The following is a 56,725-nucleotide window of genomic DNA, read 5'->3' on the forward strand; positions in this document are numbered from 1 at the left end:
TGCGCGATGACGGTGCCGATCGCCGACCCCGCGATCCCCAGGCCGAACCCGTAGATGAAGAGCGCGTTGAGCGCGATGTTCGCGGTGAAGCCCACGCCGGCCACCCAGAGGGGCGTGCGCGTGTCCTGCAGTCCGCGGAGCAGGCCCGATGCGGCGAACACGAGGAGCATGGCGGGCAGGCCGGCCATCGAGATCGAGAGATAGGTGGATGCCGCCTCCGCGACCTGCGCGGATGCCCCGAAGATGCCGACGAGCCACGGCGTCGCGAACCACCCGGCAAGGGCGATCACGACGCCGAGCCCGAGTGCCAGCCACAACCCGTCGACGCCGGATGCCACGGCGCCGCGCTCGTCGCCGGCGCCGAGCCGGCGCGCCACCATGGGGGTCGTCGCGTAGGCGAGGAACACCATCAGCCCGATGATCGTCTGCAATACCGCGCTCGCGAGCCCCAGACCGGCGAGGGGCGTCGCGCCGAGGTGCCCGACCATCGCGGTGTCGGTGAGGAGGAAGAGCGGCTCGGCGATCAGCGCACCGAGCGCGGGCACCGCGAGGCGCAGGATGTCGCGGTCGACGGCGCGTCGCGCGGAGGACGTGGTTGGAATGGTCATCGGTGTTTTCGAGCCTAGGCCGCGCCCCTGACAGCGACGAGAAAAGTGGAAAGCGGATAGTGCGCTCCGTCTGCCTTTGCCGCTACGTTTGTCGCACAGGTCGGCCCTTGTGGCCGCGAGCCGCAACGATGACGTGCGGCTCGCCCGTCGGAGGGCGTCGATCGCATCGATGCACGAAACGCGATACGAGAAAGCGAGACCACCGATGAGAACCACCTCTCCACCCGTCCGATGGCGCAGGCGAGCGCTTGCGGCCGCCGGGGCGCTGATCCTCGGCACGTCACTGATGACGGCCACCGCCGCGACGGCCGCCGACGAAGACCCCCGTGAGGGACTCATGCCGGGGTACTTCGACGCCGGGATGGCGACGAGCAACATCGACCTGCTGGCGAGCCTTCCACGCGAGGCGCCGTTCGACGCCCCGCCGGGCAACTTCGGTTTCGTGAACTCCGACCTGGCGTTCACGGGCGATCACGCCATCGTCGGCAACTTCAACGGCTTCCAGGTGTACGACATCGAGGATGGCGCAGCTCCGACGCTGCGGTCGTCGTTCGTGTGCCCCGGCGGCCAGGGCGACGTGTCGGTCTACGGCGACCTGCTGTTCATGTCGGTCGAGGAGACCCGCGGCCGGATCGACTGCGGCACGCAGGGCGTGCCCGGCCAGGTCAACACGGACCGGTTCCGCGGCGTGCGCATCTTCGACATCAGCGACATCGACAACCCGGTGCAGCTGCCGGGCGTGCAGACGTGCCGTGGCTCGCACACGCACACGCTGGTGACCGACCCCAACGACTCCGAGAACATCTACATCTACAACTCGGGTACATCGGGAGTCCGGCCGGCCGCAGAGCTCGCGGGCTGCGAGAACGCCAACTCCAACACGCAAACCCCCGTCACGTCGGGCAACCCCACCCAGTGGCGCATCGACGTCATCAAGGTGCCGCTCGCGGCGCCGCAGACGGCGTCGATCGTCAGCCAGCCGCGGATCTTCATCGACCCGGCGACCGGCGCGTTCAACGGCCTGCAGAACACCCCGGCGGGTACCGCGCACCCGAGCGGCACGGCGTACAGCCCGCTGCCCAACACGAACACGTGCCACGACATCACGGCCTACCCCGAGATCGGGCTCGCCGCGGGCGCGTGCCAGGGCAACGGCATCCTGATGGACATCTCCGACCCGGCGAACCCGGTTCGGATCGACGCGGTCGCCGATCCGAACTTCTCGTACTGGCACTCGGCGACGTTCAACAACGACGGCACGAAGGTCATCTTCACCGACGAGTGGGGTGGCGGAACCTCCGCCCGCTGCCGTGTGACCGACCAGCCCGAGTGGGGCGCGAACGCACTGTTCGACATCGTCGACGGCAAGCTGGAGTTCCAGAGCTACTACAAGCTCCCGGCCGTGCAGACGAGCCAGGAGAACTGCGTGGCGCACAACGGTTCGATCGTGCCGGTGCCGGGTCGCGACATCATGGTGCAGGCCTGGTACCAGGGCGGCCTGTCGGTGATCGACTTCACCGACACGGCGAACCCGGTCGAGATCGCGTACCTCGACCGCGGTCCGATCGATGAACCGAACTCCACGGGGCTGAACCTCGGCGGGTACTGGTCGACTTACTGGTACAACGGCAACGTGCTCGGCAGCGAGATCGCGCGCGGTTTCGAGAGCCTGGCATTCACGCCGAGCGAGCACCTGTCGGCGAACGAGATCGCCGCCGCGGGCGAGATCGAGCTGGCCGAGTTCAACGCGCAGCTGCAGACCAAGCTGGTGCACGCGCCGAGCTTCGCGGTCGTGCGGTCGTTCGTCGACCAGGCCGAGCGTGACGGCACCCTGAGTGGCAACGCGCTGAAGCAGGTGCGCAAGTCGATCGACCAGGCCGAGAAGCTCTCGGGCGGGTCGGCGAGCGCCAATGCCGTGGCGACGCTCCTCGGCAACGCGGCTCGCACGTCGGGTGCCGCAGCCGACTCGAACCTCGTGCAGGCGCTCAATGCGCTCGCCGAGTCGATGGGTTGATCGACCCGATCACGACGATCGCATGAGGGAGGCCGGGCCGCGTGCCCGGCCTCTCTTCGTGCGATGACTCATGCGCAGGTCAGAGCGGCAGAACCGAGTCCCGTCGTGCCGCACCCGCCGACCCCGCGTCAGGACGTGCGCGCGGCCAGCATCTCCTGCATGCGGGCGATCTCGATGCCCTGGTCCGACTCGACGTGGCGTGCGAACTCGCCGATCGCGGGCTCCTGGCCGCCGCCGTCGCGGTAGAGCTCCTCCACCATCTGCAGCGCGCCCTGATGGTGCTGGATCATGTACTCGAGGAAGAGCCGGTCGAACTCAGCGCCCTCGGCCGCTTCCAGGCGATCGAGTTGCTCGTCGGTGAGCATCCCCGGCATCTCCGCCGCGCCGTGCCCGTCGTGGCCGTCGCCTCGGATCGGCTGGGAGCGTTGCTGCATCCACTTCGCCATGAGGTCGAGCTCGTCCTCCTGGCTGACCTTCATCCGCTCGGCGAGCAACCGGATGTCGCGGTCGTCGGTGCGTTCGTCGACGAACTCGGTCATCACGATCGCCTGGTAATGGTGGTCGATCATGTTCCGCATGAAGACCACGTCGGCTTCGACGTGCGCCGGAGCCTCGATCGCCTCAGCCTCCTCGGGCGACATCGTGCGGTTCGGCTGGCCGGGTGCTCCGAGCTGGACGACCGGCTGGGTGGGCTCGGGATCCGCATCAGCCGTGCACGCGGTCATGCCGAGCGCGAGCACCGCCACAACTCCCAACCGCCAGGACCGCCTCATCGCCGTCACCCGGTTCCTCGCCATCGAATCGAAGGGGGGTCGCACGCGCACCCCGAGGTGATCGCCCGCGACCGCTTTTTGGATGGTGTCCATATAAGCCGAAGTCGCCCATCGACGCGAACTCCGGCGCTGACGGGCGAGCGCACCCACGGTGTGCGGGCACAGTGCGAATAGGCTCAGGGGATGACGAAGCTCTCCTCAGGAATCGCGCTCGACGAACTCGATCCCGAGGTGCGTCCGCAGGACGACCTCTTCCGCCACGTGAACGGCCGGTGGATCGAACGCACCGAGATCCCGGCAGACAAGGCCCGCTACGGCTCGTTCCTCGTGCTGCACGAGGAGGCCGAGCAGGCCGTGCGCGAGATCATCGAGGAGGCCCAGCGGGCCGAGCCGGGCTCCGAAGCCCGCAAGGTCGGGGATCTCTACGCCAGCTTCATGGACGAGCAGCACGTCGAACTCCTGGGTGCGTCGCCGATCGCCGCGCAGCTCGTGGAGGTGTCGCTCATCAACTCGGTGGAGTCGTTCCTCGAGACGCTGGGCCGACTCGAGCGGCAGGGCGTGTCGGGCTTCGTGCAGCTCTACGTCGACAACGATCCGGGCAACCCCGAGCGCTACCTCGTCTTCGTCGAACAGGGCGGCATCGGACTGCCCGACGAGAGCTACTTCCGTGAAGAGCGCTTCGCGGCAGTGCGCACGGCCTACGGTACGCACCTCGAGCGCATGTTCGCCCTCGCGAAGCTCGACGACGCGGCCGACCGCGCCGTTCGGGTCTTCGACCTCGAGACCGACCTGGCCAAGGTGCACTGGAACAACGTCGACACGCGTGACAGCGAGAAGACGTACAACCTGTACCGATGGCCGGATGCCGCGGCCGCGGCATCCGTGGGTCTGCAGATCTGGCGCGACGCCATGGGCGTTCCCGAGGGCGCCTTCGACGAGCTGGTGCTGCGTGAGCCGAGCTTCGTCGAGGGTCTCGGCAAGCTGCTCACCGCCGAGCGGCTCCCGGCGTGGAAGGACTGGCTCGCCTGGCAGGTGATCCGCTCGAGCGCCGCGTACCTCTCGAGCGACTTCGTCGACGCGAACTTCGACTTCTACGGGCGCACGCTGACCGGCACGCCGCAGCTGCGCGAGCGCTGGAAGCGGGGCGTCTCGCTCGTCGAGGGCGCGATGGGCGAGGCGGTCGGTCGCATCTACGTCGAACGGCACTTCCCGCCCGCGGCGAAGGAGGCGATGGACGACCTCGTCGGGAACCTCGTCGAGGCGTACCGGCAATCGATCAGCGCCCTCGAGTGGATGGGCGACGAGACACGTGCCCGCGCGCTCGAGAAGCTCGAGAAGTTCACGCCGAAGATCGGATACCCCGTGAAATGGCGCGACTACTCGAGCCTCGCCATCAGGCCCGACGACCTCATCGGCAACGTCCGGGCGACCGCGGAGTTCGAGTTCAATCGCGAGCTCGGCAAGATCGGCAAGCCGATCGACCGCGACGAGTGGTTCATGACCCCGCAGACGATCAACGCGTACTACAACCCGGGCTTCAACGAGATCGTCTTCCCGGCCGCCATCCTGCAGTACCCGTTCTTCGATGCGAGTCGGGATGCCGCGGCCAACTACGGCGCGATCGGCGCGGTGATCGGGCACGAGATCGGGCACGGATTCGACGACCAGGGCTCGAAGTACGACGGCGACGGCCGGCTCGTGGACTGGTGGACCGACGACGACCGCGCCGCCTTCGAGGACCGCACCAAGGCGCTCATCGCCCAGTACGACGTGTTGCGGCCGGCGCAGCTCGACGGCACCGAGCACGGTGACGACCACCACGTGAACGGCGCTCTCACGATCGGCGAGAACATCGGCGATCTGGGCGGACTCGCGATCGCGTGGAAGGCCTACGTGCTGTCGCTCGATGGTGGGGAGCCGCCCGTCATCGACGGGCTCACGGGGGCGCAGCGGTTCTTCCTGTCATGGGCGCAGGCCTGGCAGATGAAGGGCCGCGACGAGGAGGTCATCCGGCTGCTCGCCATCGATCCGCACTCGCCCAACGAGTTCCGGTGCAACCAGATCGTGCGGAACATCGACGAGTTCTACGGAGCGTTCGACGTCGACGACGGTGACGCGCTCTGGCTCCATCCGAGCGAGCGCGTCACCATCTGGTAGGCAGCGAGCTGGGAGGGCCCGAGCCCTCAACTCGTGACCGAGATGTTGCCGATGTTCGTCTCGAAGCGGTACTGACGAGACGCCGACATGTCGCTGTCGGCCTGCACGTCGACCTCGCCGAGCGCCGAATCGACCGTGATGGCGTAGCGTCCCTGCGGCAGGTTCACGTCGACCTCGCCCAGGTCGGTCTCGACTCGGATGCCACTGGGCAACGACTCGAGCGCGAGCGTCACGTCGCCGACGGCCGACTGCACGGTCAGCTCACCCTCGGTGTCGAACCGGGCGAGATCGATGGTGCCCACGTCCGACGTCACGTCGAGCGACGCGGCGGACCCGACCAGCACGATGTCGCCGACGTGGCTGCGGGCCGAGACGTCGTCGAATGTTCCGACGGCGTCGACGTCGCCCACGTCCGTGCGGAGGTCGAGGGCCACCGGCTCGCGCTCGAGGGCGGCGGGCAGCACGAGCTGCAGTTCGGGCGCGCGGTCGCCCATCCACGGCCACCACAGGTCGGGGATCCCGAACTCGCGGACGTGCCGGAGCGAGACGTGCAGGGTGTCGCCGCGCACCTCATGGTCGAGGGCGAGACGCGCGCGCGAATCGTTCTGGCGCAGCGTCAGCTCGCCGCTCTCGACATCGCCGTAGGCAACGCTGACGTCCGCGAGGTCGCCGTCGAGCACGACCGCGTCGAATCGCTCGGAGATCTCGAACGTTCCGGATGCATCGGGACGGGTGAGGGTGCGCACGAACGCCACGGCGAGCCACGCGAGCATGGCCGTGATGAGCACGCCGACGACGATGAGGGCAGCCGTTCGGCCGGCGTGCGAGGGACTGGGGGTCGGTGTGGTGGACATCTTTCGCTTCCTGACTCGGACCGCTCGTGCGGTGGTGTTCGGCCGATCGCGGGGGATCTCGGCGGTATGTCTTCACGGTACGGAGGGGAGGTCACCGGGAGGAGCCGGGCAGCCGCCCGATCCCTCGGGGGGTAACCCCCCTCGCCGTGCCCGAGTCGGGTGAGCCGCATGCCCGAGGGGTCTTACACTGGCTTAGTCCGATCCGTCCTTCTCGAGCGCGCCGCGACCCGCGGTGGGGGAGCGCCGAGCCCCAGAGGAAGAGCGTGCAGCCACCGTGGTGACGTCGTCGCAGGGTTCCGAGCGGCGAGCGAAGCATGCGAGCATCCGACGAGGGCGTCACCGCACCGAGGAGGCGAGCGAGAACTTCGCACGCGGGTTCAACGCACTCGGCGAGCTCGCACTCGACGGCGTGCAGGTGTCCGCTCGCGCGACCGACCTTGCGACCGGAAAGGTGCTCTTCTCCGTCGACGACCACGTGGTGATGCCCACGGCATCGATCGGCAAGGTGCTCCTGCTCGTCGAGGTCGCGTCGCGCCTGGTGGGCGCGAACTCCGAGTCGTTCACGGTGCTCGACCGGGCCCCGCGCGACGCCGTGGGCGACTCCGGCATCTGGCAGCACCTGCAGTCACCCTCCCTGCCGATCGCCGACCTCGCGTCACTGATCGGGGCGACGAGTGACAACCTCGCCACGAACGTGCTCATCCGCTACGTCGGGCTCGAAGCGGTGCGCGCTCGCACCGAGGCGCTCGGCCTCACCCGCACGGCACTGCTCGACCTCGTTCGCGATCACCGTGGCCCCGACGACGCGCCGCAGCTGTCGATCGGCTCGGCCAAGGAGCTCACCTGGCTCTTCGCCTCGCTCGCGCGCGGCGAGATCGTGAGCCCCGAGGTGTCGCAGCGCGTCGTCGGCTGGCTGTCGCTCAACTCCGACCTCTCGATGGTGGCGAGCGCGTTCGGGCTCGACCCGCTCGCCCACCGCATGCCCGATCACGGCGTGCTGCTCATGAACAAGACCGGCACCGACGGCGGCGTGCGCAGCGAGGTGGGAGTGCTGCGCGGTCCCCGCGCGAGCGTGGCCTACGCCGTGTCGATGTACTTCGCCGACACCATGCTCACGTCACGCCTCGCCGTGCTCGACGGCATGCGCCAGGTCGGCCTCGATCTGCTCGAGTACGTTCACTAGTCGGTTCCGCGGGTTGAGGAGTCGCGCAGCGACGTCTCGAAACCCATGTGCCCGGTGTCGGTTTCGAGACGCGCCTGCGGCGCTCCTCAACCCGCAGAGGCGAGACGCGCCTGCGGCGCTCCTCAACCCGCAGAGGCGAGACGCGCGCGGCTGCTCGTCAACCCGCGGCGTCCGAGGTGAGCAACGCCAGGCCATCGCGCACCGCGAGGGCCGTCTCGCGGGCGCCCAGGATGCGGAAGTGCCCGGCGACCGGCACGCGCACGTTCGTCGCTCCGTCGAGTGCGCTGCCGTCGGGCACGTGCGGATCGAACGTGCCGAACACCGAGACGATCTGCGAGTTCACGGATGCCGCGCTGCCGAGCATCACGATGGTCTCGTCGGTCGGCAGCAGCGCGCGAATGCTCGGGTCGCGGAAGAGCCTCGCTCGCCGGGCTCCGGCGAACGGCGTGCAGATCGCGACGAGTCCGCGGATGCCGAGCGAAGCCGCCCGGTCGTCGAGCAGCAGGCGCTTGCCGATGAGCCCGCCCTTCGAGTGCCCGACGATGACCCGTCCGGCAGACGGCACGCGCACGCGAGCGAGCGCCTCCGCCACGTGGTCGGCCGTCTCGGCGATGGCCGCGCGGTTCGCTCGCAGGCCGTGCACGACGGTCACGCGGTATCCCTCGGCGTTCAACGCGTCCCCGAGCGGGCGCAGGAACGACCAGTGCTCGTAGACCCCGGGAAGCAGCACGACCTGGGGCTTGGCCGGGTCGCCGACCGTCCAGCGCGCCGGCGAGCGTCGGCCGTCGAGGAGCACGGCGAGTTGCCTGAGGCCGGCGTAGGCGTAGTCGCGTGCCATCCATCCCACGGCGTCGAGCCGGTTCATCCGCTCGGCCTTCAGCGGTTGCGACGGCTGCGTGACGGCCCGTCCGACCGGCTCGCCGCGTGCGTCCTGGGCGATCATCTCGCCGACCCGGCGCCCACTGACCACCATGGTGTCGTGACCACGGCCGGGCACCTCGGCGTACCGCCCCTTCGGAGCCAGCGCCGCCATCTCCTCGCCCCAGTAGCGCGGCACCACGGCGTCGGTCTCGCCACGGATGACCAGTGTGTCGGCGGTGATCTGCGGAAGCGCCTGCTCTATGCGGTGGTCGAGCATCGGCCGCAGGTTGGCGATGAACCACCTGGGCCCGGCCTTGAGGTACAGCGCGAGCCCCGTGACGACGACCCTCGGATCGACCACCAGGAGGTCCTGCAGGAATCGCGCCGCCTGCTTCACGAGGGTCCGCTCGCGCGGGTTCACGGTCGCGCCGATGAGCACGACGCGATCGACGAGCTCGGGATGGCGTGCGGCTGCCTCCGCGACGACCTGCGCGCCGGTGGAATGGCCCACGAGCACGGCCCGCGCGATGCCCTCGGTCGCGAGCAGGTCGGCGATCAGGTCGGCGGACTCGGCCATGGTCAACGGCCGGCGCGGCTCGGGCGCATCGCCGAATCCCGGCATGTCCAGCGCGTAGACCGTGCCGGTCGGCTCGAGGAGCTCGGCCACCGGGTCCCAGTATCCGTGCGCCATGCCGAGCCCGTGCACGAGCACGTAGTCGGGCCCGTCCGCGATGCCCGACCGGCGCACGACGACCGCGTGCTCGCCGCGGCGGAACTCGCGGGTCGTGGCCATGCCGGAATTCTAGGCGCCTCAGTCGATGACCCCGGATGCCGCGAGCCGTTGCAGCACCTCGGCACCCGCCGGCGGACACCGGCTCAGGTCGGCCGTGGTCACCCAGTGCAACTCGCCGACCTCCGCCGACGCGACGGGCGGGGCATCCGTCTCGGCCCGGAATACCCGCATGCGCACGAGCCGGCCATCGGGTTCGCCGTGCGCCTGGACCACGACCTCGAACAGCTCCTCGAGCGACTCCGGTCGAAGGTCGAGTGCGACCTCCTCGAGCGCCTCGCGGGCGGCGGCTTCCGCGGCTGTCTCGCCGTCGTCGATCTTGCCGCCCGGCATGTAGTAGACCTCGCGGTCGCGCGCGGTCACCATGAGCACACGGCGGTCCCGCACGAGGGCGATCGCGGCGACATGCAGGTCTGGCAGATGCGGCATCCGTCTCACCCTAGGCCGCGGCACGCCCCCAACCACTCGCTGCTGGGCCGGGCGCCGGTACGCTGGCTCGCAGTCCGATCGCGAAGGAGCGAGCCGATGGCCGACGAGAATCGCGGGTACGTGCGTGCCGTGCAGTCCGAGGTGTTCCGGGCCGGGGTGGGCGGCACGAAGCCCGCGGTGCCCGTGGACGTCGAACTGCTCGAGCGTGCCGCGCGCCGGGCGCTCTCGGCCGACGCGTTCGCGTACCTCGCCGGCGGTGCCGGCAGCGAGGCGACCATGGCCGCGAACCGGGCCGCGTTCGCCCGGTGGCGCATCATCCCGCGGGTGCTGCGCGACGTCGGCACCCGCGACCTCTCGATCGAGCTGTTCGGGCGGCGTCGGGCGACGCCGTTCCTGCTCTCGGCCATCGGCGTCGCCGAGCTCGCGCACGCCGAGGCGGATCTCGCCGTGGGCCGCGCGGCATCGGCGCTCGACGTGCCGTACGTGCTCTCGAACCAGGCGTCGCGGCCGATGGAGGAGGTCGCGGCGGCGATGGGCGACCGGGCCAGGTGGTTCCAGCTCTACTGGAGCGGATCCGACGAGCTGAACGCGTCGTTCGTCAGCCGTGCCGAGGCGGTGGGGTGCGAAGCCGTCGTCGTCACGCTCGACACCCACCTGCTCGGCTGGCGCGCACGCGACCTCGACGCCGCATTCCTCCCGTTCACCCGTGGGCAGGGCATCGCGCAGTACACGAGCGACCCGGTGTTCGCCGACCTCGTGCGCGAACGTGTCGCCCGGGGAGGCGCCGGCGGTGCTCGGCCGAAGGTGACCCCGACGCTGCTCCGCTCGGCGTTCCGGATCGCCCGCTCGGGCGCCGGCACCCGCCTGGTCGAAGGCGGCGTACGCGACGCGCTGCGATCACCCCTGCCGCGGGCCGCCATCGAGACATTCCTCGACGTGTTCTCGAATCCGGCGCTCACGTGGGACGACCTCGCGCGGCTTCGGGAGTGGACGGGGCTGCCGGTCGTGCTGAAGGGGATCCTGCATCCCGATGATGCGAGCCGAGCCATCGACGCCGGCGTCGACGGCATCGTGGTGTCGAATCACGGAGGCCGCCAGGTCGACAACGCGGTCGCCTCGCTCGACGTGCTGCCCGACATCGTCGAGCGGGTCGGCGGTCGGGTGCCGGTCGTGCTGGACAGCGGCGTGCGCGGCGGCGCCGACGCGTTCATCGCGCTCGCACTCGGCGCGACGGCCGTCGGCATCGGGCGCCCCTACGCCTACGGCCTCGCCGTCGCCGGGTCGGCCGGCGTGCGCGAGGTCGTGCGGAACCACATCGCCGAGTTCGACGTCACCATGGCGCTCGCCGGGCACACGGCGGTGTCGCAGATCGGGCGCGACTCGCTGCGGGCTGCCTGACCCGCGGCCACGCGGCATCCGCCACCTATTTCGTCAGCGTCCGCACGAGCGCGACGGCCTCCTTGGTGGACACTTCGGGCAGGTACGCCCGGCCCACCGCGACCCCGATCGTCGGCAACGCGAGCGGATCGGGATAGGCCATCGACAGCGTCTCGTACTCGGGGTTGAACTTCGCCTTGAACCGGAACAGCGACGAGAACCCGTACGCCGGCTCGAGCGTCTTCGCGAGGAAGTCGAGGAGGCGGGTCATCGCGGTCGGCTCGGGTGGCTCCTCGCCGGGGGCGAGCGGCTTGGTCGCGAGGGGAGCGCCTGACAGGCTGAGCACCTCGGCGCCCGTCTCCTTCATGTGCAAAGCGGCCGACGCGATGAGGAACTCCATGATCCCGTTCATGCTGCCGTCGGTTCGGCGCATGAAGTCGATGGTCCAACCGACCACGTCGCCGTCGCGGTGCACCGGGAGCCAGCTCGTGACCGCCTGGAGGCGCCCGTCGGGATCGACGGCGAGCATGAGGCGCACGTCGGGATCCTTCAGCTCGTCCATCCCACCCAGGGTGAAGCCCATCTCGGGCAGCTCCTTCTCGGCGACCCACTCCTCCGAGATGGCGTTGATCTCGGCCGCCGTCGCGAGCGGGAGTTCGTCCCAGCTCGCCCACACGGTGGTCATGCCCTCCTTGATGCCGCGGTTCAGCGCCTGGCGCACCTTCTGCCACGGTTTGCCCGTGAACTCGAGGCCCGTCGTGCGCACGATGGTCTCCTCGCCGACCGACATGTGCGGCCATCCCATCTCCTCGAACACCGGGAGGCAGTGCGCGTGCACGCTGTAGAAGACGGGCACCCAGCTGTTCGAATCGCAGAAGGATGCGAATCCCCGGATGACTCGACCCGTCTCCTCTCGTCGGCAGATCGGGTCCGACATCGTGATCGCGATGCCGTTGACGACCCGGTACGCGACCACGGACTCGCCGTCGGGGCCGAACCAGTAGACGTTTCCGGGCCAGGTCGTCATGAAGCCGAGCGTGCCGCCACCGTGGCGACGGAGGAGCTCGCGAGCGCGCAACCGGTCGGCGAAGCCCATCTCCGAGGTGGTGTGGCGCATGAGCATCACGGCCGCGACGACGAAGACCGTCCAGAACACCGGGCCGACCGCCTGGTACAGGACGCTCGCGACGTCGTGCCCGGGAAGGACGATGGGGTCGACGACCGCCAGGAAGTGCGGTGGCACGAACCGCTTGAGCGTGTCGATGAGCAGGTCGGAGGGTGCGGCGCCAGGCCAGTACTCGCCGATGGTCGCGAGGCCGACGGCGTAGTAGAGCACCGCCAGGGTGAGGAACGTCACGACGACCGTCACGAGGAAACGCGTGAACGCGCGTCGCGGTGCCCTGATCTGGAAGTGGCGTCGCGTCACCGTGAGCAGCACGATGATGCCGACCGGAAGCGCGATGATGGCGAGCACCCAGACGATGAGCTCGCCGATGTCGAACACGGTCCACGTGCCGTCCTCCACGTCGGCGGTGGTGATCGTCACCTCGACGTTCGTGCGAGCGAAGACCAGGATGGCCACGTTCACGGCGATCGCGAGCCAGCGGGCGAATCGACGACCGTTGCGAAGTCCCCATGCCGCGACGAAGAGCAGCACGACCGGCACGAACGACAGGAGGAACATGCCGAACCCCTGGGCGCTGAGGAGCGCGAGTTGCCGCGTGCACTCGGCTGCCACCACGCTCGCCGCGGCGTTGCACTGCGTGATCACCGTGTCGATGTCGACGGGATCGTCGTCGAAGAGGTACGAGCCGTAGCTGAACGGCGTCAGCTCGGTGCGATTCACGAGGGCGACGATGGGCCCGGTCGCGGTCACCGCCACGATGGCGGCGACGAGCGTGCGCGTCTCGCCATGGGAGCTGCGTCGTGCCGTGAGCGTCGACGCGTCGCGCGCGAGGAGCGCTCCGAGGAAGTAGCCGGCGATCGCAGCGATGAGGCGGTACACGTTCGATGAGTCGCCGTCGTACAGCACGAACACGAGGATGAACGCGAACGTCACGATGCGCACGCGGCGCCGCCAGAGCACCCCCATGAAGGCCGTCGAGGCGATCAGGGCCCCGACGACGCCGGCAAGCGGATCGAGCGTCAGGTCGACGGAGGTCCCCACGGCCCACCACTCCCCGGCGAGCGACCCCAGCCACTGCAGCCACGTGCCGAGCGCGACGCCGAGGAGCCCTGTGACGAGGAAGGCGACGATCGCCCGCCATGAGCCCATTCGACGCTCGGCCACGCCGAGCAGCACCAGCGCGCCGAGCGCGCCGAACACGAGCTGGAACGGGTCGAACGGGATGACGAGCGCCGAACCCACCGTCCACCACCGGCCGGACTCGATCGTGGTCGTCACGCCGGCCGACCAGGCCTGCAGCGTCGCCTCCGAGGCGGTGCCGAAGAACGTCCCGGTGACGAGCGACGTGCCGATCAGGACGACCGTGAGGGCGATGCTGACGGGTACGCGACGGATGAATGTCGCGAACGTCTCGCCGGTCGACCGCAGCCGCCCCTTCGGCTCGACATCGGCATCCTGCGGTGCGACGTTCGATTCGGTGCCGCTCATGCTGGTTCCTCCGAGGTCGGGAATGTGTTCATCGCTGGATCCTCCGGCTCGCTCACGTCGGCGGCGCGAGTCCGAGGCGCGGGTACAGCACTCCGAAGCCCGCCTCGAGGCCGCCGTTCAGGCCCGAGACGCCGTGGTCGGCGTCGGGCACGAGGATGAAGGTGGTGGTCATGCCGGCCTCCACGGCGGCATCCGCGAGTCGTTCCGCGCCCGGCGCGAATCCCGGATCGTCGGCACCCACGGTGAAGATCGCCGTCGTGTCGGGGTACGGCGCGTTCGCCGCCATGATGTTCACGGGTTTCACGGCGTCGTAGGCGGCCTGGTTGCCGTCGAAGACGCTCGCGAGCACGTCGTCGTTGTGCTCGGCGCCGGCGAACTCGACCGGTGAGACGGCGAGGATGTTGCCGAAGACCTGCGGGTGCTTCGCTCCGAAATAGGTGGCGCAGCCGCCTCCGTTCGAGTAGCCCGCGACCGTGGTGAAGGCCGGGCCCTGCAGTACCGCGAGGTTCGCCCTCGCCCACGGCACGACGTCCTGCATGACGTAGGTCTCGGCGTTGCCGCGCTCGGTGTCGAGGCAGAGCGGATCGATCGACGGGTCGCCCAGTTGGTCGATCACGAGCGCGATCGGAGCGAGACCGTCGTGCTCGGCGGCATATCCGTCGAGCACCTCCGCGATGAAGCGGACATCGGGGTCGCCGGGTTGGCCCATCATCATGATCACGAGCGGCAGCCGCGGCGGTTCCTCCACGAGCGCGGCGGGCGGCAGGTAGACCTGCGCGGGCCGCGCCGGAAACCCCGACGACGTGCTGGGCACGCCGCCCTCCACGATGCCGCTCGCACCCGCGGCGGGCATGTCGGGTGGCGGGGTCCAGGTGAGGTACAGGGGTTCGGCCGGATCGGCCGGCGGCGGGGCATCCGGTGGATCGATGTCGATCGTGGCCGCCCTGGAGATGTGCAGCATCGAGCCGAAGGTGGGGTTCAGGCCGTACGCGGCGTTGATGCCGAACACCGCGGTCATCGCGAAGAGCGGGATCGCGAGCGAGGCGATGAGCTTGCGCCACCAGCGGGAATGCCAGAGGTTCCAGATCGCGAGGGTGATGCCCGCGGATGCCGCGGCCACCCACGACCATGCCGCATCGATCACCGGTCCGCCGAACGAGTCGAGCGGGTTCACGGCGAACCAGAGCGCACCGGCTCCGACCATGGCGCCCACGATGAGCAGGACGACGACCGTGAGCACCCAGGACGTGCCGCTGCCCCGACCGAGCAGGTAGATGAACACCGCCGCCGACAGGACGTAGAGCGTGGTGAGGAAGGGCCCGTCGATCACCTCGACGTCGAGCAGGAAGTCCCACACCGTCGCCCCCCTCGGCCTCCGGTCTGCTGCGCACAGCGTATCGAGGCCCGGAGGCCACGGTCCGTACCCAGAACGGAGGGCCGCGGGGTGGGTGCAGGATTCCGCGGCCAAGGCCGCCGAGGGTCGTCCGGCGGCCGGTCGGCTCCGCCGATCGCCGGTTGCGCCGCCGCATAGGATGGTGGCGTCGTTTGTTTCGCGGGCGATCGCCCGATCCAGGACCATTGGAGCCACCGTGGCCGCACCCAGCCGTCTCGACGCCGTCATCGCTCTCGCCCAGCACCGGGGATTCGTCTTCCAGGCGGGTGAGATCTACGGCGGATCCCGATCGGCATGGGACTACGGACCCCTCGGCGTCGAGCTCAAGGAGAACATCAAGCGGCAGTGGTGGCGGTCGATGGTCACGAGCCGCGACGATGTCGTGGGCCTGGATTCGAGCGTCATCCTGCCGAAGCAGGTGTGGGTGGCATCCGGTCACGTGGGGGTCTTCACCGACCCGCTCGTCGAGTGCCTGCACTGCCACAAGCGGTTCCGCGAGGACCACCTCCTCGAGCACTACGAGGAGAAGAAGGGCCGCGCGCCCGAGAACGGCATGGGCGACATCGTCTGTCCGAACTGCGGCACTCGCGGCCAGTGGACGCCGCCCCGCGACTTCAACATGATGCTGCGCACGTACCTGGGCCCCGTGGAAGACGAAGCGGGGCTGCACTACCTGCGACCCGAGACCGCGCAGGGCATCTTCACGAACTTCGCCAACGTGCTGCAGGCGGCGCGCATGAAGCCGCCGTTCGGCATCGGCCAGATCGGCAAGTCGTTCCGCAACGAGATCACGCCCGGCAACTTCATCTTCCGTACGCGCGAGTTCGAGCAGATGGAGCTCGAGTACTTCGTCGAACCGGGCACCGACGACGAGTGGTTCGACTACTGGCTCGAGTACCGGTGGAACTGGTACGTCGACCTGGGCATCGACCCCGAGAACCTGCGTCGCTTCGAGCATCCGAAAGACAAGTTGTCGCACTACTCCAAGCGCACGATCGACATCGAGTACCGCTTCGGCTTCCAGGGCGGCGAGTGGGGCGAACTCGAGGGCGTCGCGAATCGTACCGACTTCGACCTCTCGACGCACTCGGAGCACTCCGGCAAGGACCTCTCGTACTTCGACCAGTCGAAGAACGAGCGGTGGACGCCGTATGTCATCGAGCCCGCGGCCGGCCTGACCCGGTCGCTGATGGCGTTCCTCGTCGACGCGTATGACGTCGAGGAGGTGCCGAACGCGAAGGGCGGAATGGATTCGCGCACGGTGCTTCGGCTGGATCATCGCCTCGCGCCGGTGAAGGCAGCCGTGCTCCCGCTCTCGCGCAATGAGAAGCTGTCGCCGCTGGCCCGAGACGTCGCGGCTTCGCTCCGGAAGCACTGGAACGTCGACTTCGACGACGCGGGCGCGATCGGGCGTCGCTACCGGCGCCAAGATGAGATCGGCACGCCGTACTGCATCACGGTCGACTTCGACTCACTCGACGACGACGCCGTGACCGTACGCGACCGCGACACCATGGCCCAGGATCGAGTGCCGCTCGACGAGCTCGAGGCGTACATGGCCGCGCGCCTCGTCGGCGCGTAGCGCGGCTCCACCCAGGCGCCCAACGGCTTGCTACGCGGCACGTTCGTCGCGTTCTGCCCGTATCACCGGGTCGCGCAGGCTTGGTGGCGTGGGCAGTCGTGCCGGGTCGATGGGGTTGATGAGGTCTGCCGGGGTCTTCGGTCGCATCAGTCGTGGGGTCTGTTCGGGGTCGACGCCCGGTGGCGGGATCAGCCAGTAGGCACCGCCGTCGCGGCGGATCTCCCAGCCTTCGTTGTGATACCGGAGATGATCTCGTCGGCAGAGCAGGATGCCCTCGGCGATATCAGTCCGTCCCTGGTCGCGTTTCCAGTGATCGATGTGGTGCGCCTCACACCACGAGGGTGGGCGATCGCAGTCAGGGTCGAGGCATCCACCGTCACGGACCGCGAGCACGGCCTTCTGCGCCGCGGTGAACAGCCGCTCCTCCCGGCCCAGGTCGAGCACGTTGCCCTCACGGTCGAACCGGATCGGCAGGTACCCCGCGCACAGCCCGGTGTGCACGTTCCCGACCGGGATCCGGTCGGGATGACCCTCGAGCATGCCCGACCCACGGCCCGTCGCGAGGGTTCGCTCGTTGACGACGACCCGTACCGCGGGCTTGGTGGAGTTCAGCAGCCGGCCCGGGTCGACGGTGACGCCGGCGTGCAACACCTGCACGAGCCCGTCCGCCGCGTTGCGTTCGCGCATCACCTTCGCGTCGGCGTAGGCGGTGTCGCCCGTGACCGGGTCACCGAACCCGCGCCGCACCTTCGGTTCCACAAGTCGTGGATGGGTGAGCTGGTCGAACACTGCTTTCACGTACATCCCGGTCTCGGGATCGAGCTCGAATTCACCCCGTACCATACCGTCGGGTTTCACCCAGACTCGCCAGAACCGTCGCTGGTGCTGTGCTTGGGCCCGGGCCTCCACGCCGGCAGCGTCGACTCGGTCCCGAGCCTGCCGGGCCAGTCTGCGCGCAGCGTCGGCGTCGACCTCTCGACACACGGGCATCAGTTCGTCGAGGGCGGCGGCGAGCAGCTGCTCATCGGCGTCACCACCCGGGTCGCCGAGGCCAGACCGGATGGCGTCGGCGACCGCCACTGTCACCTCACCAGCGACCACCGCCGCGGACAACGCCCCGTACCAGGGCGGGGCGATCTCGGGCAGGATCGTGGCGGCTGCGGGGTCACCGGCGCGGAGCCGGTCGAACTAGGCGGCCGCCTCGGCTTCGACGACCATCTCACCGACCGCGACCAGCGCGGCGGTGTCACGTCGGGTGGCGCGGGTGATCTTCTGCAGCATCTGCGTCGCCGAGGCGTGCCCGTCACGACGCGCCAAGCCTTGCTGCCCGAACGGCACCCGGGACCGGCGGGCGACCTCGGCGGCGGCCAACGCCTGGAGCCGTTCCAGCTCGTGCCGCAACGTCGAGATTCCCTCAAGCGCCGCCACCAGTGCAGCATCATCGGCGGCACGAAACGCGGCGGGCGTCAGCCCGGATGCCGGTATCGCGCGGGTGATTCCCGCGAAATCGGGCAATGGTTCGGGCATGACTCCATTCTCCCGCAACGCGTCGACATTCGAACAAAGATTCGAGAGTCTGTGGATAAGTCGCACACCTGGTGGGCGGTCCTTCGACCGGCCCAGCGACCGGGGCGCGCACAGCCCACGCGTCGGTCGCGGCGCCGCTCGACCGACCTCAGCAGCGCGCCGCCGCCCACTCCCGCCGCAGCACCCCGTAGACGGCCGTGTCGGTCCACTCGCCGTCGTGGTACTCCTCCTCGAGGATCGTCGCCTCGCGACGCATCCCGAGGCGTTCGCACAGCGCAGCGGATGCCGCGTTCCGCGCGTCGAGGAACGCCTGCAGGCGGGGCGGACGCAGCGTCTCGAACGCGAAGTCCATCACAGCGCCGGCTGCCTCGCGTGCGGGCCCCCGCCCCTGGAAGTCGGGATGCAGCACCCAGCCGAGCTCGAGCTGCGCGTGCTGCACGCTCGAGACGCGCACCATGAAGTCGCCGATGACGCGATCGCGCGCGGCATCATCGATCGACGGTTCGCCGAGCAGGATCGCCGCAAACACGACGAAATCCCCGTCGCCCGCGAGCAGCCGCCCGGCGGCGCGCTTCGCCGTGTGCTCGTACGCTTCGACACGGTCGCGCTCGGGCCACGGCAGGTACCGGATCCCCTCGGCCAGTCGCTGGTACTCGAAGACATCAGGGGCGTCGGATGCCTCGAGCGGGCGCAGCACGAGCCGCTCCGTGCGCAACGGGGCATCGGTCAGCGCCGACGCGTCGTAGGGGAACCGCAGCGCGGGCGGCCCGTCGGATGCCACGACGGCATCGCGACCGGAGGCCGGCGCCGCCGCGCCGGTCATGACGCGTCGGCCGCCGCGGCCCGCCCCGCGGCATCCGTCGCCTGCGCGGCGCTCTGCGACCCCGCCGTCGCGTCGGGCACCACGCCGAACAGCGCCTCGAGCCCGTCGACCCACGCCTGCTGCTCGCCCGAGCGGGCCAGCTCGCGCGAGCGCACCATGGGCGTGTGCAGCAGCACGCCGGCCATGTGCCGAAGCGCCGCCTCGGTGCGTCCGTCGTCGTCGCCCCGCGAACGAGCGCGGGCGATCTCGGAGTCGAGGATGTCGAAGACGTGGCGGCGCAGGGCGACCACCGCGGGAGCGATGTCGCGCTCGTCGATGGTGTCGCCGAACGCGCGGGCGTCGTGGCGCACGATCTCGCGAGCGGCATCGGTCGCCCCGAACTCCTCGAGCGGCGCGTGGATCTTGATGGTCTCGAGGTCGAGCAGCTCGACGCCGGGCAGCTCGACCACGTCGGGCGCGACGTTCCGGGGGAGTCCCAGGTCGATGACGAGCTGCCGGATGTCGCGTGCGGGTGCCGTGGCGTCATGCCCTGCGCCGGGCAGGCTCACCACCGATCCGGCGAGGGATGCCGCGAGCTCCTCGCGCCCGACGGCGAGCAGCGTGCGGTCGACCACGTGGTGGTCGGCCGTGGTGCAGGTGATGATGACGTCAGCGTCTGCGGCCGCGGCGGCGAACTCACCGCGAGTGATGGCGGCGATGCCGTGGTTCCGCGCGAAGCGGCTGCCGCGGCCCGACGGCGAGTGCACGCGCACATCGATCACGCCGCGGTCGCGGAGAGCTGCGAGCGAGGCGCCCGCGAACCGCCCGGGGCCGACGAGCAGCACGCGCGTGGCGGCCCAGTCGGTGACGCGGCTCTCGGCGAGGTCGAGGGCGAGCCGTACGAGGGAGCGCCCTTCGCCGCCGATGCCGGTCTCGTTCTTCACGCGTCGCGAGGTCTGCGAGGCGCGCTGGAACAGCCGCTCGAGGTCGGGCGTCGTCGTGCCCTCGGCACGCGCCTGCTCGAGCGAGCGGCGCACCTGGCCCGCGATCTCGCCCTCGCCCACGACGACCGACTCAAGACCCGACGCCACCGAGAAGAGGTGGCCGGCGACGGCGTTGCCGTGGACGAACCCGAACGTGGAGCGGAGCTCATCGGCCTCGAGCCCGGCCACGGCACCCACCGCGTGGATCGCTTCGTGCACCGCGGCGACGGGCGACTCGCCCTCGGCTGTGTCAAGGTCGAGGTAGGCCTCGAAGCGGTTGCAGGTCGAGACGACGACCGCGCCGCGAAGTGCGTCGTGGCCGTCGAGCATGCGGGGTGCTGCGTGTACCGCGCTCGCCGAAAGCCGCTCGAGCATGTCGAACCCGGCGTTCTTGTGACTCGCGGTGAGGCAGATGAGCACGAAGGGATTCTACCCGCCGTCGAACACGGCTCCGGTCAGCACCGGTGCGGTCGCGGCATCCGTCAGCGCCGAGCCGCGGCGGCCTGCGCCGGCGTGATGATCGGGATCGGCGCCGTCAGCGGCGGCAGTTCGAGCCCTTCGGCCGCGAGCGCCGCGCGGTGCTTCGCCTTCCAGCTGCGCACGACGGCGTAGAACGGTGCATCCGCGAGCGCGTACCGACCGACCCGGCCGGCCGCCAGGATGATCGGCAGTTCGATGCTCGCGCCGTGGTGCCGCACCCGCAGCACGACGACCTGCACGACGGAACTCCCGACCACCATGGAGTCGGCACGGATGTTCCGCACTTCGCGCCACGGGAACTGCGCTGCTCGCCTCGGCCGGCGGCCTCCGTTCCAGAATGCGATGCCGAGCTCGTCGACGACCACCGAGAAGCGCGAGCCGAGGCGTACGGTGCTCGCGTCTTCACGCACGAGGTCGTTGAGCCGCCGCTCGAGAAGCCGGCTCCGGATGCCGCTGCTGAGCTCTCCTCGCACGGCCGCCTCGAGTGCGGTACGGCGGGAACGCGTGCGCGTCGCCCGGGCGAGACGCACGCCGCTCCAGCCCACGGGCGCGACCGGCGCGCCGCCCGCGAACCCGGGGGCGACGTGCGCGGTGGGGACGGGGGGAAGGCGCGGCACGATGCGCTCGAGCACCGCGGAGCCGGTCACCAGGCCGGCGATCACCGCGACCGCCGTGAGGGCGACCAGCGCCGTGAGGCTGGCACGGTACTGGGGTGCGGGGTTCATGACGCGGCTCGCCGTGGCGGAACCGGGGCGCCGGAAATCGGGGTGGACAGGACGTTCGACACGATCGGGGACCTCGTCGTCTTCTCCGTGGGGGTGCGGAGGCGTGCCGGGGCGGGCACGTCGTCATGCTCGGGGGCGCACAACGCCTCCGACAGTAGCGCCGATCACGCGGACGATGGAAGGGGTCCTGCCCATCGGCGTGTCGTCCGTGCGCGACCCCTCAGACCGGTGCGCGACAATGGCACGCGTGATCCTCTCCTCGCAGCATCCCCTTTCCGCCGGTCGCACGTCCGAGTCACGACTCGTGCGCGCCTATCGGGGCGAGCGTGCCGACACCACGCCCGTGTGGTTCATGCGGCAGGCCGGCCGGTCGCTCCCCGAATACCGCGAGCTGCGCGTCGGCACCCGCATGCTCGACGCGTGCCTCGAGCCCGCGATGGCGAGCGAGATCACATTGCAGCCGGTGCGCCGTCACGGTGTCGACGCGGGGATCTTCTTCAGCGACATCGTCGTGCCGTTGAAGCTCGTCGGCGTCGACGTCGAGATCCAGCCCGGACGCGGACCGGTCTTCGACAAGGGGTACGCGGATGCCGCGGCTGTCGCCGAGCTGACGAGCATCGACCCGGCACGCCTCGATGCGGCATCCGGCCCCATCACCGAGGCGGTGGAGCGCACCGTCGTGGAGCTCGGCGAGACCCCGCTCATCGGCTTCGCCGGGGCGCCGTTCACGCTCGCCGCGTACCTCACCGAGGGCGGTCCGTCGAAGGACCATCTCGCGGCACGCACGCTCATGCACGCCGACCCCGGAGCGTGGCGCGCGCTCATGGACTGGACGGCCGAGCTCACCGGACGCTTCCTTCGCGCACAGGTCGTGGCCGGGGCTTCCGCGGCCCAGCTCTTCGACTCGTGGGCAGGCGCCCTTTCGCTCGCCGACTACGAGGCGCACGTGGCGCCCGCGTCGGCGAAGGCGCTCGGCTTCGTGCACGACCTCGAGTACGAGACCCCCGGATCCTCCGGTGGTCGAGGAGCGCCCGCCGAAGGCGGTTCCTCCGGTGGTCGAGGAGCGCCCGCCGAAGGCGGATCCTCCGGTGGTCGAGTAGCGCCCGCCGAAGGCGGACGCGTATCGAGACCCGTCCCCGTCGTGCACTTCGGCGTCGGCACGGGCGAGCTGCTCGGCGCGATGAGCGCGATCGGCGTCGACGCGGTCGGCGTCGACTACCGCATCCCGCTCGACGTAGCGGCGCAGCGAGTCGGCGCCGGCGTGCCGCTGCAGGGCAACCTCGATCCCGCGCTGCTCGCCGCGCCGTGGCCGGTGCTCGAGGCCGCCGTGCGCGATGTGCTCACTCGCGGGAAGGCCGCCCCGGCACACGTCTTCAACCTCGGCCACGGCGTGCCCCCCGAGACCGACCCGACCGTACTGACCCGCATCGTCGAGCTCGTCCACAAGGCGGCCGCATGACCGACCGGGAGATCCCGGCGCTCGACGGCGAGCTCGAGCCCGAGGAGCGCACCGCCGACGTGGTCGTGATCGGCGGCGGCGTCGCGGGCATGGTCGCGGCGCTCGAGTGCGCCAAGGTCGGCCTGCGTGTCTCGCTGCTCGAGCGCAGCGACCAGCTCGGCGGATGCGTCGGTCGCATCGAACTCGACGGGCTCACCCTCGACAGCGGCGCCGAGTCGTTCGCGACGCGTGGCGGTGCCGTCGCCGAGATGCTGACGACGCTCGGCCTCGAGGGCGACATCGAGAAGCCGAACCCCGCGGGCGCATGGCTCGTCATGCCGGGCCCGAGCGGAGGGACGGATGCCGCTCCGCTGCCCCGGACGGGCATGCTCGGCATCCCGGCCAATCCGCTCGGCGACGACGTGCGTCGCATCATCGGATGGCGCGGCGCCATCCGTGCGTACGCCGACCGCCTCATCCCGATCCTCAAGATCGGGCGCTACCGCAACCTCGGGCACCTCGTGAGCTCGCGCATGGGACAGGCCGTGCTCGACCGGCTCGTGACGCCCATCTCCGCGGGCGTGTACTCGACCGACCCGAACGAGCTCGACCTCGACGTCGTCGCGCCCGGGCTCAACCAGGCGATGACCCGCACGGGCTCGCTCTCGGGCGGAGTGGGTCAGCTCGTCGAGGAGCGCAAGGCCGGAAGCGCGGTGCTCGGACTTCGCGGCGGGATGCACCGGCTCGTCGACGCGCTCGCGGTCCAGCTCGACCGGTTCGGCGTGGAGGTCGTGCGCGCGGCGGAGGCGACGCGCCTGGCGCGGATGTCACCGACCGGTTCCGATTCGTCGGAGAAGCGCTCCCAGGGCTGGCGCGTCGAAGCCGGCACCGCCGGTGGCATCCTCCGCTACGAGGTCGCGTACGTGATCGTCGCCGCTCCGTCCGACACGTCGCGCAGGCTGCTCGACGAGGCCGCCCTGGGGCGGACCGATGCCGCGACCCTTCGAGGGCCTCAGGGCGGCGCCTGGCCCCCGGCGGCATCCGTCGACATCGTCACCCTCGTGCTCGACGCACCCGAGCTCGCCGCAGCACCGCGCGGGACCGGCGTGCTGGTGGCCGCCGGCACACCGGGCATCGCCGCGAAGGCGCTCACGCACTCGACGGCGAAGTGGCGATGGCTTGCGGATGCCGCGGCGCCGCGTCAGGTCGTGCGGCTCTCGTACGGGCGGGCGGGTGAGCCCGGCCCCCTGACCGGACTCGACGAGGGCGCCGTCACCCGGCTGGCCCTCGCCGACGCGTCGGCGCTGCTCGGCGTGCCCCTGGACGGCACGATGCTGCGCGCCGCCGGACGCACGTCCTGGCGTGACGCCCTGTCGCAGGCGACGCTCGGTCAGCGCGACCGCGTGCGCGACCTCGAGCAGGTGTTGGCCGCCGAGCCGGGCATCGAGGCGACCGGCTCGTGGGTCGCCGGCACGGGCCTCGCGTCCGTGATCCCGCACGCGCTCGAGGCGGCACGCCGCATCCGCCACCTCGCCGTGAGACCCGGCGGGCACTCGTGACAGGCCCGGCTTCGCGCATGGCCCGAACGGCATATTCGGTTCGCAACCCCCTTGCGCCCTTCCTTCCGGGGTCTACGCTGGGAGAGTCGTTGGTGATCACTGGGGAAACGGGGTGCACATGAAGGGCAAGATCCTCTTCGTCGTCGGACTCGGCGTCGGGTACGTGCTCGGCACTCGAGCCGGCCGCGAGCGGTACGAACAGATCCGCAAGGCGGCCGAGCGGGTGTGGAACCAGCCGTCGGTGCAGCAGGGCGTCGGCACCGTGAAGGAATTCGCCACCGCCCGCGTCGGCGATCTCGGCGACACGGTGCTCGACGGCGTCAAGAACCTCATCGGCAACGCCACGAAGTCGAGCGGCGCCACCAAGCAAGACGTCAGCAACGCCGCGCGCTCTGCGAAGTCGAACATCTCGAAGGCGGCGGATGCCGCGCGCGCGGCCGTCGACGCCGCCACCGCCAAGCTCGACGACGCGGTCGACGATGCGGCCGAGGTCGCCTCCAAGTCGGCGAAGTCCGGCACGAGCAAGCCGAGCACGACGAAATCGCGCCCCGCCAAGCCGAGCCCGACCACGGGCGCGTCGGCACCGGGCGACGAGACCGCGTCGGCCGGCCTCTGACGGGAGGCGCACCATGGCCCTGCCGTCGAACGACGAACGGTCGCTGTTCACCCTGATCGGCGAGTTGCCCGACCGCGTGTCCGATCTCGTCCGCGCCGAGATCGACCAGGTCAAGGCCGAGATGAGCTACAAGGCCAAGCATTTCGGCATCGGCGCCGGCCTCTTCGCCGGCGCCGCGGTCGTCGGCGTGTTCCTGCTCTTCACCTTGATCGTCGCCGCGATCTTCGCGCTCGCCCTCGTGATGCCCGGCTGGGCGGCGGCCCTCACGGTCTCGGGCGTGCTGGTCGTGATCATCGTCATCCTGGTCCTGATCGCGATCGCCAACTTCAAGGCCGGCAGCGAACCGCTCGAGTCGATCGAGAGCCTCCGCAAAGACCTCGACGTCGTGAAGGGAACCGGCGAGTATGACCGCAACTGACGTCCCCGCTCGTCTCAACAAGCGCGACGCGAAGACTCGCGAGCGCAACCTCACCCGCCTCGAGGCGAAGGTCAACTCCGAGCGGGCGCGCGCCCAGTTCGCGAACACGCTCAACGCCCTGGAAGACAAGCTCAATGTCCCGAAGCAGGTCGGGCTCCGCGTCGACCGCGCCAAGGTCCGCCTGCGCCGAATGGCCGACGAGGAACCCGGCACGGCGATCGCGCTCGCCGTGGGCGTCGCTGCGGCAGTCGGCGTGACCGTCTGGCTCGTGGTTCGATCGGTCGCCGACCGCAGCTGAGCCGTCGCAATCCGAGGTCGCAGCGAGCAGAATAGGCGACGACCCGGTCCTGACGGAGGGAGCCGACGATGGCGTCGGACGACCAGATCGAAGACCAGCCCACCACCCGTGACGAAGGCCGGCCCGCCTTCGCCGATCGCGTCTTCGCGTCGGCACTCGGGGCGCTCGAACTCCTGAGCATCTACCTCGGCGACCGGCTCGGCTGGTACCGGGCGCTCGCCGAGGCCGGACCACTCGACGCTCCGACGCTGGCCGAGCGCACGGGCACCCAGGAGCGCTACGCCCGCGAGTGGCTCGAGCAGCAGGCCGTGTACGGCATTCTGGCCGTCGACGGCACGGGTGTCCGAGACACGGATGCCGCGGCACCCGCTCGCCGATTCTCGCTGCCGGCCGAGCACGCCGACGCGCTCGTGAACCGCGACTCTCTCGAGTACGTCGCCCCGCTCGGGCGGTTCGTCGCCGCCGTCGGCGCCCAGCTCGGCCCACTGCTCGAGGCGTACCGGAGCGGCGGCGGCGTCTCCTGGGCGCAGCTGGGCGACGATGCTCGTGACGCGCAGGGCGACATCAACCGGCCGTGGTTCCTGCAGAAGCTGGGCCAGGCACTCGAAGGGGTGCCTGAGGTGCACGACGCGCTCTCGCGGCACGGAGCCCGCATCGCCGACGTGGGCATGGGGCACGGCTGGTCGTCGATCGCGCTGGCGCAGGCGTATCCGAACGCTCGGGTCGAGGGCTTCGACGTCGATGCGGAATCGGTCGCCGCAGCGCGTCGGCACGCCGACGAGGCGGGCGTCGGCGACCGGGTGCGATTCCACCAAGTCGCCGGCGAGGGGATGCCGCAGGAGGGAGTCTTCGACGCAGCCTTCGTGTTCGAGGCCCTGCACGACATGCCGTTCCCGGTCGACGTGCTCGGGTCGATCAAGCGGGCCGTGAAACCTGACGGCGAGGTCGTCATCATGGACGAAGCGGTGGCCGACACGTTCGCACCCGACGGCGATGAGGTGGAGCGAGCGATGTACGGCTACAGCGTCTTCGTGTGCCTGCCCGACAGCCTGTCGACGCCGGGTTCGGTCGGCACCGGCACGGTGATGCGGCAGTCGACGCTCGAGCGTTACGCGCGCGAGGCGGGCTTCGCGGGAGCCGAGGTGCTGCCGATCGAGGGGTTCGCGGCGTTCCGGTTCTCGCGCCTCGTCCGGTGACGGATGCCGGCGGGATCCGCCCTTCGAGGAGCTCAGCAACGGGGCCCGTTTTTGGTCGTCGGCGGCGAAGGGGGGAAACTGGAGATATGTCTTCCCCCGCTGCCGAAGCGGCAGCCGACGCGCTCCAGACCGAATCCAACACCGAGCAGGCTCCTGAGGGCTACACGGTGTTCGCCGTGTTCCGCAAGGATCCCGCCCGACCCGACGACCTCGACGGCCGCGACGTGCCGCGCTTCGTCGACGAGCTCGACGGCGTCATCGCCACCGTCGAGGACGAGGGCGTGACCCTCCGCGGCATCTACGACGTGTCGGGCCTGCGCGCCGATGCCGACGTGATGCTGTGGCTGCACGGGCCCACCGCCGAGGGCCTCCAGTGGGCCATCCGCCAGCTGCGCCGGTCGCGCCTGTTCCGCGCGCTGCTGCCGACATGGAACGCCATGGGCGTGCACCGCGACGCCGAGTTCAACCGCGCGCACGTACCCGGGTTCCTCCGTGGCGTCGAGCCGAAGGGGTGGCTCACGGTGTACCCGTTCGTCCGCAGCTACGAGTGGTACCTCCTGCCGCCCGAGGCGCGCGGCCGCATGCTCGCCGAACACGGCCGCAAGGGCGCCGCGTTCACGCGCGTCGTCGCCAATACCGTCGCATCGTTCTCGCTCGGCGACTACGAGTGGCTGCTGCCGCTCGAGGCCGACGACCTCACCGACCTGGTCGACCTCATGCGCGACCTCCGCGCGACCGACGCCCGCCGCCACGTGCGCGAGGGGGTGCCGTTCTACCCCGGGCGCCGCATCACGACCGCCGAGCTCGTCGAGGTGGTGCAGTAGTGGCTGCGACCAACCTCGGGTCGACGGGCGAGCACGCAGCGACGGATGCCGCGGGCACCCCCCATCGAGGACGCAAGCCGGGGCCCGCGGCATCCGCCCCCTGTGCACCGGGCGCCGTCGGGCCGGGCGCGCCACCCGCCGCGCAGGCCGGTCCCGAGCACGTGACCGAGCCCGTCGCCTACGACGCGATCCTCCTCGCCGGCTTCGGCGGACCCGAGGGCCAAGACGACGTCATCCCGTTCCTCCGCAACGTCACCAGCGGGCGCGGTATCCCCGACGAGCGGCTCGAGGAGGTGGCCCACCACTATCGCCACTTCGGCGGGGTGAGTCCCATCAACGAGCACAACCGTCAGCTGAAAGCGGCCCTCGAGGCCGAGCTCGCGAGCCGCGGCATCCACCTGCCCGTGATCTGGGGCAACCGCAACTGGGACCCGTACCTCAACGACGCGCTCGCCGAGGCGCGGCAGCGCGGCTTCACCAGGCTCATCGCCGTCGCGACGAGCGCCTACAGCTCCTACTCGAGTTGCCGCCAGTATCGCGAGGACTTCGCCGACGCCCTCGCAGACACCGGGTTCGGCGAGGGCGCAGACGCCATCCAGATCGACAAGGTGCGGCAGTTCTTCGACCACCCGGGATTCGTGCAGCCGTTCATCGAGGGCGTGCGCGACGGCATCGCCCAGCTCGAGGCGGCAGATCCGGCACTGGATCGCACCACTGATCTCGAGGTGCTCTTCGCGACCCACTCGATCCCGTCGACGGATGCCGCGAAGTCGGGCCCTGCCGAGCGCGGGTTCGGTGAGGGTGGCGCCTACGCCGCACAGCACCTCGCGGTCGCCGAGGTCGTCATGCGCGAGGCGGGCGCCGGCGACGTGCCGTGGCAGCTCGTGTACCAGTCGCGCTCAGGACCGCCGTCGATGCCATGGCTCGAGCCCGACATCAACGACGCGATCGAGGAACTGCCCGCCGCCGGCCGCAAGGCCATCGTGATCGTCCCCCTCGGGTTCGTGAGCGACCACATGGAGGTGCTCTGGGACCTCGACAACGAGGCGCTCGAGACCGCGCAGGAGCAGGGGCTCGCCGCCGTTCGCGTGCCGACGCCCGGCACCCACCCCGCCTACGTCGCGGGGCTCGTCGACCTCGTGCTCGAGCGCGTGAACGGCACGCCCCTCGCCGACCGCCCCGCCGTCACCCGACTCGGCCCCTGGTACGACGTCTGCCGACCCGGATGCTGCGAGAACGTGCGTCTCGGGTTCCGCCCAGCGCTGGCGGGGATCGCGCCGTGATCGACGTCATCCGCGTCGGCACCCGGGGCAGCGCGCTCGCGATGGCCCAGACGAAGCAGATCTCGGAACGGCTCGGCAAGGCCGCGAAGGCCGAGATCGAACTCGTTCCCGTCACGACCCAGGGCGACACCTCGCGTGCGTCGCTCTCGACGATCGGCGGTACGGGCGTGTTCGCCGCCGCCCTGCGCGAGTCATTGCTGCGCGGCGAGTGCGATGTCGTCGTGCACTCCCTGAAGGACCTGCCGACGGCCGAGCATCCGGGTCTTCGCCTCGGCGCCGTGCCGAAGCGCGCCGACGCCCGCGACGCGCTCTGCGCCCGCGACGGGCTGACGCTCGAGACGCTTCCCGAGGGCGCGCGAGTCGGCACCGGCTCGCCTCGCCGCATCGCGCAGCTGCGCGAGGCACGCCCCGATGTCGAGGCCGTCGACATCCGCGGCAACGTCGACTCGCGACTCGCCCGTGTCGCGTCGGGCGAGCTCGACGCGGTGCTGCTCGCCGCCGCCGGCCTCGGCCGGCTCGGGCGGACCGATGCGATCACCGACCTGCTCGAACTCGCCGACTGGCCGACCGCTCCGGGTCAGGGCGCACTCGCGATCGAGATGCGACGCGAGCGCGGAGACCGCGAGCTCGAGGGTGCGCTCGACTCGATCGACCACCGTGTCACGCGTGCGACCGTGCTCGCCGAACGCCTCGTTCTCGCGGGGCTCGAGGCCGGGTGCTCCGCGCCCGTCGGTGCGACGGCCTTCATCGATGACGAACTTCTGTTCCTGACGGCGAGCGTGTACAGTGCCGACGGTACGAAGCGAATCACCAGCTCGCACGCAGCTACCCCCGACAGCCGCTCTGCCGCCGACCTGGCGGCCGCGGCTCGCGACGTCGCCGAACGCGCCGTCGCAGAACTCCTCGGCAATGGCGCCGCTGAACTTGCACCACCTGAGGAGTCAGTGTGACCGAATCCGACGCCCCGTTGACCGGCGCCATCAAGCTGCCCTTCCACGGCGGGAAGCCGTTGGCGGGCTGGCGGGTGCTGGTGCCTCGCGGCGGACCCTGGGGCGACGGCGTCGCCGCCGCGCTCCGTGCCGGCGGCGCGAGCCCGATCATCGCCCCGCTGATCAACTTCGCCCCGACCGACGACCAGCCGGCGCTCGAGGCCGCGCTGGCGAAGCTGGCCCGAGGCGAGTTCGACTGGGTCACCGTGACCAGCGCCACGACGGTCGACGTGCTCGCGTCGTACGGCGCCGTCATCCCCGAGACGACGAAGGTCGCAGCGGTGGGGGAGACCACCGCTGCCGCGCTCGTCGCAGCGGGGTACCGCGCCGACATCGTGCCATCCGAGGAGAACTCCGCCCGCGGGCTCCTCGAGGAGTGGGAGGCCGCGACCGGCGGCCAGCGCGGACTTCGCGTGCTCGCCCTCAGGTCGGCCATCGCGAAGCAGGTGCTCTCCGTCGGGCTCGCTCGGGTGGGTCACCACGTCGAGGCGGTCGTCGCGTACCGCACCGTGGGGGTTCCGGTCGCCCAGAAGGTGGGCGACGACGTTCGCGCCGGCCGGGTGAACGCGGTGCTCGTGACATCCGGAAGCGTCGCCGAGCAGGTGCAGCAGCAGCTCGGACCCATCCCCGAGACGACGCTCGTCGCGGCGATCGGTCCGCAGACGAAGCGCGACGCGGCCAAGTTCGGCCTCCGCGTCGATGTCGTGGCGAAGGAGCGCACGGCCGAGTCCCTCATCGACGCGGTCGTCGAGGCCGCGACCGCGCGCGCCTGACCGCAACTCGGTCTGCCGGTGCGATGAGCGGCAGCGGAGACGGTCGGGGTGAGTGCCCAGCCACCGGCACGTAGGCTTGATCGGGTGAGTTCCGCCCCCGTTCCCCGTCTCCGTCCGCGTCGTCTGCGCGAGTCGCCGGCATTGCGTCGCCTCGTGTCCGAGACCCGCCTCGACCCCGCCGACCTCGTGCTGCCGATCTTCGTGCGCGAGGGCGTCGACGAGGCCGTGCCCATCCCCTCGATGCCGGGCGTCGTGCAGCACTCCCTCGAGAGCGTGAAGGGCGCGGTGACGGATGCCGCGGCCGCAGGCGTCGGCGGCGTGATGCTGTTCGGCGTGCCCGAGGTGCGCGACGACGTCGGATCCGCCGCCACCGACCCCGACGGGATCCTCAACGTGGCGACCCGCGTCGTCGCCGACGAGGTCGGCGACGCCCTCGTCGTGCAGACCGACCTCTGCCTCGACGAGTTCACCGATCACGGCCACTGCGGCGTCCTCGATCCGCTCGGACGCGTCGACAACGACGCCACGCTCGAGCGGTACCGGGAGATGGCGCTCGTGCAGGCGGCATCCGGGTCGCAGCTGCTCGGCCTGTCGGGCATGATGGACGGCCAGGTCGCCGCGGTGCGCGACGCGCTCGACGGGTCGGGCCTCACGCACACGGCGATCCTCGCGTACTCCGCGAAGTACGCCTCGGCGTTCTACGGGCCGTTCCGCGACGCGGTCGAGTCGACGCTCGAGGGCGATCGGCGCACCTACCAGCTCGACCCCGGCAATCGCCGGGAGGGGCTCCGCGAGGCGATCATCGACATCGACGAGGGCGCCGACATCGTCATGGTGAAGCCGGCGGGATCGTACCTCGACGTGCTGTCGGATGTCGCAGCCGCGAGCGACGTGCCCGTGTGGGCGTACCAGGTGTCGGGCGAGTACGCCATGATCGAGGCCGCCGCCATGCACGGTTGGATCGACCGCCGTCGCGCGGTGATCGAGTCGATCCGCGGCATCAAGCGCGCCGGGGCCGACGCGGTGCTGACGTACTGGGCGACCGAGCTCGCGCGATGGATCCGGGAGGGCGCCGAATGAGCGCACCGTCGAACGCCGAGCTGTTCGCCCGCGCGCAGGCGGCCATCCCGGGCGGCGTCAACTCGCCGGTGCGGGCGTTCCGCTCGGTGGGCGGCACGCCGCTGTTCCTCGTCTCGGCCCGCGGCCCGTACGTCACCGACGCGGAGGGTCGCGAGTACGTCGACCTCGTCGCCGGCTGGGGCCCGGCGATCCTGGGCCACGCCCACCCGCGCGTCATCGAGGCGGTGACGGATGCCGCGAGCCGCGGCCTCTCGTTCGGCGCCTCGACGCCCGCCGAGACCGAGCTCGCCGAGCTCGTCGAGCAGCGCGTCGCCCCGGTCGAGAAGCTGCGGCTCGTCTCGACCGGCACCGAGGCGACCATGAGCGCCATCCGCCTCGCCCGCGGCTTCACCGGCCGCGACGTGCTCGTGAAGTTCGCCGGCCACTACCACGGCCACTCCGACGGCCTGCTCGCCGAGGCCGGCTCGGGCCTCGCCACGTTCGCCCTGCCGGGCTCGGCCGGGGTGCCCGCCGATATCGCGGCGCTCACGCTCGTGCTGCCGTACAACGACCTCGACGCCGTGCGTCTCGCATTCGAGGAGCACGGCGACCGCATCGCCGCGGTCATCGTCGAGGCCGCTGCGGCGAACATGGGCGTCGTGCCGCCGGCACCCGGGTTCAACCGCGCGCTCGTGGAGCTCGCCCATGCCAACGGCGCACTGGTCATCAGCGACGAGGTGCTCACCGGCTTCCGCGTCTCGGCCGGCGGCTGGTGGGGGCTGGAGGCGATGGTCGAAGCGGGCGCCTACACGCCCGACCTGATGACGTTCGGCAAGGTCATCGGCGGGGGGATGCCGGTCGCCGCGCTCGGCGGACGTGCCGACGTCATGGACCAGCTCGCGCCGCTCGGCCCCGTGTACCAGGCGGGCACGCTCTCGGGGAACCCGGTCGCCGTGGCCGCCGGCGTCGCGACCCTGCAGGCAGCGGATGCCGCGGTGTACGCGAAGCTCGACGGCGCCGCCGAGACCATCAGCGACGCGGTTTCCGACGCGCTCACCGCCGAGGGGGTCGCGCATCGCGTGCAGCGGGCGGGCAACCTGTTCAGCTTCGTGTTCGGCGCGGATGCGGCATCCGACGAGGTCCGCGACTACGCGGGCGTGCAGCGGCAGGAGTCGTGGCGCTACCCGCCGTTCTTCCACGCGATGCTCGATGCCGGGGTGTCGTTGCCGCCGAGCGTCTTCGAGGCGTGGTTCGTCACCGCCGCCCACGACGACTCGGCGATCGGCCGGATCATCGACGCGCTGCCGGCCGCGGCGCGGGCTGCGGCATCCGCCACGGTGGTCGAGTAGCGCCCGGCGGCGCCGGCGCGTATCGAGACCCCGACTCAGCACCCGCCCGCCGGCACCGCCAGCAACCACCCCCCGGCCGCCCCGAAAACCGGAGCCGGTCGTGAGTGCAGGCGGTTCGGGCCTGTTTGGGATGCCGCGACGGCGTGTCGGCCGGTAATCGAGGCGCGCGGAATCGTGGACGAAACCGTTACGGCATTGTGGGATGACGACATGCCGGGCGTCGGTCGCCTCCGGCAGGATGGAACCATGTCCCACCTTCGCGTGCACAACGACCGGATCGAGGTTCACCTCACACCGGCCGAGAAGGCGCTGGCACTGCGTGCCGACGACGTGGTGGTGCAACGCGATGACATCCGCTCGGCCACCGTCGCCGACGACCCGTGGGTGTGGATTCGCGGCATCCGCCGGCGGGGCACCGAGATTCCGCTCGTGGTCGCCGTCGGCGCGTGGAAGTACCACGGCGGCATGGACTTCGTCATCGTGAAGGGCAAGCGACAGGCGGTCGTGCTCGAACTCTCGGGCGGAGAGTTCACGCGCATCATCCTGAGCACGAACCACTCGGCCGCGCTCATCGATCGGCTGCGGCTCACCGAGCCGCCGAACGGCGACGAGCCCGAGGCCGCCGAATAGCGTCGGCGGGCCTCGAGTGGCCCCGGGTTGCCGCCGGAGCTCGTCGGCCACCCGGTGTCAGGCGAACAGGAACAGCACGAACGCGATCAGCGGCAGCGTGCCCTGGATCAGCGCGGCGCGCAGGTAGCGGCGACCGGTGGTGAGGAGCACCGCCGCGGCGAGCACCATGCACGCCATCGTGAACTCGACGAGCGCGATGCCCGGCAGCACCGCCCCCGACCAGTAGAGCACCAGGCCGAGGGTCGCGCCGAGGCCGAGGAAGAGGTTGTAGAACCCCTGGTTGTACGCCATCGGCCGCAGGGTGTCGGCCGAGGCCTGGTCGGCGACACCGAAGCGCTTCCAGGTCGCCGGGCGGGTCCACCAGACGCTCTCCATGAGGAAGATGTAGCCGTGCAGCAGCGCGGCGAGGGCGACGAAGATGCTCGCGATGACGGCCATGGCCGCGATCGTACCGGCAGGCGGCCGCGTTCAGGGGAGGCGGACGTCGCTGCAGCCGGATGCCTCGATCAGACGGATGCCTCGACCTGCTCCTGTCCGGCGGGCGCGGCCGCAGCCGGCTCACCCCTCTGCGAGAGCATGCTCCGGCCGAAGAACTCGCTGAGCTCCTCCCGCGCCGTCAGCGGAAGGATGCACGCGACGTACTGGTCGGGACGGACGACGACCACGCAGCCGCCGCGATCGATGCCGCGGGCGTCGAAGAAGTCCTCCTCCTTCGGGTCGATGGCGTAGACCTTCTCGTAGTCGATGACCTGGAACGGACCGACTCGGGGGAGGAAGATCTCGGGCACCCGGGTGAGGTCGACGTCTTCGTAGCGCTGCTGGTACACGACCTTGACGTCGAAGACGCGGTCGATGTCGGCGCCCGGCGGAGTGAACTGCGCGACGGGCGAGTCGTCGGAGGTGCCGACCCACTGCGCCCAGTCGGCCAGCGCCGAGGGCTCACCGGCAGCTGGGGCGTCGGCGAAGGCGTAGATGCGCCACCGGCCGTCGGCCCGGTGATGATGACCGAGGTGCATGTCGTTCGCGTCGGCGACCCGCACCACATGGGCCGACTTGAATCGCTTGCCGATCGGGAAGCCGGTGGCGAGGTCTTGGTGCGTGGCTTCGGCGGTGATCACCGACGGAACGTACTGCGTCATGAAGCCCGCGGGGAACTCGGCCGTGGCCGTGTAGAACTCGGCGAGCTGGGTCGGGCTCTCGAACTCCTCGGGCTTCTTGGCCATCATGGCCGCCCATTCCTTGTCGAAGTCGATGAGGTTCTGGGCGATGACCTGGCGCTCGCCCGAGTAGGTGGCGAGCAGCGACGCGGGGCTCCGGCCCTCGAGCACCTGGCCGAGCTTCCACCCGAGGTTGAATCCGTCCTGCATGGAGACGTTCATGCCCTGGCCCGCCTTGGCGCTGTGCGTGTGGCAGGCGTCGCCGGCGATGAAGACGCGCGGGTCGCGCGTTCCGATGAGCTCGACCGGCACGTCGTCGAACCGGTCGGTGACGCGGTGCCCGACCTCGTAGACGCTGCTCCAGGCGACGTTGCGAACGTCGAGCGTGTAGGGGCTGAGGATGCGATTCGCCTTCGCGATGATGTCGTCGAGCGGCGTCTTGCGCACCTTGCCGTGGTCGTCTTCGGGGACCTCGCCGAGGTCGACGTACATGCGGAAGAGGTAGCCGCCCTCGCGAGGGATGAGGAGGATGCTGCCGTCTTCGTGCGACTGGATGGCGCACTTCGTGCGGATGTCGGGGAAGTCGGTGACGGCCAGCACGTCCATGACGCCCCATGCGTGGTACGACACGTCGCCGACGTGCTTGCAGCCGATCGATTCCCGCACGCTACTGCGGGCGCCATCGCATCCGACCACGTACTTCGCTCGGACGACGCGCTCTTCGCCTTCGTTCTCACCTGCGCTGCGCCGGAGCGTCACGCGCACGGGGAACTCGCCCTCCTCCTCGACCTGGAGCGTGACGAACTGCCACCCGTAGTCGGGCGTGATGCGGGCCGGCCCGTTGGCGGCCGACTCGGCGAAGTAGTCGAGGATGCGCGCCTGGTTCACGATGAGGTGCGGGAACTCGCTGACGCCGTGCGGGTCGTCTTCGGCGCGAGAGGTGCGAACGATCTTCGACGGGTCGTGCTCGTCGGGAGACCAGAAGTTCATCGCGGTGAGGTGGAACGCCTCGGCGGTGACGCGCTCGGCGAAGCCGAACGCCTGGAAGGTCTCGACGCTGCGCGCCTGGATGCCGTCGGCCTGGCCGATGGCGAGTCGGCCCGCCCGCCGCTCGACGAGGCGCGTCATGACCGACGGATACTGCGAGAGCTGCGCCGCGAGCAGCATGCCGGCCGGACCGGAGCCGACGATCAGCACGTCGATCTCGTCGGGAAGGTCGGCCGGTCGGTCGAGGCCCGTGCCTTCAGCAGGAAGCACGCGCGGGTCTCCGGACACGTAGCCGTGGTGGTGGAACTGCATCGTCATCGATCCCTTCCCCGGACAGCGATGTCGAGGTGTTGTGCGGTGGCCGCATTCGGTTCTATATTAGAATCCCAGTCTCCATAATGGAGCGCTGCGAAAAATGGTAGTGCAGGTGACTCGGGCTCTGCAAGGTGACGCTGCACTCCTCACCACTCGAGAGGACGAGGTTGCCCACGACAGCACGAGCCGCCACCGACGGTGGCCGGGTCGCTCCGGCGTCGCAGACGCTGAGTCGCGGCATCCGCATTCTCGAGGTCCTCGCGGATGCCGCGGGGCCGCTCACCACCGATGAGGTCGCGAACGCGCTCGGCGTGCATCGATCGATCGCGTACCGCCTCGTTCGCACGCTCGAAGACCACGGCCTCGTCCTCCGCGATTCCGCAGGCGGTGTCGAGCTCGGCGCACGGATGGCGGCGCTCGCCTCGGGCGTCTCCCGCGACCTGCAGGCCGAGGCGCTCCCCGAGTTGACGGCCATCGCGAACGAATTCGGCATCACGAGCTTCGTCGCCGTGCTCGATCAGGCGGAATGCATCACGCTCGCCAGCGTGGAACCACGCCACGCCGTCGCATCCATGGTGCAGCGACCCGGCTCCCGGCACTCCGTCACCGTCGGCGCTCCCGGCAAGGTGATCCTCTCGATGCTCCCCCCGGCCGAGTGGCCCGAGAACGTCTCCGACCGCCTGCGGGCCGACGTGGCCGAGGTCGCGGTCACCGGATACGCGACGAGCCACGACGAGGTCATTCCGACCGTGCAATCGGTTGCGGTGCCGCTCGTGCTGCCCGCACGACGTCCGGCCGCCCTCGCCGTGGTGTACATCGGTCCCCGGTACGATCCGGCCGAGGTGGCCGAGCGGTTGCAGCGGTCGGCCGCCACGATTCGCGGCGCCCTGGGCGGCTGAGCTGCCCCGGGCGCACCTCGCTCACTCCGGCGCTGCCGGCTCCGCTCGCTCGATCGCGGCCGGCACGCCGAGGAACCGCTCCACCTCGGCGACGGATGCCGCGAGCGACCGTTCCTCGTCGCGGGTGAACGGCCGCCACGGCACGATGCGCACGGTGGCCTTCCTGCCCTGCACCACCGGCGCCCACCGGCCGGCCATGACCCCGTCGATCATCAGTGCATGGAGAGGGAACTCGGCATGCACCGGATTCGATCGCCCGGGTGGCAGCAGGTGCATTCGGGGCACCGCGTAGCCCATGATGTACTCGTCGTACGCCTGCAGCAGGTCGACGACCGGTCCGGTTTCCGCTTCACGAGCCGCGTCGCCGTCGTCGGAGCGGGCGGATGCCGCGGCCACCGCCTCGGCATCGAGCACGTGGGTGACACCGTCGACGTCGACCTGCTCGAGGCGTGCACCGTGCGCGGCGGCGCCGTCTGTGGCATCCGCGAATGCCTGCCGGGTGTCGCCGAGGGTGAAGCCCGACCACGCGGCGAAGTCGCGGTCGGTCACGGGCCCTCGCGACGCGATGAATCGCGCGGCGAGCTCGGCGAGCGCCTCGTCGCGAGGGCGCGGCTCGGCGGCGGGCACGCGATCGTCGAACGCCGCGTAGGTGCGCTGCTTGCCGACATCGGCCCCGCTGATCGCGACGCGTTCGAGCTCGGCGAGCATGAGCAGGTAGGTGAACGCGAGCCCGGTGTGCGGCAGGCCGCTCGAGTCGAGTGCCGCCGCGAGCTGCGAGCGAGTGCGATGCCCGCCCGCGAGCGACTGCGCGATGAGATCGAGCCCGCGCGTGGCGGTCTCGCCGTCGACGCCGGTTCGACGGTAGTACGTCGCGTTCACGCGGTGCACCCGCTCGGCCGACAGCTCGAGCACCCATCGCGCGTCGGCGGGGTGCAGGAAGTGCCACGTCGGCCGCAGCACGTGCGTGCGGAGGATCTCGCCGGCGTCGACCTGCGCGGCGACGGCCGCGGCATCGGGCCGGCGCTCGCTGGGTACCCGCACGGCGAGGCCGAACTGCGCGGGCAGGAACTCCTGCGACTGCACGGCGACGAACCGGCGCACGACCTCGGGTGCCGTCGCGTCGAAGGGCGCACGCAGCCCCTGTACCCGGAGGCGCAACTCGCGCAGCTCGGCGATGCGCACCGCTACGTCACGTCTCGGCGCCAGGTCGTGGCGCCGCCGATCACCGTCGCGATCACGCCGATCGCGAGCAGGACGAGTCCGCCCTGCCACCACTCCAGGCTCTGACCCGGACCGACCGCCGCCAGGGAGTAGAACGAGGCGCCGACCAGTGCATCGCTCGCCGCACCGGGCAGGAACTGGCCGATGTTCGCGGTGACCGAGTTGAGGGATGCCGCGAGCCGCAGCACGGGCTCCAGGAACTGGGTGAACGCGATCACGATGACGATGGTGGCGACCTGGTTCGGAACGAGCGACCCGAGGCCGACGCCGATCGTCGCCCAGAGCGCCATCGCGAGCACGCCGCGGGCGATGAGCGCCCAGGTGTCGCTGTCGTCGAGACCGGTTCCGAGCCCGAAGGCCGAGAGCGCCGCGGCGCCGAGGCCGACGGACGTGATGAACGCGATGACGCCCAGGCCCGCGCCCATGACGAGCTGCGAGGCGAACTTCGCACCCAGCACCAGCGAACGGTTCGGTTGGGCGAGGAACGTCGGCGTGAGCGTCTTGTGCCGGAACTCGCCCGTCACCGCCAGCGCACCGAGGAGCACGGGGAACACGAAGCCCACCGACGACGCGAAGCTGTAGATGAGGGGCGCGAGGAACTCACCGGGCGGAATCTGGGTGTTGCCCGCGGATGCGGCGGCATCGGGATTCTCGGACGCCCAGCCGAGGAACGTCCCGAGCCCGCCCGCCAGGAATGCGACGTAGGCGACGAGGAGGATGGCGAGCAGCCACCACATGCGCGTCGTGAACGTCTTCTGGAACTCGGATGCGATCGCACGCAGCACCGACATCACTGCTCACCTCCCTCGACGAGCGCGAGGAACGTTTCCTCGAGCCCCGATCGCCTCGCGTGGAGGGCTCTCAACTCGACGCCGCCGACGAACGCGGCATGACCGACGCGGCCCGGGTCGGGCTCTGCGACGACGAGCCCCTCGCCGTCCTCCGTGTATTCCAGCCCGGCCGCATCGAGTGCCGCGGCCAGCGCGACCCGATCGGGCGAGTCGACGATCGTCGCGGCCGCCGTCTGGGCCTCGAGGGTCGAGAGCGGGCCGCTCTTCACGAGTCGCCCGCGCGAGATGATGACGATGTCGTCGACGCTCTGCTGCACCTCGCTCAGCAGGTGCGAGCTCACGAGCACCGTGCGGCCCTCGTGCGCGAGGCTCCGCATGAACCCGCGGATCCACTTGATGCCCTCGGGGTCGAGTCCGTTGACGGGCTCGTCGAGCACGAACACCCCGGGGTCGCCGAGGAGCGTGTACGCGAGCGCGAGGCGCTGGCGCATGCCGAGCGAGTAGCCGCCCACGCGCCGGTCGGCGAACTCCGACATGCCGACCTGCTCGAGCACCGCCGGGACGCGCGAGCCCGAGATGCCCGCCGCGGTCGCGTACACCTTCAGGTGGTCGCGGGCCGAGCGGCCGGGGTGGAAGTTCGCGTCGAGGGCGGCGCCCACGGTCTCGAGGGGTCGATCGAGGTCCTCGTACCGGCGGCCGTCGAACGTCGCCGTGCCGGCCGTGGCACGGACGAGGCCGAGCAGCACCCGCAGGGTGGTCGTCTTTCCGGCGCCGTTCGGACCGAGGAACCCGGTCACGCGGCCCGGCTCGACGGCGAAGCTGAGGTCGTCGACGGCGGTCACCGCCCCGAATTGCTTGCTGAGTCCGGCGATCTCGATGCGGATGCCGCTTGCCATGCTGCTCCTCTCAGGTGAAGACGTACCCGGCCGCCGGGCCCGCGCCCCCACGCCCGCCCGGCGGTCGAGCCGCCTCACGGCAACAGTAACGAGAGCGGCGCGGCGGAGGCATCCGTCGCGGGGTGGAGACGCGCCCGTCGCGCGGGGGAGTCTGTGCGACCCGGAGTCGGACAGCCGGTTCAGCGGGCGGATGTCGCGGGCGGCACGCCCCCGGCGTAGAGATCGGTCGCGAGGTCGCGGAGCGCGCCGAGGGCGACCCGCTGCGGCATCGGCCCGTACGAGATGCGAGCGACGCCGAGCTCCTGGAGCCGCGCGGGAGCCGGCACCGACGGGGCGCCGATGACGCTGAGCCGGCACTCGCCGATGCCTGCCACGAGCTCGGCCACGGTGGCCTCGTCGAGATCACCGGGCACGAAGACGCAGGTGGCGCCCTCGTCGAGGAACGCGCGCCCGCGTTCGATGGCATCGGCGACCCAGACCTCGCGGGGGCGCTGCTTGCCGCGCACCCACGCATCGGTGCGGGCGTTCAACGCGAACGGCACGCCCTCGGCGTCGGCCGCGGCGACGGCGGCCCGCACGGCCGCGACCGACTCGTCGAGCGGCTTGAGCTGGTCTTCGAGGTTCGCGCCGACCACGCCCTCGCCGATCGCCCGCCGCACCGTCTCACCCGGATCGCCGTATCCGGCCTCGAGGTCGGCGGAGACCGGCACCTCGACCGCGCGAGCGATGCGGCCGACCATGTCGAGCATGAGGTCGACGGGGATCCGCTCGCCGTCGGGATAGCCGAAGGTCGCCGCGATCGCGTGGCTGGCCGTCGCGAGCGCGCGGGTCTCGGGCAGGGCGGCGATCGCCTTCGCCGACGCGACATCCCAGACGTTCACGACCTGCAGGAGCTCGGGCGACGCGTGGAGGCGCCGCAGCTCGGCGGCGGTATCGGCGAGGCTCATCCGCCCAGCCTAGGAGAGCGCGGCGCGCAGCCCGTCGAGCAGGCGCTCGACGTCGGAGGCGTCCGTGTATGGGGCGAGACCCACCCGAAGGCCGCCGTCGTCGCCGAGACCCAGGTGACGCGAGACCTCGAGCGCGTAGAAGTTGCCCGACGGTGCCAGCACTCGGCCGTGTGCCAGGGAGCGGGTGATGTCGGATGCCGCGTGGCCATCGAACGTCATGAGCAGCGTGGGCGTGCGGCGTGCGGCACGTGACCACACGGTGATGCCCGGAAGCTCTGCGAGCCCGTCCTCGAGTCGCACCCGGAGCGCGTCCTCGTGGTCGTGCAGGGCGGCGTACGACGCGACGAGCCGGTTGCGTCGCGACATCGCCGCTCCGGCGGCCTCAGTGTCGAGTGCCGCGAGCACGTCGACCGCGGCGGTCACGCCCGCGAGCAGCTCGTACGGCAGCGTGCCGAACTCGAACCGCTCGGGCACCACGTCGGTCGCCGGCAGGAGCTTGTCGGGCACGATCGTCTCGAGCAGCTCGGGCCGCGCGATGAGCACGCCGCAGTGGGGGCCGAGGAACTTGTACGGCGAGCACGTGAAGAAGTCGGCGCCGAGCGTGACAAGGTCGGGCAGTTCGTGCGCGGTGTAGTGCACGCCGTCGACGTACACGAGTGCGCCGACGGCGTGAGCGCGGGCCGCGATTCCCGGGATGTCGGGCATCGTGCCGATGAGGTTCGATGCGGCGGTGACGGCGACCATGCGGGTGCGTGACGAGAGCACTGAGGTCACGGCATCCGTGGGCAGCTCCCCGGACTCGGGATCGAAATCGGCCCAGCGCACCGTGGCTCCCACCCGCTCGGCGGCCTGCACCCACGGCCGCACGTTCGCGTCGTGATCGAGACGGGTCACCACGACCTCGTCGCCAGGGGCCCAGTCGCGCGACAGGTGGCGCGAGAAGTCGTAGGTGAGCTGGGTCGCGCTTCGGCCGTGCACGACGCCGGCCGGGTGCGCGTTCACGAGGTCGGCGACGGCGAGCCGGAACCCGTGCACGGTCTCTTCGGCGCGCACCTCGGACTCCCCGATGGTGCCGCGATTCGACAGGGGACCGGTGAGCACGGATGCCACGGCGTCGCCCACCGCGCGGGGCGTCTGCGTCCCGCCGGGCCCGTCGAACTGCGCCCACCCGAAGTCGAGCGAGGGGAACTGCGAACGGATGCGCGCGACGTCGTAGGCCATGACGGAGAGCATAATTCGCCCCGCCCTCGGGGGGCGTGACGGGCGCCGCAGGTCCTCCATAGGCTGGATCGATGCGCGCGACGAACCCGATCTCCATGCTGCTCACGAGCCTCACGGTCGTCGGATGCCTCGCACTCACGGCCTGCTCGGCGGCGGGCGAGGCGCCCGAGACCGAGCCCGCGTCGGGCGCGTCGGGCGCCGACACGCCCGCGAACGACGAGGAGCTCCTTCGCGCCATCCGCCCCTCCTTCACCGATTCGACCGATCGCGCCGCCGTCGCTGTGATCGATGCCGGCGGCGTGCGCACGGCGTTCATCGATGCCGACGAGTCGACCGTGTTCGAGGTCGGCTCGATCACCAAGGTGTTCACCGGTGAGCTGCTCGCCGAGGCGATCGAGCGCGGCGAGGTGCGAGCCGATGACGAGCTCGGCGCTCACCTCGATCTCGGCGACGCGCCCGTGGCATCCGTCACCCTGCGCGACCTCGCCGCGCACACCGCAGGACTGCCGATCTTCCCCGACGACCCCGAGTTCGTGGAGGCGGCCACGGCCGATATCGAAGCCGGTGGCGACGGCATCGACGCGACGCTCGACGACCTGCTCGAGCACGCTCGCAGCCTCGAGATCACGCCGGGTCAGGGCTTCAGCTACAGCAACATCGGCGCCGCGCTCGTCGGACAGGCGCTCGCCGCCGCGGCCGGCGCCGACTACGGGACGATCCTGTCCGAGCGGCTCCTCGAACCGCTCGGCCTCGACGGCGTGTCGCTGCCGCTCGATGACGCCGAGGTGCCGAGCGGGCACGCGGTTGGATTCGACTCCGACGGCGATGCCGTCGAGCCCTCGACGCTCGGGGCCTACGCACCGGCCGGCGGCATCCACGCGACGGTCGGCGACCTCGTGAAGTTCGCGAACGCCGTGATCGACGGCCAGCTCGCCGGGAGTGCGGCGCAGACCGACACGGTCGACGTCGGCGGCGGCACCTCGATGGGCTACTTCTGGAGCGTCGACGACCGCGGCGACCGCCGCATCGTCTCGCACAACGGACTGACGGGCGGCTTCGCGAGCGTGCTGTTCATCGACGTCGACGCGGGAACCGCGGCGATCGTGCTGTCGAACCAGGCCGACGGCATCGACCAGGTCGGAGAGACCCTGCTCGACCACGTTCGCTGAGCCGTGTCCCCGGGTCGGCTGGGCTGCGGGCTACCATTCAGGCATGGGCGGGGCGGGCGCTGAGGCATCCCGAACGGCGGTGGAATCGACGAGACGCGACGGGAGGCCGGCGGAACGACGCCGGTTCTCGCTGAGCGCGCTGCTCGACGGCTTCTTCTTCGTGTTCGCGGGCTTGGCCGCCATCTGGTTGGCGTGGCTCCTGTTCACCGAGTCGTTCACATTCGGGTGGTGGGGCATCGCCGGCTTCGTCGTGTTCTGGGCCCTGCTCGCCTATCTCGTGCTCCCGCGCCTGCATCGCATCCTGACCTCCATCTACGTGCCCGACTACTTCATCGGACGGACCCGAACGAGCGACGGACTGCTCGGCGACCCGGTGAACCTGGCCTTCCTCGGCGACGAGTCGCAGGTGCACGCCGCCATGGCGAAGGCGGGCTGGACGCGCGCCGACGACATCACGCTCGCCTCGAGCTGGCGCATCATCACCACGACGCTCACGCGCCGCAGCTACGACCAGGCACCGGTGAGCCCGCTCTTCCTGTTCGGCCGGCAGCAGGACTTCGCGTACCAGCAGGAGGTGGAGGCAATCCGGCCAAGCGCCACCACGTGCGATTCTGGCGCTGCCCCGACGACTGGCCCCTGCCGGGTGGATACCGGGTCGACTGGCTCGCCGCGGGCACCTTCGATCGAGCGGTCGGGTTGTCGTTGTTCACGCTGCAGGTGACGCACAAGATCGACGCCGACACCGACATCGAGCGCGACCACATCGTGGCGACGCTGCGCGCGGCCGACCCCGCCCTCGGGGTCGACGTGCTTCGCGATTTCTCCACGGGATATCACGCGCGCAACGGCGGCGGCGACACGATCCAGACCGACGGGGACCTGCCGGTGGTCGACGTGCGCGGCGTGGCAGGCGCCGCCGGGTTGCCCGTCGCGCAGAGCGAGGTGGGCCCGTGACCTCCGTCGACAAGCGCCCGGCGTTCGAGGTGCCGGCCGAGCTGGCGACGCCCGTTCCCGTCGACGCTCCGAGGCGACGACCGGTGGCGACGGTGGTCGGCGCGGCGCTCGTCGTGCTCCGTGTGCTCGGGGGCGTGATCTGGCTCATCGCACTGACGCTGCAGTGGCCCGACGTGCTCTCCGACGAGTTCGACACCATCTCCGCGGAGCAACTCAGCAGCGAGGATGCCCGGGCCATCGCTGCTGCCGGTCTCACCGTGGTGCTGGTGATCGGCGGCGTCATCCTGCTCGTCGAGCTCGTGCTCGCCGTGCTCATCTACCTCGGGTGGAACTGGCCGCGCGTCGTGGTGATGGTGTTCGCCACCCTGAGCATCAGCGGGGCGTTCGCAGCCTGGTGGGCGGGCGACCAGGAGATCACGCTCCAGACGACCCTGCTGACGCTGTCGCTCGACATCCTCGTCATGCTCGCCCTGTCGAGTCGCGCGGCGCGCGACTATGCGCGAGGCAGGCGACGCCGCGGCTGACGCCCGCTCAGCCGAGCCCGACGGCCCGGCCGCCGATCTCGAGCCCGAGCCAGCCGGCGAGCGAGTCGAGCTCGCTGAACACCGCCTCGACGACGTCGCGGGTGAACGGCTCGTCCTCGTGGATGGCGTCGACTCGCAGCACGCCCTCGGCCCGGTCGGCGGTGGCATCGACCTTGCCGACGAGGCGGTCGCCGATGAGGATCGGCATCGCCCAGTAGCCCCAGCGCCGCTGGTCGCGTGGCTTGTACATCTCGAGCACGTACTCGTAGTCGAACAGGTCGGCCAGACGCGCGCGATCGAAGACGAGCCGATCGAGCGGCGAGAGCAGGGCGGTTCGCTCGGCGAGCGGCTCGTCGGCCTGCTCGAGCGACCGAGGGTCGACCCGCCACGTGCCGCGCAGACCCTCGACACGCGCGGGCTCGCCGATGCCGCGAGTGTCGATCGGCTCGTTCGGCGATCCGCCGGCCTTGCGCTCGCGAAGGATGCCGAGCGACGCGAGGCGACGCTCGTTGCGCCGCCGGTACGCCTCGACGTGATCGAGCTCCGGCACGTCTGGATACACCCGCTCCGCGAGGTCCCACAGGCGCTGGCCATCACGACGGGCCGAGACCGCGACGTCGCCGCACATCATCAGGCATTCGAGCATCGTCGTCACGTTGCGGTCGTTGGTCCACCCGGTGGACGACCAGGGCACCGCCGAGGTGTCGGGGAGCTCGGTCGCGGGCAGCGGTCCGTCGCCGCTGAGCCGGACCAGGATGTCGCGGCGGAATTGCTCGTTCGCCGCCATCCAGTTGCGCGTGCGCTCGTGCTTCGGCCACCGCTTCATCGACGGGCGGAACAGCACGAGGTCCTCCATCGGCCGGACCATCAGGTCGAGCTCGAAGAGGGTGCGATCCCGCTCGAGTCCGCGAACGAGCTCGGCTGGGTCGTACCCTTCGCCGAGCCGGCTCCAGAGCACGACGTCGGCGCTCGGGGCGATCGCCGAGATCGGATCGACCTTGACGAACGTCAGTGGCCGCAGGGCGTCGAGCACGTTCGACGGCCGGGCCGCCTCGAGCGCCTGTGCCCGCACGGCGACCCGTCGTGCCTGCGCCTTCGTCAGCCGGGCCGGCTCCACTGCCACCCGATCAACGTACCGGGAGCCGACATGGGCGGTCGGCAGAGCGGATGCCGCGGGCGCCCCCATAGGCTGGGAGACGACGACCGCCACGCACCCACCGAGGAGGATCGCGATGCTCGAGGTCGACCCGTACGAAGCCCTGCAGCGGCTGCGGCCCGTCGAGACGTTCAGCGTGACGAGCACCGACCTCGAGCAGGGCGGCCCGCTCGCGAGGGCGCAGTGGGCCGCGTTCGCCGGCGGAGCAGACCGGTCGCCCCAGCTGAGCTGGTCGGGATTCCCCGACGGCACCCGCAGCTTCGCCGTCACGTGCCTCGACCCCGATTCGCCGTCGGGTTCGGGGTGGTGGCACTGGTCGGTCGCGAACCTCCCCGTCTCGGTGACGAGCCTCGACGCCGACGCCGGGGTCGAGGGCGGCGCGAAGCTGCCCGCGGGCGGGCTCATGCTCCGCAACGACAGCGGTACGGTCGGGTTCGCCGGTGCCGCTCCGCCGCGCGGCACCGGCGCGCATCGGTACATCTTCGTCGTGCACGCGCTCGACGTGCCGAGCTTCGACCTGGCCGCCGACGACACGCCCGCGAGCCTCGGCTCGCGCTGCTTCTTCCACGGGCTGGCCCGCGGCATCCTCATCGGCACCGCCTCGCGCGACTGACCCCCGTGCTGGCGCCGCATCGCGGCGTCTCCTTCCGCGTCCCGCCGCGCCCGGCGCGCTGCCGCGCATCGCGGCGTCTCGTTCCGCGTCCCGCCGCGCCCGGCGCGCTGCGCCGCATCGCGGCGTCTCCTTCCGCGTCCCGCCGCGCCCGGCGCGCGGGCGCCGCCGCGGCCGGCCCTCGGATCGAGAAGTCGCGTTTGCAGGGTTCGACTGTGCATTCGCGACTTCTCGATTCGCACCCTTGATCGAGAAGTCGCGTTTGCAGGGTTCGACTGTGCATTCGCGACTTCTCGATTCGGCGAGGTGAGTGCCGTCGGGCTATCGGGCAGTCCGCCGCGCCAGCGCCCCCCCGCGCTCAGTGCCTGTCGCCGCTGAGCGCGAGCACCCCGCCGAGGCCGATCATCATCACCCCGCCGGTCGCCGCCAGGTGCGACGCACGCCTGGGCGAACGGGCGAACCAGTCGCGTGCGGCGCTCGCCGCGATCGCCCACACCGAGTCGAAGAGCAGCGCCAGCACGATGAACACGACGCCGAGCTCGAACAGCTGCAGGGGGATGTCGCCCGAGCTGAAGTCCACGAACTGGGGGAGCACCGCCACGAAGAACGCGATCGTCTTGGGGTTCGTGACGCCCACGACGAAGCCCTCGCCGAGCTGCCGCCAGTGGGATCGCACCGGGGCACCGCCGTGGACGGCAGCTGCGGCATCCGCCCGGTGCCGGATGGCCTGGATACCGAGGTACACGAGGTAGAGCGCGCCGACGACCTTGATGATCGTGAACAGCACGACCGACTGGGCCACGAGCGCCCCGACCCCGAGCGCCACCGCCGTCAGGAGGGGGATCATGCCGATCGCATTGCCGAGCACGCTGAGCAGCCCGCCGAGGCGGCCGAGGGCGAGCGATCGACCGATCACGAAGAGCACGCTCGGGCCGGGAATCGCGATGAGCACGACCGAGGCCACGACGAACGCCCAGAGGTTTTCGGCGGGGACCATCCGTGCATCGTACTCCCGCCCGCCGGTTGCCGACGGCGAGGGTCGGCTACTCCTCGGTCGGCGGGGGAGCGATCGCCGCACCCAGTCGGATGCGCGTCCCGAAGGGGTCGGCGACGAGGGAGGTCCGTTCGCCCCATGCCTGGTCGACCGGCTGCTCGAGCACGGACGCGCCGGCAGCCGCCGCCTCGGCGGTGACCCGGTCGACATCGTCGACGTAGAACCAGAGCAGCACGTTGCCGGGTGGCGGTGGAGCCTCGGAGAACCCGATGCCGAGCGACGACGATCCCACCGCCAGCGAGACGTAGACCGGGTCGCCGCCCTCCAGCGGGAACGAGTAGGTGAGCACCCCGCCCAGGGTGTCGCGATAGAACGTGAGCGCGACCGCCATGTCGCTCACCTCGAGGATCGGGAATGCGGATTCGATCATGACGCCTCCTTGGGGCGAGGGTACGTGGCAGCAGAGTGATGCCGCTACGGTGGCCTCGTGAGCGACGAGATCTCCGCAACCGTGGCCGACGGCGTCGGCCATGTGACGCTCGACCGTCCGCAGGCCCTGAATGCGCTCAGCTTCGAGATGATCCGTGAGCTCACGGCGGTCTTCGAGCTGTGGCGCGACGACCCCGAGGTCGGGCTCGTGGTTCTCGACGGCGCTGGCGACCGGGGCTTCTCGGCGGGTGGCGACATCCGGGAGCTCTACGGATACGTGTTCGACGGGAACGTGACGGAGGCGCGCGAGTTCTTCCGGTCGGAGTATCGGCTCGACGCGATGATCGCCCGCTATCCGAAGCCGGTCGTGGCGATCATGGACGGCATCACGATGGGCGGCGGCATCGGGCTCGCCGGTCATGCGGCGATCCGCGTGGTCACGGAGCGATCACGCGTGGCGATGCCCGAGACCCGCATCGGCTTCACGCCCGACGTCGGCGGGTCGTGGCTGCTCGCGAAGGCGCCCGGCGAACTGGGCGTGCACCTCGCCCTGAACTCGCGCACGATGGATGCCGCGGATGCGATCCACACCGGATTCGCCGACTCGTTCGTGCCATCCGGCCGGATTCCGCACCTCCTGCAGGCGCTCGCCGAGCGCGCCGACCCCGGCAGCCCGGCCGAGATCGTGATGCTGTTCGACGAGACCCCCGGACCGTCGTCGCTCGCCCTCGCCCGTGACTGGGTCGACGCCTGCTACTCCGCTCCCACGGTGTCCGAGATCATCGGGCGGCTGCGGGCGTTCGCCGAGCAGACGCCGCACGACGCGTCGAGCTCGTTCCCGACGCATCCGCTCGATTCCGCCGCCTTCGCCGACGCCGCCGCTGCCGCCGACGAACTGGAGTCGCTCTCCCCGACGGCGCTCACGGTGACCCTCGAGTCGGTGCGGCGCGCCCGTACCCTGCGCACCATCGAGGAGGCGCTCGAGCAGGAGTTCCGACTCGTGTCCTGGTTCATCGAGCAGCCCGACCTGCGCGAGGGCATCCGCGCCCAGGTCATCGACAAGGACCGTTCGCCGAGGTGGAATCCCGCCACCCTCGACGACGTGGACCCCGAACTGGCGGCACGCGTCATCGAGACACCAGTTCACGATCCGGTGTGGCCGTCTCCGGTCGTGGAGTAGTGCCGGCCGGAGGCCGACGCGTATCGAGACGTCAGACATTCGGATAGGTCTCCGGTCGTCGAGTAGTGCCGGCCGGAGGCCGACGCGTATCGAGACGCCGGACATTCGGATAGGTCTCCGGTCGTCGAGTAGTGCCGGCCGGAGGCCGACGCGTATCGAGACGCCAGACATTCGGATAGTTTGGGGCACGTGAAGAGCCACCACCTGCGCACCCACCGGAGTGACGAGAACCTCGCGCGTGAGGGGCAGCTCGCCTGGCAGTTGGCGGCTGTCGCGACCGACCCCGTCGAGGTCGACGACGACGTGGTCGAGATGGTCGTGAACCGCGTGATCGACAACGCCGCGGTCGCTGCGGCCGCGCTCGCTCGCAGGCCGGTGGTGTCGGCGCGCAGCCAGGCACTGGCGCATCCAGTGTCGATCGGCGGCGACGGGGCGACCGTGTTCGGTGCGGATGCCGCGCGTCGCACCTCACCCGAGTGGGCCGCGTGGGCGAACGGGGTCGCCGTGCGCGAGCTGGACTTCCACGACACGTTCCTCGCGGCCGACTACTCGCACCCGGGTGACAACATTCCGCCGATCGTCGCCGTCGCCCAGCACCTCGCCGCACGGCGTGGGTTGACCGGACGCGACGTCGTCCGCGGGATCGCCACCGCCTACGAGATCCAGATCGATCTCGTGAAGGCCATCTCGCTGCACGAGCACAAGATCGACCACGTCGCCCACCTCGGCCCGTCGGCCGCCGCGGGCATCGGCACGCTGCTCGGGCTCGACCAGGAGACGATCTTCCAGGCGATCGGTCAGGCCCTGCACACGACCACGGCGACACGCCAGTCGCGCAAGGGCGAGATCTCGACGTGGAAGGCGCATGCGCCCGCGTTCGCGGGCAAGATGGCAATCGAGGCCGTCGATCGCGCCATGCGCGGCGAGACCAGCCCGGTGCCGATCTACGAGGGCGAAGACGGGGTGATCGCGTGGCTTCTGGGGGGTCCGGATGCCACGTACGACGTGCCATTGCCCGAGGCGGGTGAGGCGAAGCGCGCCATCCTCGACTCGTACACCAAGGAGCACTCGGCCGAGTACCAGGCGCAGGCGTGGATCGACCTCGCCCGCAAGCTCCACGACGAGTACCCGATCATCCTCGACGACCCCGACCGGGTCGAGTCGATCGTGCTGCACACCTCGCACCACACCCATTACGTGATCGGGTCGGGGGCGAACGACCCGCAGAAGTACGATCCCGACGCGTCGCGCGAGACGCTCGACCACTCGATCCCGTACATCTTCACGGTCGCCCTGCAGGACGGCGCGTGGCATCACGTCGACTCCTACGCTCCCGAGCGAGCCCATCGCGAGGACACCGTGGCGCTCTGGAAGAAGGTGTCGACGGTCGAGGATCCGGAGTGGACGCGTCGATACCACGCGCTCGACATCGATGAGAAGGCGTTCGGAGGCCGGGTCGTCATCAAGCTGTCCGACGGCAGCGAGATCGTCGACGAGATCGCGGTCGCCGACGCGCATCCGCTCGGCGCCCGGCCGTTCGGCCGCGAGCAATACGTGCAGAAGTTCCGCACGCTCGCCGAATGGGTGCTCGAGGAGGCGGAGATCGAGCGGTTCCTCGACCTCGCGCAACGGCTGCCCGAGCTCGGCCCCGACGAACTGGCCGGCTTGACGTTCACGGCCGCACCCGGCGCACTCGTCGCCGTCGAGATCCCGACCGGCCTCTTCTGACGGAGCTCCTCGCTGGTCGAGTAGCGCCCGGCGGAGCCGGACGCGTATCGAGACCCTCGTCCTGACGGCGCTTCCGCTGGTCGAGTAGCGCCCGGCGGAGCCGGACGCGTATCGAGACCCTCGTCCTGACGGCGCTTCCGCTGGTCGAGTAGCGCCCGGCGGAGCCGGACGCGTATCGAGACCCTCGTGCAACCTCATCTCGATGCGGCTCTGGTCCCGATACGGCTGCTTCGCTGCCTACTCCACCGGCAGCGGGGGCCCTAGGCTGGGTGAGCGGAGTCGCGCTGGGGCGAGCCGCATCGAATCGCGAGGAGCACGATGAGCGAGCAGCAGGGGGCAGCCCCGGTGATCTACAAGGGGTTGGCGGGCGTGCCGGTCGACTACACGTCCATCTCGAAGGTGAACCCCGAGACGAACTCCCTGCTGTACCGCGGCTACCCGGTACAGGAGCTCGCGGCATCCGTCACGTTCGAGGAGGTCGCGTACCTGCTCTGGTACGGCGAGCTGCCCGATGACGAGCAACTCGCCCAGTTCGAGGAACTCGAGCGCTCCTATCGCGGGCTCGACCACGAGGTGAAGCGCATCATCGACGAGCTGCCGCTGACCGCGCATCCCATGGACGTGGTCCGCACGGCGGTCAGCGTCATCGGGGCCAGCGACCCGAACACGCCCGACGACTCACCCGAAGCGAACCTCGACAAGGCGATCCGGTTGCTCGCGAAGCTCCCGTCGATCGTGTCGTACGACCAGCGGCGACGACACGAGCTCGAGTTCGTGGAACCGCGGCTCGACCTCGGCTACTCGGCGAACTTCCTCTGGCAGACGTTCGACGAGGCCCCCGAGCTCGCCGTCGTCAACGCCTTCGACGTGTCGATGATCCTCTACGCCGAGCACTCCTTCAATGCCTCGACCTTCACGGCGCGCGTGATCGCGAGCACCCTGTCCGACCTGTACTCCGCGGTGACCGGCGCGATCGGCGCGCTGAAGGGCCCCCTGCACGGCGGCGCCAACGAAGCGGTCATGCATGCGTTCGAGGAGATCGGACCCGGCGACGGAAGCGGTGAACGAGCCGTCGCATGGCTCGATTCCGCACTCGCCGAGAAGCGCAAGATCATGGGATTCGGCCACCGCGTGTACAAGAACGGCGACTCGCGCGTTCCGACGATGCGCGATGCGCTCGAGCGGATGGTCGAGCACTACGACCGCCCCGACCTGCTCGAGCTCTATACGGCCCTCGAGTCGGCGATGGCCGAGCGCAAGGGCATCAAACCCAACCTCGACTATCCGGCAGGGCCCACGTACCACCTCATGGGCTTCGACACCCTCACCTTCACGCCCCTGTTCGTCGCGAGCCGAGTCACCGGCTGGACGGCGCACATCATGGAGCAGCTCGCGGCCAATGCCCTGATCCGTCCCCTCTCGGTGTACGACGGACCCGAAGAGCGGCACGTCCCAGTCAGGGCCTGACGCGATGGCCGACGTCTTCCTCGAGATGACGATGACGCTCGACGGCTTCACCGCCGCACCCGGCGTCAGCACCGAGCATCCGCTCGGCATCGGCGGTGAGCGCGTGCAGGAGTGGCTCTTCGGATCCGCGGAGGAGCCCGAGGAGACGGCAGCCGATCTCTTCAATCCCGGCTACGGCGCCGAGGGCGCAGCGGATGCCGCTGCCGACGAGATCGACCGCAGTGCCGCCGCCCGTATGTTCGAGACGACGGGCGCCTTCGTGCTCGGTCGGCGCACGTTCGACGTCAGCGAGCTTCCCTGGGGTGGCGACAACCCGTTCGCCGGACGACCGTGCTTCGTCGTCACCAGCCGCTCGCGCGAGCCGTTCACCCGCGGCGGGTCCCGCTTCGAGTTCGTCACCGGCGGCGTCGCCGAGGCGGTCGCGCGGGCCCGCGAGGCCGCGCACGCGGCATCCGTCTGCATCATGGGCGGGGCGGATGTCGCACGCCAGGCGCTCTCGGCCGAACTCGTCGCCGAGGTGCGCCTGCACCTCGTGCCCGTGCTGCTCGGCGCGGGCAGCCGGCTGTTTCCCGAGTCGCACGACCGCCGCATCGAACTCGAACCGCTCTCGGTGGAGCAGGGGGCCAGGGCGACACACCTGCGTTACCGGGTGCTGAAGCGTCGCTGAGCCCGGCCGTCGCACGGGCGACGCAGACCGCCGTCGCGATGCCGGCCGAGCGATTCCAGACTCCGTACAACGCCGGCCCGCGGCATCCCACGGCCGACTGTGGCGTCCCTACCAACGATCCGCCTTCGCGCCTGAGGGCGCCTACAGTGATGGCTCATGCACATGATCTTCCGCACGCTGCTGCACGTGCTCTTCCTGGCGCGCCGCAAGCCCGACCTGACTCACGACGAGGTCGCCCGCACCAACTTCATCACGCTGCCGACCGACCTCGACATCAACCGGCACATGAACAACGGCGTGTACTTCTCGATCATGGATGTCGCGCGATTCGACATGCTCGTGCGCAACGGGGTCTGGCAGATGATGCGTGAGCGCGGCTGGTACCCGGTCGTCGCGAGTGAGACGATCACGTTCCGCAAGTCGCTCTCGCTGTGGCAGCGCTTCACCATCGAATCGCGGCTCGTCGGGCACGACGAGAAGGCCGTCTACATGGAGCAGCGGTTCGTGCGCCCTTCGACGGGCTCAGGGAACGGCCCCGGTGGGGCGCCGGAGGTGTACGCGACCGGGTTCATCCGGGCGCGGTTCCTGCGGAAGTCGGGCGGCACCGTGCCGATGGCCGAGATCGTCGACGCGCTCGGCGTGACCGCTGAGCACGGGATCCCCGAGTGGCTCGAGCGCTGGGGTGCGGATGTCGCGCTGCCGCCGACGCGCGCGGAGGCACCGTCCATCTGGCGCTGACGCCGCCTCCCGACCCGCGACTCACTGGTTTGTAGGACATCGCGCGGAATGTAGGACGCCCGAATCGTTGCGCGTACGGCATCGCGGCCATCGTCCTACCAACGCGGAAGCGTGAGGGGTCAGCTGCGGGCCTTCGCCGGCACTACGACCTCCTTGATGATGAGCAGGATGCCGGCGGCGACCGGAATCGCGACGAGCGCGCCCGGCAGGCCCGCGAGCGTGCCGCCCGCGAGTGCGGCGATGAGGACGATGGACCCGGGCACCTGCACGGCCTTGCTCATGACCTTCGGGGTGAGGATGTAGGCCTCGACCTGCATGTACACGAGCATCGCGACGAGCACGATCACCGCGGACAGCGGCGACACGAACAGCGTGATCAGCGTCATCACGATGGTGGTGAGCACCGTTCCGATGAGCGGGATGAGCGTGATGAAGAATGCAGCGACCGCGATGACGAGCGCGTACGGCACACCGACGAGGTACAGCAGGAGGAGGCTGTAGAGGGCATTGAAGAACGCCAGGATGACCATGCCGCTGAGGTAGCGGCCCACGTTCTGCATGATGCGGTCGGCGAGGTCGACCACGCGCTCGCGGTGCGAGGCGGCGACGAGCGTGTAGACCGCATCCTTGGACCGGTCGAGCGTCGCCATGAAGTAGATCGTGAGGATGAAGATGAAGAACGCCGACGAGATGCCTCCGACGATCGCGAAGCCGATGTTGAGCGCCCCGCCGCCCACGGTCGCCCAGAAGTTCGGGTCGCTGAGCGTGTCGGTGACCCAGGCGTAGATGGTTCCGACCACGCCACCGGTGCCTGCTTGCGCGTCCTGGTACCACTGCTGCTGCTGGAGGCCGGCGTAGAGATCGGGCAGTGCCTCGATGAACGTGATCGCCTGGTTGATCACCAGGGGAAGCACCAGCCAGAGCAGCCCCGCGATGACGAGGATGAACAACACGATGACGGTGACGATCGCGAGGCCCCGCTTCATGCCGTGACGCTGGAACCACCGCACGAGCGGGTCGAGGCCGAGGGTGATGAAGATCGCGGCGAACACCGAGAACACCACGCCCGAGATGCTGAGCAGCATCGAGACGATGCCGATCGCGACGATCGCACCGAGCGTCGCGATGAACGCCCACCGGAAGGGGTGGTCGGCCATCATGCCGCGGAATGCGCTCGTACGACCCCCCGTGGCGGGTGAGTCGACACCCCGCGCACGCCGCTCGATGGCCTTCACGACCGACTCACGTGCGGACGCCGTCGGGGACCGGAAGCTCCTTGTAGTAGGGCGAGAGCGCGGGGTAGTACTCCTCCCACGTCGGCATGGCACGCCCGGCGCGAGCAGCGGAGAGTCGATCGAGGTAGAAGTCCCAGCCGGGGCCCATCGACGCGGCATCCGCCGGATTTGCAAGTCGCTGTCCGAGGGTGAGGGTGGTCATGCCGCCGCCCTCGACGAGGTGGCAGAAGACCCGCATGCCCTCGGGCGCGGGTCCCGAGTCAACGAGGAAGCGGTGCGGCGGGTCGCACTCGAGGATGCTCACGTTCTGCCAGTCCCCTCCCTCTTCGAAGGTCATGAGGAACCGCACGCCGCCGGTCTCGGGGCGACCCGTGTACGTGCCGATCCACGCCTTCATGGCATTGGGATTGGTCAGGCTGTACCACACGTCTTCGATCGGAGCATGGAACAGGCGATCGAACTGCAGGTACAGTCCGTCGGGCTTCAACGTATAGTGGCCGGTCGCTTTCGCGGTCATCGCGCCTCCCCTGCTCGCCGTGCTCTCAGGCTAGTGCGGACCTTGTGCTATGGCCAGCATCACCCGCCTCACTAGAGTGGGCGGCATGGGTTCGAAGGGGAGCGCACCGCGAAAGGGCCGACAGCAGGCCCGGACTCGCCCGCAAGGCCGTCCGCAGGGTCAGCCCGGCGCACAGCAGGGGCAGGGGCGCGGGCAGCAGGGGCACGTCCACCCGCGCGAGGAGACACTCGACGTCAGCCGGGGCCGCTCCGGGCTGTGGGGAGCACTCGCCGGCCTCATCGTCGCCGCGTTGATCGCGGTGCCGCTCTCGGCGGCGTTCGCATTCGCCACGCACCCGAATTCGCAGCAGCTGTTCGCCGGACGTCTCGAGGACGCCTCGGCCGGCGGCTACGTCGCGTTCTGGTGGATCGTCACGCTGCTCCTGCTCGCCCTGCCGTTCCTCGTGGGCTTCGGTGTGGCGAAGCTGTCGGTCCGATCCATCGCGATCGTCGGCGCCGTGGTCGTGATCTTCCTCATCGCGATCCTCGTGCTCGGGCAGATGTTCGTGTTCTGATTCCCGGTCAGCGGGCGGCCTCGAGCACGGCCATCGCCGCGTTGTGGCCGCCGATGCCGCTCACTGCACCCCCGCGCACCGCGCCCGAGCCGCAGAGGAGGATCCGCGGATGCCGCGTCGCCACGCCCCAGCGCTCGGCGGGCGTCTCGAGGACCGCGTCGTCGTCGGCCCAGGGCCACGACAGGGGGCCGTGGAAGATGTTCCCCCCGGGCATCCGTAGTGCCTCCTCGAGGTCGAGCGTCGTCTTCGTCTCGATGCAGGGCCGGCCCGCGGCATCCGTTGCGATGACCGTCTCGATCGGCTCGGCCAGCACGGAGTTCAGCGACTCGAGCACGGCTGCCTGCAGTCGCTCGCGAAGCCCGTCGTTGTCGAACCGCTCGAGGAGCCGGTGCGGCACGTGCAGGCCGAACACGGTCAGGGTCTGCATGTCGGATGCCGCGAGCTCGGGCCCGAGGATCGAACGGTCGCTCAGGGTGTGGCAGTAGATCTCGCACGGCAGCGGCGAGGGGATCTCACCGCGGGCCGCGGCACGGTACGCCGCGTCGAGCTGCGACTCGAGTTCGTTGATGTGGAACGTGCCGGCGAACGCCGCCTCGGGCCGCACCGACTCGTCGCGAAGGCGGGGCAGTCGGGGGAGCAGCAGGTTCACCTTCACCTGGGCGCCCTCGGGTGCGGCGAGCTGCCGGAGGCGTTCGCGCACGACCGGAGGGACGCCCAGCGCGGCGTCGGGCGAGATCGGCGCCTCGTCGCGCGGCGCCACCGGCTCCGCGCGCGCGGTCGCGGCAT

At 70.5% G+C, this 56,725-nt stretch carries 53 protein-coding genes and 1 pseudogene (2 of these 54 cut by a window edge); 29 read left to right on the forward strand and 25 right to left on the reverse strand.

The features are described 5' to 3' along the window. Positions 1-608, reverse strand: the 5' end (the start) of a protein-coding gene (locus HUS56_RS06525; RefSeq protein ID WP_173922595.1) for an MATE family efflux transporter. 748 nt of this gene lie to the left of the window's left edge; 608 of the gene's 1,356 nt are visible here — the first part of the coding sequence; the start codon lies at positions 606-608; the stop codon falls past the left edge of the window. 205 nt (positions 609-813) lie between these two features. On the opposite strand from HUS56_RS06525, the gene HUS56_RS06530 reads away from it, so the two are divergent. After that, the gene (locus HUS56_RS06530) at positions 814-2,622 is read left to right on the forward strand and encodes an LVIVD repeat-containing protein (RefSeq protein WP_217423954.1); all 1,809 of its coding nucleotides are present in this window, start codon (positions 814-816) and stop codon (positions 2,620-2,622) included. Positions 2,623-2,750: 128 nt separating this feature from the next. On the opposite strand, the gene HUS56_RS06535 is transcribed toward HUS56_RS06530, so the two are convergent. After that, positions 2,751-3,395, reverse strand: a complete 645-nt coding sequence (locus tag HUS56_RS06535; protein ID WP_254431349.1) for a DUF305 domain-containing protein — start codon at positions 3,393-3,395, stop codon at positions 2,751-2,753. A 183-nt stretch (positions 3,396-3,578) separates the two neighbouring features. On the opposite strand from HUS56_RS06535, the gene HUS56_RS06540 reads away from it, so the two are divergent. Next, the gene (locus HUS56_RS06540) at positions 3,579-5,552 is read left to right on the forward strand and encodes a M13 family metallopeptidase (protein ID WP_173922597.1); all 1,974 of its coding nucleotides are present in this window, start codon (positions 3,579-3,581) and stop codon (positions 5,550-5,552) included. 26 nt (positions 5,553-5,578) lie between these two features. Here the strand turns inward: HUS56_RS06540 and HUS56_RS06545 are convergent, their stop codons facing one another. Then, positions 5,579-6,406, reverse strand: coding sequence for a DUF4097 family beta strand repeat-containing protein (locus tag HUS56_RS06545; protein WP_173922598.1), 828 nt, complete (start codon positions 6,404-6,406; stop codon positions 5,579-5,581). Positions 6,407-6,680: 274 nt separating this feature from the next. Between HUS56_RS06545 and HUS56_RS06550 the strand changes: the two genes are divergently transcribed. Next, entirely contained in the window at positions 6,681-7,589 is a 909-nt protein-coding gene (locus HUS56_RS06550) for a serine hydrolase (RefSeq protein ID WP_173922599.1), read from the forward strand. Between the two features lie 157 nt (positions 7,590-7,746). On the opposite strand, the gene HUS56_RS06555 is transcribed toward HUS56_RS06550, so the two are convergent. Together HUS56_RS06555 and HUS56_RS06560 are read right to left on the reverse strand one after the other, a co-directional pair. Further along, entirely contained in the window at positions 7,747-9,243 is a 1,497-nt protein-coding gene (locus tag HUS56_RS06555) for an alpha/beta fold hydrolase (RefSeq protein ID WP_173922600.1), read from the reverse strand. A gap of 18 nt (positions 9,244-9,261) precedes the next feature. Next, a complete protein-coding gene (locus HUS56_RS06560) occupies positions 9,262-9,669 on the reverse strand; it encodes an NUDIX domain-containing protein (RefSeq protein ID WP_173922601.1) in 408 nt (135 codons plus the stop codon). A gap of 96 nt (positions 9,670-9,765) precedes the next feature. Between HUS56_RS06560 and HUS56_RS06565 the strand changes: the two genes are divergently transcribed. Then, positions 9,766-11,067, forward strand: coding sequence for an alpha-hydroxy-acid oxidizing protein (locus tag HUS56_RS06565; protein ID WP_173922602.1), 1,302 nt, complete (start codon positions 9,766-9,768; stop codon positions 11,065-11,067). A 25-nt stretch (positions 11,068-11,092) separates the two neighbouring features. Here HUS56_RS06565 and HUS56_RS06570 read toward each other — a convergent pair whose 3' ends face one another. Together HUS56_RS06570 and HUS56_RS06575 are read right to left on the reverse strand one after the other, a co-directional pair. Further along, positions 11,093-13,660, reverse strand: a complete 2,568-nt coding sequence (locus HUS56_RS06570) for a phosphatidylglycerol lysyltransferase domain-containing protein (RefSeq protein WP_173922603.1) — start codon at positions 13,658-13,660, stop codon at positions 11,093-11,095. Between the two features lie 52 nt (positions 13,661-13,712). Beyond that, positions 13,713-15,017 (reverse strand): esterase family protein, encoded by a 1,305-nt coding sequence (locus HUS56_RS06575; protein ID WP_173922604.1) that lies wholly within the window; start codon positions 15,015-15,017, stop codon positions 13,713-13,715. Between the two features lie 232 nt (positions 15,018-15,249). Between HUS56_RS06575 and HUS56_RS06580 the strand changes: the two genes are divergently transcribed. Further along, the gene (locus HUS56_RS06580) at positions 15,250-16,635 is read left to right on the forward strand and encodes a glycine--tRNA ligase (RefSeq protein WP_254431323.1); all 1,386 of its coding nucleotides are present in this window, start codon (positions 15,250-15,252) and stop codon (positions 16,633-16,635) included. Positions 16,636-16,665: 30 nt separating this feature from the next. Here the strand turns inward: HUS56_RS06580 and HUS56_RS06585 are convergent, their stop codons facing one another. From HUS56_RS06585 to HUS56_RS06605, 5 genes are all read right to left on the reverse strand, one after another. Then, positions 16,666-17,748, reverse strand: coding sequence for an HNH endonuclease (locus HUS56_RS06585; protein ID WP_256368787.1), 1,083 nt, complete (start codon positions 17,746-17,748; stop codon positions 16,666-16,668). A gap of 75 nt (positions 17,749-17,823) precedes the next feature. After that, a complete protein-coding gene (locus tag HUS56_RS06590) occupies positions 17,824-18,162 on the reverse strand; it encodes a hypothetical protein (protein WP_173922607.1) in 339 nt (112 codons plus the stop codon). Between the two features lie 148 nt (positions 18,163-18,310). After that, positions 18,311-18,985, reverse strand: coding sequence for a GNAT family N-acetyltransferase (locus HUS56_RS06595; RefSeq protein ID WP_173922608.1), 675 nt, complete (start codon positions 18,983-18,985; stop codon positions 18,311-18,313). Further along, positions 18,982-20,367: a glutamyl-tRNA reductase gene (locus HUS56_RS06600; protein WP_173922609.1), complete on the reverse strand. Its 1,386-nt coding sequence runs from the start codon at positions 20,365-20,367 to the stop codon at positions 18,982-18,984. Before HUS56_RS06600 ends, HUS56_RS06595 begins: the two co-directional genes overlap by 4 nt. 62 nt (positions 20,368-20,429) lie before the next feature. Beyond that, positions 20,430-21,152, reverse strand: a complete 723-nt coding sequence (locus HUS56_RS06605; RefSeq protein WP_173922610.1) for a hypothetical protein — start codon at positions 21,150-21,152, stop codon at positions 20,430-20,432. 238 nt (positions 21,153-21,390) lie between these two features. On the opposite strand from HUS56_RS06605, the gene HUS56_RS06610 reads away from it, so the two are divergent. From HUS56_RS06610 to HUS56_RS06670, 13 genes are all read left to right on the forward strand, one after another. Next, positions 21,391-22,611 carry a uroporphyrinogen decarboxylase gene (locus HUS56_RS06610; RefSeq protein WP_173922611.1) on the forward strand — a complete coding sequence of 407 codons (1,221 nt, stop codon included), beginning with the start codon at positions 21,391-21,393 and terminating at the stop codon, positions 22,609-22,611. Beyond that, positions 22,608-24,149: an NAD(P)/FAD-dependent oxidoreductase gene (locus HUS56_RS06615; protein ID WP_173922612.1), complete on the forward strand. Its 1,542-nt coding sequence runs from the start codon at positions 22,608-22,610 to the stop codon at positions 24,147-24,149. Before HUS56_RS06610 ends, HUS56_RS06615 begins: the two co-directional genes overlap by 4 nt. A gap of 118 nt (positions 24,150-24,267) precedes the next feature. Further along, entirely contained in the window at positions 24,268-24,765 is a 498-nt protein-coding gene (locus HUS56_RS06620) for a hypothetical protein (protein ID WP_173922613.1), read from the forward strand. Positions 24,766-24,778: 13 nt separating this feature from the next. Further along, positions 24,779-25,183: a phage holin family protein gene (locus HUS56_RS06625; RefSeq protein WP_173922614.1), complete on the forward strand. Its 405-nt coding sequence runs from the start codon at positions 24,779-24,781 to the stop codon at positions 25,181-25,183. Continuing rightward, on the forward strand, positions 25,170-25,481 hold the full coding sequence (locus HUS56_RS06630) for a DUF3618 domain-containing protein (protein ID WP_173922615.1): 312 nt from the start codon (positions 25,170-25,172) through the stop codon (positions 25,479-25,481). The genes HUS56_RS06625 and HUS56_RS06630 overlap by 14 nt, the downstream gene beginning before the upstream one ends. Positions 25,482-25,549: 68 nt before the next feature. Continuing rightward, positions 25,550-26,677, forward strand: a complete 1,128-nt coding sequence (locus HUS56_RS06635; protein WP_173922616.1) for a bifunctional 2-polyprenyl-6-hydroxyphenol methylase/3-demethylubiquinol 3-O-methyltransferase UbiG — start codon at positions 25,550-25,552, stop codon at positions 26,675-26,677. Between the two features lie 86 nt (positions 26,678-26,763). Further along, on the forward strand, positions 26,764-27,501 hold the full coding sequence (gene hemQ, locus HUS56_RS06640; RefSeq protein ID WP_173922617.1) for a hydrogen peroxide-dependent heme synthase: 738 nt from the start codon (positions 26,764-26,766) through the stop codon (positions 27,499-27,501). After that, the gene (locus HUS56_RS06645) at positions 27,501-28,784 is read left to right on the forward strand and encodes a ferrochelatase (protein WP_173922618.1); all 1,284 of its coding nucleotides are present in this window, start codon (positions 27,501-27,503) and stop codon (positions 28,782-28,784) included. Before hemQ ends, HUS56_RS06645 begins: the two co-directional genes overlap by 1 nt. Continuing rightward, positions 28,784-29,734 carry a hydroxymethylbilane synthase gene (gene hemC, locus HUS56_RS06650; RefSeq protein ID WP_256368796.1) on the forward strand — a complete coding sequence of 317 codons (951 nt, stop codon included), beginning with the start codon at positions 28,784-28,786 and terminating at the stop codon, positions 29,732-29,734. The genes HUS56_RS06645 and hemC overlap by 1 nt, the downstream gene beginning before the upstream one ends. Next, on the forward strand, positions 29,731-30,546 hold the full coding sequence (locus HUS56_RS06655) for a uroporphyrinogen-III synthase (RefSeq protein ID WP_254431324.1): 816 nt from the start codon (positions 29,731-29,733) through the stop codon (positions 30,544-30,546). Before hemC ends, HUS56_RS06655 begins: the two co-directional genes overlap by 4 nt. A gap of 141 nt (positions 30,547-30,687) precedes the next feature. Then, complete coding sequence (gene hemB, locus HUS56_RS06660; RefSeq protein WP_254431352.1) at positions 30,688-31,626, forward strand: porphobilinogen synthase; 939 nt, start codon at positions 30,688-30,690, stop codon at positions 31,624-31,626. Then, positions 31,623-32,954, forward strand: a complete 1,332-nt coding sequence (gene hemL / locus HUS56_RS06665; RefSeq protein ID WP_173922621.1) for a glutamate-1-semialdehyde 2,1-aminomutase — start codon at positions 31,623-31,625, stop codon at positions 32,952-32,954. The genes hemB and hemL overlap by 4 nt, the downstream gene beginning before the upstream one ends. Positions 32,955-33,200: 246 nt before the next feature. Continuing rightward, positions 33,201-33,584: a hypothetical protein gene (locus HUS56_RS06670; RefSeq protein WP_173922622.1), complete on the forward strand. Its 384-nt coding sequence runs from the start codon at positions 33,201-33,203 to the stop codon at positions 33,582-33,584. A 57-nt stretch (positions 33,585-33,641) separates the two neighbouring features. Here the strand turns inward: HUS56_RS06670 and HUS56_RS06675 are convergent, their stop codons facing one another. Together HUS56_RS06675 and HUS56_RS06680 are read right to left on the reverse strand one after the other, a co-directional pair. After that, on the reverse strand, positions 33,642-34,022 hold the full coding sequence (locus HUS56_RS06675; protein ID WP_173922623.1) for a DUF1304 domain-containing protein: 381 nt from the start codon (positions 34,020-34,022) through the stop codon (positions 33,642-33,644). Positions 34,023-34,090: 68 nt separating this feature from the next. Next, positions 34,091-36,040, reverse strand: coding sequence for an FAD-binding monooxygenase (locus tag HUS56_RS06680; protein ID WP_173922875.1), 1,950 nt, complete (start codon positions 36,038-36,040; stop codon positions 34,091-34,093). Positions 36,041-36,210: 170 nt separating this feature from the next. Between HUS56_RS06680 and HUS56_RS06685 the strand changes: the two genes are divergently transcribed. Continuing rightward, on the forward strand, positions 36,211-36,942 hold the full coding sequence (locus tag HUS56_RS06685; RefSeq protein ID WP_173922624.1) for an IclR family transcriptional regulator: 732 nt from the start codon (positions 36,211-36,213) through the stop codon (positions 36,940-36,942). A 21-nt stretch (positions 36,943-36,963) separates the two neighbouring features. Here HUS56_RS06685 and HUS56_RS06690 read toward each other — a convergent pair whose 3' ends face one another. The 5 genes from HUS56_RS06690 to HUS56_RS06710 form a co-directional block, all read right to left on the reverse strand. Then, positions 36,964-38,124: a winged helix DNA-binding domain-containing protein gene (locus tag HUS56_RS06690; RefSeq protein WP_173922625.1), complete on the reverse strand. Its 1,161-nt coding sequence runs from the start codon at positions 38,122-38,124 to the stop codon at positions 36,964-36,966. A gap of 2 nt (positions 38,125-38,126) precedes the next feature. Beyond that, a complete protein-coding gene (locus HUS56_RS06695; RefSeq protein WP_173922626.1) occupies positions 38,127-38,954 on the reverse strand; it encodes an ABC transporter permease in 828 nt (275 codons plus the stop codon). Next, positions 38,954-39,850 carry an ATP-binding cassette domain-containing protein gene (locus tag HUS56_RS06700; protein WP_173922627.1) on the reverse strand — a complete coding sequence of 299 codons (897 nt, stop codon included), beginning with the start codon at positions 39,848-39,850 and terminating at the stop codon, positions 38,954-38,956. Before HUS56_RS06700 ends, HUS56_RS06695 begins: the two co-directional genes overlap by 1 nt. 179 nt (positions 39,851-40,029) lie before the next feature. Beyond that, positions 40,030-40,797 (reverse strand): isocitrate lyase/phosphoenolpyruvate mutase family protein, encoded by a 768-nt coding sequence (locus tag HUS56_RS06705; RefSeq protein WP_173922628.1) that lies wholly within the window; start codon positions 40,795-40,797, stop codon positions 40,030-40,032. 9 nt (positions 40,798-40,806) lie between these two features. Then, a complete protein-coding gene (locus HUS56_RS06710; RefSeq protein ID WP_173922629.1) occupies positions 40,807-42,018 on the reverse strand; it encodes a cysteine desulfurase-like protein in 1,212 nt (403 codons plus the stop codon). 71 nt (positions 42,019-42,089) lie between these two features. Between HUS56_RS06710 and HUS56_RS06715 the strand changes: the two genes are divergently transcribed. From HUS56_RS06715 to HUS56_RS06725, 3 genes and pseudogenes are all read left to right on the forward strand, one after another. Beyond that, positions 42,090-43,187 (forward strand): serine hydrolase, encoded by a 1,098-nt coding sequence (locus tag HUS56_RS06715; protein WP_173922630.1) that lies wholly within the window; start codon positions 42,090-42,092, stop codon positions 43,185-43,187. Between the two features lie 43 nt (positions 43,188-43,230). Continuing rightward, positions 43,231-44,141 (forward strand): annotated as a pseudogene (locus HUS56_RS06720) (LssY C-terminal domain-containing protein). Next, the gene (locus tag HUS56_RS06725) at positions 44,138-44,665 is read left to right on the forward strand and encodes a hypothetical protein (protein ID WP_173922631.1); all 528 of its coding nucleotides are present in this window, start codon (positions 44,138-44,140) and stop codon (positions 44,663-44,665) included. Before HUS56_RS06720 ends, HUS56_RS06725 begins: the two are co-directional and overlap by 4 nt. Before the next feature lie 7 nt (positions 44,666-44,672). Here HUS56_RS06725 and HUS56_RS06730 read toward each other — a convergent pair whose 3' ends face one another. Beyond that, complete coding sequence (locus tag HUS56_RS06730; protein WP_371808298.1) at positions 44,673-45,788, reverse strand: DNA glycosylase AlkZ-like family protein; 1,116 nt, start codon at positions 45,786-45,788, stop codon at positions 44,673-44,675. Positions 45,789-45,897: 109 nt separating this feature from the next. Here HUS56_RS06730 and HUS56_RS06735 point away from each other — a divergent pair, with 109 nt between their 5' ends. Beyond that, complete coding sequence (locus HUS56_RS06735; protein WP_173922633.1) at positions 45,898-46,434, forward strand: YbhB/YbcL family Raf kinase inhibitor-like protein; 537 nt, start codon at positions 45,898-45,900, stop codon at positions 46,432-46,434. Between the two features lie 355 nt (positions 46,435-46,789). Here the strand turns inward: HUS56_RS06735 and HUS56_RS06740 are convergent, their stop codons facing one another. Both HUS56_RS06740 and HUS56_RS06745 read right to left on the reverse strand, forming a co-directional pair. Beyond that, positions 46,790-47,428, reverse strand: coding sequence for a LysE family translocator (locus HUS56_RS06740; protein ID WP_173922634.1), 639 nt, complete (start codon positions 47,426-47,428; stop codon positions 46,790-46,792). Positions 47,429-47,474: 46 nt separating this feature from the next. Next, positions 47,475-47,855 (reverse strand): glyoxalase/bleomycin resistance/extradiol dioxygenase family protein, encoded by a 381-nt coding sequence (locus HUS56_RS06745; protein WP_173922635.1) that lies wholly within the window; start codon positions 47,853-47,855, stop codon positions 47,475-47,477. Between the two features lie 57 nt (positions 47,856-47,912). Here HUS56_RS06745 and HUS56_RS06750 point away from each other — a divergent pair, with 57 nt between their 5' ends. The 5 genes from HUS56_RS06750 to HUS56_RS06770 all read left to right on the forward strand — a co-directional run bounded on the left by HUS56_RS06750 (position 47,913) and on the right by HUS56_RS06770 (position 53,634). Next, a complete protein-coding gene (locus HUS56_RS06750; protein ID WP_173922636.1) occupies positions 47,913-49,034 on the forward strand; it encodes an enoyl-CoA hydratase/isomerase family protein in 1,122 nt (373 codons plus the stop codon). Between the two features lie 189 nt (positions 49,035-49,223). Further along, the gene (locus tag HUS56_RS06755; RefSeq protein WP_173922637.1) at positions 49,224-50,762 is read left to right on the forward strand and encodes an MmgE/PrpD family protein; all 1,539 of its coding nucleotides are present in this window, start codon (positions 49,224-49,226) and stop codon (positions 50,760-50,762) included. A 318-nt stretch (positions 50,763-51,080) separates the two neighbouring features. After that, positions 51,081-52,229: a bifunctional 2-methylcitrate synthase/citrate synthase gene (locus HUS56_RS06760; protein ID WP_173922638.1), complete on the forward strand. Its 1,149-nt coding sequence runs from the start codon at positions 51,081-51,083 to the stop codon at positions 52,227-52,229. 4 nt (positions 52,230-52,233) lie between these two features. Continuing rightward, positions 52,234-52,896, forward strand: a complete 663-nt coding sequence (locus HUS56_RS06765) for a dihydrofolate reductase family protein (protein ID WP_173922639.1) — start codon at positions 52,234-52,236, stop codon at positions 52,894-52,896. Positions 52,897-53,052: 156 nt separating this feature from the next. Then, complete coding sequence (locus HUS56_RS06770) at positions 53,053-53,634, forward strand: thioesterase family protein (RefSeq protein ID WP_173922640.1); 582 nt, start codon at positions 53,053-53,055, stop codon at positions 53,632-53,634. A 119-nt stretch (positions 53,635-53,753) separates the two neighbouring features. Here HUS56_RS06770 and HUS56_RS06775 read toward each other — a convergent pair whose 3' ends face one another. Both HUS56_RS06775 and HUS56_RS06780 read right to left on the reverse strand, forming a co-directional pair. Continuing rightward, positions 53,754-54,869, reverse strand: a complete 1,116-nt coding sequence (locus HUS56_RS06775; RefSeq protein ID WP_173922641.1) for an AI-2E family transporter — start codon at positions 54,867-54,869, stop codon at positions 53,754-53,756. Between the two features lie 7 nt (positions 54,870-54,876). After that, positions 54,877-55,386: an SRPBCC family protein gene (locus HUS56_RS06780; RefSeq protein ID WP_173922642.1), complete on the reverse strand. Its 510-nt coding sequence runs from the start codon at positions 55,384-55,386 to the stop codon at positions 54,877-54,879. Between the two features lie 85 nt (positions 55,387-55,471). On the opposite strand from HUS56_RS06780, the gene HUS56_RS06785 reads away from it, so the two are divergent. Beyond that, positions 55,472-55,939: a hypothetical protein gene (locus tag HUS56_RS06785; RefSeq protein WP_173922643.1), complete on the forward strand. Its 468-nt coding sequence runs from the start codon at positions 55,472-55,474 to the stop codon at positions 55,937-55,939. A gap of 7 nt (positions 55,940-55,946) precedes the next feature. Here HUS56_RS06785 and HUS56_RS06790 read toward each other — a convergent pair whose 3' ends face one another. Next, positions 55,947-56,725: the 3' portion of an NAD(P)/FAD-dependent oxidoreductase gene (locus tag HUS56_RS06790; protein ID WP_173922644.1), read on the reverse strand. Its footprint extends 901 nt past the window's final position; 779 of the gene's 1,680 nt are visible here — the last part of the coding sequence; its start codon lies beyond the right edge, outside the window; its stop codon occupies positions 55,947-55,949.

Source organism: Agromyces sp. Marseille-P2726, from assembly GCF_902809835.1.
Classification (GTDB): domain Bacteria; phylum Actinomycetota; class Actinomycetes; order Actinomycetales; family Microbacteriaceae; genus Agromyces.

Coding starts and splice junctions, on each gene's coding strand:
- HUS56_RS06765 (WP_173922639.1), top strand. CDS start 52,234: ATGGCCGACGTCTTCCTCGAGATGACGATGACGCTCGACGGCTTCACC.
- HUS56_RS06745 (WP_173922635.1), bottom strand. CDS start 47,855: ATGATCGAATCCGCATTCCCGATCCTCGAGGTGAGCGACATGGCGGTC.
- HUS56_RS06615 (WP_173922612.1), top strand. CDS start 22,608: ATGACCGACCGGGAGATCCCGGCGCTCGACGGCGAGCTCGAGCCCGAG.
- HUS56_RS06670 (WP_173922622.1), top strand. CDS start 33,201: ATGTCCCACCTTCGCGTGCACAACGACCGGATCGAGGTTCACCTCACA.
- HUS56_RS06570 (WP_173922603.1), bottom strand. CDS start 13,660: ATGAGCGGCACCGAATCGAACGTCGCACCGCAGGATGCCGATGTCGAG.
- HUS56_RS06535 (WP_254431349.1), bottom strand. CDS start 3,395: ATGAGGCGGTCCTGGCGGTTGGGAGTTGTGGCGGTGCTCGCGCTCGGC.
- HUS56_RS06625 (WP_173922614.1), top strand. CDS start 24,779: ATGGCCCTGCCGTCGAACGACGAACGGTCGCTGTTCACCCTGATCGGC.
- HUS56_RS06760 (WP_173922638.1), top strand. CDS start 51,081: ATGAGCGAGCAGCAGGGGGCAGCCCCGGTGATCTACAAGGGGTTGGCG.
- HUS56_RS06590 (WP_173922607.1), bottom strand. CDS start 18,162: ATGCCCGAACCATTGCCCGATTTCGCGGGAATCACCCGCGCGATACCG.
- hemL (WP_173922621.1), top strand. CDS start 31,623: ATGAGCGCACCGTCGAACGCCGAGCTGTTCGCCCGCGCGCAGGCGGCC.
- HUS56_RS06780 (WP_173922642.1), bottom strand. CDS start 55,386: ATGACCGCGAAAGCGACCGGCCACTATACGTTGAAGCCCGACGGACTG.
- HUS56_RS06740 (WP_173922634.1), bottom strand. CDS start 47,428: ATGGTCCCCGCCGAAAACCTCTGGGCGTTCGTCGTGGCCTCGGTCGTG.
- HUS56_RS06735 (WP_173922633.1), top strand. CDS start 45,898: ATGCTCGAGGTCGACCCGTACGAAGCCCTGCAGCGGCTGCGGCCCGTC.
- HUS56_RS06700 (WP_173922627.1), bottom strand. CDS start 39,850: ATGGCAAGCGGCATCCGCATCGAGATCGCCGGACTCAGCAAGCAATTC.
- HUS56_RS06770 (WP_173922640.1), top strand. CDS start 53,053: ATGCACATGATCTTCCGCACGCTGCTGCACGTGCTCTTCCTGGCGCGC.
- HUS56_RS06555 (WP_173922600.1), bottom strand. CDS start 9,243: ATGGCCACGACCCGCGAGTTCCGCCGCGGCGAGCACGCGGTCGTCGTG.
- HUS56_RS06605 (WP_173922610.1), bottom strand. CDS start 21,152: ATGAACCCCGCACCCCAGTACCGTGCCAGCCTCACGGCGCTGGTCGCC.
- HUS56_RS06715 (WP_173922630.1), top strand. CDS start 42,090: ATGCGCGCGACGAACCCGATCTCCATGCTGCTCACGAGCCTCACGGTC.
- HUS56_RS06610 (WP_173922611.1), top strand. CDS start 21,391: ATGGCACGCGTGATCCTCTCCTCGCAGCATCCCCTTTCCGCCGGTCGC.
- HUS56_RS06695 (WP_173922626.1), bottom strand. CDS start 38,954: ATGTCGGTGCTGCGTGCGATCGCATCCGAGTTCCAGAAGACGTTCACG.
- hemQ (WP_173922617.1), top strand. CDS start 26,764: ATGTCTTCCCCCGCTGCCGAAGCGGCAGCCGACGCGCTCCAGACCGAA.
- HUS56_RS06675 (WP_173922623.1), bottom strand. CDS start 34,022: ATGGCCGTCATCGCGAGCATCTTCGTCGCCCTCGCCGCGCTGCTGCAC.
- HUS56_RS06635 (WP_173922616.1), top strand. CDS start 25,550: ATGGCGTCGGACGACCAGATCGAAGACCAGCCCACCACCCGTGACGAA.
- HUS56_RS06545 (WP_173922598.1), bottom strand. CDS start 6,406: ATGTCCACCACACCGACCCCCAGTCCCTCGCACGCCGGCCGAACGGCT.
- HUS56_RS06620 (WP_173922613.1), top strand. CDS start 24,268: ATGAAGGGCAAGATCCTCTTCGTCGTCGGACTCGGCGTCGGGTACGTG.
- HUS56_RS06785 (WP_173922643.1), top strand. CDS start 55,472: ATGGGTTCGAAGGGGAGCGCACCGCGAAAGGGCCGACAGCAGGCCCGG.
- HUS56_RS06530 (WP_217423954.1), top strand. CDS start 814: ATGAGAACCACCTCTCCACCCGTCCGATGGCGCAGGCGAGCGCTTGCG.
- HUS56_RS06540 (WP_173922597.1), top strand. CDS start 3,579: ATGACGAAGCTCTCCTCAGGAATCGCGCTCGACGAACTCGATCCCGAG.
- HUS56_RS06710 (WP_173922629.1), bottom strand. CDS start 42,018: ATGGCCTACGACGTCGCGCGCATCCGTTCGCAGTTCCCCTCGCTCGAC.
- HUS56_RS06595 (WP_173922608.1), bottom strand. CDS start 18,985: ATGACCGGCGCGGCGGCGCCGGCCTCCGGTCGCGATGCCGTCGTGGCA.
- HUS56_RS06565 (WP_173922602.1), top strand. CDS start 9,766: ATGGCCGACGAGAATCGCGGGTACGTGCGTGCCGTGCAGTCCGAGGTG.
- HUS56_RS06680 (WP_173922875.1), bottom strand. CDS start 36,040: ATGCAGTTCCACCACCACGGCTACGTGTCCGGAGACCCGCGCGTGCTT.
- HUS56_RS06705 (WP_173922628.1), bottom strand. CDS start 40,797: ATGAGCCTCGCCGATACCGCCGCCGAGCTGCGGCGCCTCCACGCGTCG.
- HUS56_RS06560 (WP_173922601.1), bottom strand. CDS start 9,669: ATGCCGCATCTGCCAGACCTGCATGTCGCCGCGATCGCCCTCGTGCGG.
- HUS56_RS06630 (WP_173922615.1), top strand. CDS start 25,170: ATGACCGCAACTGACGTCCCCGCTCGTCTCAACAAGCGCGACGCGAAG.